Here is a 53,975-nt window from a genome sequence, read left to right on the forward strand (position 1 = left end):
GCCAGGGCCAGCGCCTTGACGTCGGCACTGGCGCGCTCGCGGTCCTGCCACAGGGCCAGCAGCCTGCCCACTTCCTCCAGAGAGAAACCGAGGTCGCGCGAGCGCTTGATGAAGGCCAGCACGTGCAGGTCATTGCCCGAATAGGTGCGATAGCCGCTGTCGCTGCGCCCGGCTGGTTGCAGCAGGCCGATGGACTCGTAGTAGCGGATCATCTTGGCGCTGAGCCCGCTCTGCTTGGCGGCTTGCCCGATATTCATAGGTCCTCCGGTTTCCAGGTATTGAGCAGCAAGGCGTTGCTCACCACGCTGACGCTGGACAGGGCCATGGCGGCGCCGGCGAGCATGGGATTGAGCAGGCCGAAGGCGGCCAGAGGAATGCCTACCGCGTTGTAGACGAAGGCCCAGAACAGGTTCTGGCGGATCTTGCTCCAGGTGCGCCGGCTGATTTCCAGCGCCGCCGGCACCAGGCGCGGGTCGCCGCGCATCAGGGTGATGCCGGCCGCGTGCATGGCCACGTCGGTGCCGCCGCCCATGGCGATGCCGACATCGGACGCGGCCAGGGCCGGCGCGTCGTTGATGCCGTCGCCGACCATGGCCACGGTGGCGCCGCCATTCTTCAGTTCGGCGACATGGGCGGCCTTGTCCGCTGGCAGCACCTGGGCGTGGATGCGCTCGATGCCCAGCGCCTTGCCTACGGCTCCGGCGCTGCCGGCGTTGTCGCCGCTGATCAGGTGGCTCTCGATACTGCGCTCGCGCAGGGCGGAGATGGCCGCTGCTGCACCTTGCTTGAGGCTGTCGCCAAATGCCAACAGGCCGAGCGCGCGAGAGGGCTCACCACGTTCGATCAGCCAGGACAGGGTGCGACCCTCGGCCTCCCAGGCATGCGCCTGGGGCTGCAGGTCGCTGGCCAGGCCGAGTTCGTCGAACAGGCGCTGGTTGCCCAGGGCCAGGTCGCGGCCCTCGACGTTGCCCTGGATGCCACGCCCGGCCAGCGCCTGGCTGGCGTTTACCGACGGCAGGGCGAGACCACGCTCCAGAGCAACATCGAGTACGGCGCGCGCCAGCGGATGCTCGCTGCCCTGCTGCAGGGCGCCGGCTAGGCGCAGCAGTTCTGCCTCATCGATCTCTGCCGTGGCCAGATGGACGATGCGCGGCTGGCCGGAGGTGAGCGTGCCGGTCTTGTCGAAGGCGACCACCGAGACCTTGTGGGCCAACTCCAAGGCTTCGGCGTCCTTGATCAGGATGCCGTGCCGAGCTGCCACGCCGGTGCCGGCCATGATCGCCGCCGGGGTGGCCAGGCCGAGTGCGCAGGGGCAGGCGATCACCAGCACCGCCACCGCATTGATCAGCGCCTGCTCCGCGCCGGCACCGGCGAGCAACCAGCCGCCCAGGGTGACGAGGGCGATCAGCAGGACCACGGGCACGAACACAGCGCTGACCCGGTCCACCAGCTTCTGGATCGGTGCCTTGGCCGCCTGGGCGTCTTCCACCAGGCGAATGATGCGCGCCAGTACGGTCTCGCCGCCCAGCGCGGTGGTGAGCACCACGAGGCGTCCCTCGCCGTTGATGGCACCCCCGGTGACCTTGTCACCCGGCGCCTTAGCCACCGGTAGACTCTCGCCGCTGATCAGCGCCTCGTCGGCCTGGCTGTTGCCCTCCAGCACTTCTCCGTCGACTGGGAAGCGCTCGCCGGGCCGCACCACGACATGGTCATGCAGATGCAGCGCGGCGATCGCTACCTCCTCTTCGCGACCCTCGACCAGGCGGGTAGCGCGTTCCGGGCGCAGTGCTTCCAGGGCGCGGATGGCTGCGCTGGTCTGGCGTTTAGCGCGGCTCTCCAGATACTTGCCGAGCAGCACCAGGGCGATGACCACGCTCGAGGCTTCGAAGTACAGGTGCGGCGTGTGGTGTCCGGCAGTGGCCCACAGGTAGAGGCTCAGGCCATAGGCGGCGCTGGTGCCGAGGGCTACCAGCAGATCCATGTTGCCGGTGCCGGCGCGCAGAGCCTTCCAGGCGGCGCGGTAGAAACGGGCGCCGAGGATGAACTGCACTGGCGTGGCCAGCAGGAACTGCACCCAGGCCGGCGGCATCCAGTGCAGCCCGGCCCATTCGCCGAACATCGGCAACACCAGTGGCAGGGCCAGCAGCAGGGCGGCGATCACTGCCAGGCGCTCGCGGCGCAGGGAACTCTGTGGGTCTACTCGGGGCGCCTCCTGCAATAAGCGGGCGCCATAGCCGGCGCCTTCCACGGCGGCGATCAGGGTTGCCACCGCGGTGCCCTCCAGCAGCTCCACATGGGCGCGCTCGCTGGCCAGGTTGAGGCTCACCGAGCGGACCCCAGGCACCTTGCGCAGGGCCCGCTCGATGCGCCCGGCGCAGCTGGCGCAGGTCATTCCGTCGAGGGCCAGGTCGAGGCTGCTCAGTGCTACCTCATAGCCGGCCTGTTGCACGGCATCGATCAGCGCGCCCAGTTGCTCCGGGGCGGTCTCGACATGGGCGCGCTCGCTGGCCAGGTTGACGCTGGCCGCGCTGGTGCCGGGCACCTTGCTCAGTGCGCGCTCGACGCGGCCGGCGCAGCTGGCGCAGGTCATGCCGCGTATGGGGAGGTCGAAGGTCTGGATGCTGCTCATGGGGCGTCTCCATCGGATTCGCCCCTAGGATCAACCTTGACACTGGGTCAAGGTCAAGCGGCGGGATGTCGCAGCGCCGGAGCGGGCCTCAGTAGTTGAGCGGCGCCGGGATCAGCTGCAGGCCGAGGGAGTCCATGGCGATGCGGAACTTGGCCACCTCGCCGGCGGTGATACGCAGGGTCTGGCTGCGCAGCTGCTCGAAGCGCGGCTGGCAGTCATGCCCGCCAATCTGGCCGAGGCGCACCAGCACCTCGCCCGGCGGCAGGTTGAGGGTGATGGACTGGCCCTGGTACAGGCGCGCGGTCAGGTTGCCCTGCAGGTACAGGCCGATCTCGCAGGGCGTCGACACTTCCAGGCGCTCGCGCGACACCATCAACACGCCGTAGTCGATGGGCGTGGACAGAGTCATGGGTGCCATCGGCACGGCGGCGGGTTGCGGCGCCGGCGCGGCTGCGGGCATCTCTGTGGTGGGCGTGGAGGAGGGCTCGGGCACCGCCTCGTCGGCCAGGGCCGGCAGGCAGATCAGGGCGAGCAGGGCGACTAGCAGACGCATGGCGATCACCTCGGAGCTTTTCCTGCAGCTTGGGCCAGGCCAGCGCTGACGACAAGTTGCCAGGACTTGACCTTGCCACGATGGCAAGCTCGACACTGCAAGCAACACCACTCGAAGAAGGAGAGTTGCCATGCAAGTCCTGAAGGTTTCCGGCATGAGTTGCGGCCACTGCGTTCGCGCCATCACCAATGCCGTGCGGGCCGGTGATCCGGCGGCCGAGGTGCAGGTCGACCTCGGTGCTGGCGAGGTGCGTGTGGCCAGTCGCCTGAGCCTGGAGCAGCTGCTGGCTGCGATCCGCGAGGAGGGCTACGTCGCGGAAGCGGACTGAGCTACTGCGTCGGCGGGCACCAGGCTGGCGGGTTCCATTCGTGCAGCAGACCACGCAGCTGGGCGTCGATCAGGGCGGCGGTGTCGCGCTGCGGGTCGAACAGTTGCGGGTCGCGGGTCCAGTCGGTGAACAGGCCGATGATCAGTGCATGCACCGCGCGTGACGCCAGGCGCGGGGTGACTCCCGGCAGCAGGCGGGCCTGGCAGGCCGGGCGGGCAAACAGGTTCTGCACCAGTTCGATGAACTGGTTGATGAAGGCGTTGTGCCGTTCTTCCGCCTCGCGCAGCTCATCGGTGAACTCGCAGCGGTGCAGCAGGATGGTGAAGATGCGCCGGCGCTGCTCGTCCACCGCCAGGTTGTAGATCGCCTCGATGCACAGGTCGCGCAAGGCCAGGAGCGGGTCGACCTCGCCGCAGCCACACAGGCGCTCCGTCATCTGCTCTGGCGGCAGGCGCACCTGGCTGAGCATCTCGTGGAACAGGTGGGCCTTGTTCTGGAAATGCCAGTACACCGCGCCGCGCGTCACCCCCGCTGCGCGGGCGATCTGATCCAGGGTGCTATGCGCCACCCCTTTCTCGAGAAACAACTGTTCGGCTGCTGCCAGGATATCGGCGCGGGTCTGCTCGGCTTGTTCTTTGGTTCTGCGCATGGCGGGCTAGAGGAATCGGGCTAGGCTCTGTTCTGGGGAACTCAGTGTAACTACTTCTGTGCCGTAACTTCATGTTTACAGACGACGCTGTATGTAAGTGTCGTGGCACACCTTCCGGGCTTTGCCCATTTAAAGACGTCATGGAGACGACCATGCTTTCTCGCCCGCTCCCATTCGTACTGCATACGCTGGCCTTCGGCGTGCTGTTCAGTCCGTTGCTGCACGCCGCTGAGCCGGCCCAGCAGCAGATGCCGCCGCCCGAAGTGGTGGTCGAGCAGGCCACGGTCGGATCGTTGCCGCTGCAGTTCGAATACCCGGCGCGTACCGCTGGTTTCCGCGAGGTGCAGGTGCGGGCGCAGGTCAGCGGCATTCTGCAGGAGCGCACCTACCAGGAGGGCAGCCAGGTCAAGCAGGGCCAGGTGCTGTTCCGCATCGACCCGCGCCCTTACCAGGCCGCCTTGTCGCGCGCCAAGGGCACTCTGGCTCAGGAGCAGGCGCGCTACCGGCAGACCGAACGTGACCTCAAACGTATCCGCGAGCTGCAGAAGAAGGGCTTCGCCAGCGAGAGCGAACTGGACAACGCGGTCTCCAACTTCGAGCAGAGCAAGGCCAATATCGAGGCGGCCAAGGCCGAGGTGCAGTCCAAGCAGATCGACCTCGACTACACCACGGTGGAGGCGCCGATCTCCGGCATCACCAGCAAGGAGACGGTGTCCGAGGGCAGCCTGATGGTGGCCGGCGACCCCAATGCCAGCCTACTGACCCAGATCACCCAGCTCGACCCGATCTACGTCAACTTCGCCGCGCCTGACCGCGAGGTGTCCAACGTACGCAGCGGCCTGCAGAGCGGCAGCCTGGTGCGCGAGGGCGGCCAGCAGATGAGCGTGGACATCAAGTTCGGCGACGGCTCCAGCTACCCGCTGGAGGGCAAGGTGGACTTCACCGACAGCACCATCGACCGCAGCACCGGCACCGTCAGCGTCCGCGCCGTGGTGCCCAACCCGAATCATGCGCTGATGCCGGGGCAGTTCGTGCGCGTGGTGGTCAAGGGCATCAACAAGCCCAACGCGGTCACCGTGCCGGAGCGCGCGCTGTCCCAGGGGCCGAACGGCACCTTCGTCTACGTGGTGGACGAGCAGGGCATGGCGCGCATTCGCCCGATCGCCACCGGGCAGACCGCCGGTGGGCGCTGGGTGGTGGAGAGTGGCATCGCTGCTGGTGACAAGGTGATAGTCGAGGGCCTGCCCAAGGTTCACCCCAATGCCCCGGTCAAGGTGGTCGACGCCGCCCCTGCCAAGCAGTAAGGAGCAAGGCCCGTGATCTCCAAGTTCTTTATCGATCGCCCGATCTTCGCTGCCGTCATTTCCATTGTCATCATCCTCGCCGGCCTCGCGGCCATGCGTTCCTTGCCCGTCTCCCAGTACCCGGAGATCCTGCCGCCGCAGGTCTCGGTGACCGCTAGCTACCCCGGCGCCAGCTCGCAGGTCATCGCCGAGACAGTGGCCGCGCCACTGGAGCAGGAGATCAACGGCGTCGAGGGCATGATCTACCAGCTGTCCAACTCCGACAGTAACGGTGCGATGAGCCTGACCGTGTACTTCGAGGTTGGAACCGACCCCGACCAGGCGACCATCGACGTCAACAACCGGGTCCAGGCCGCGCTGGCCAAATTGCCCGAGGAAGTGCGCCGGCAGGGCGTGAAGGTGGAGAAGAAATCCTCCGACATCCTGCAGGTGGTGACCCTGTTCTCGCCGGACGATTCGCGCGATCCGATCTTCATCAGCAACTACGCGCTGATCAACGTGATAGACGAGCTCAAGCGCATCCACGGCGTCGGTGACGCCAGCCAGTTCGGCTCCAAGGACTACTCCATGCGCATCTGGCTGCGACCGGACAAGCTGGCGCAGTACGACATGACGCCCAGCGACGTGGTCAGCGCCATCCAGGAGCAGAACTCGCAGTTCGCCGCCGGCAATTTCGGCAAGGAGCCGCTGTCGTCGCCGCAGGACTTCACCTACACGGTGAGCACCAAGGGCCGCTTCACCACGCCGGAAGAGTTCGAGCAGGTGATCCTGCGTACCGACGCGACCGGCGCCAGCCTGCTGCTCAAGGACGTGGCGCGCATCGAACTGGGCGCCCAGGACTACTCGCTGGTCACCAGCCTCAACGGCAAGAAGAACGCCGCCTTCGGTATCTACCTGCAGCCCGGCGCCAACGCCCTGGATACCGCCGCGGCGGTGCGCAACACCATGGAGCGCTTGTCCAAGCGCTTCCCCGAGGGCATCGCCTACAAGATCCCCTACGACACCACCAAGTTCGTCGAGGTATCCATCGAGGAGGTGATCCATACCTTCATCGAGGCCCTGATCCTGGTGATGCTGGTGGTCTACATCTTCCTGCAGAACTGGCGCGCCACGCTGATCCCGGTGCTGGCCATCCCGGTGTCGCTGATCGGTACCTTCGCCGGCATGTACATGCTGGGCTTCTCGATCAACCTGCTGACCCTGTTCGGCATGGTGCTGGCCATCGGCATCGTGGTGGACGACGCCATCGTGGTGCTGGAGAACGTCGAGCGGGTGATGCGCACCGAGAAACTCAGCCCACGGGAGGCGGCGATCAAGGCCATGGAGGAGGTGACGGGGCCGATCGTCGCCATCGTCCTGGTGCTGTGCGCCGTGTTCATCCCGGTCGGCTTCCTTGGCGGCCTGGCGGGGCAGATGTACAAGCAGTTCGCGATCACCATCGCGGTGTCTGTGGTGATCTCCGGCATCGTCGCGCTGACCCTGTCGCCGGCGCTCTGCGCGCTGATTCTCAAACCCGAGCACAAGGAGCCGGCGGCGCCATTCCGCTGGTTCAACAACGCCTTCGAGCGTTTCACCAACGGCTACACCGCCGGCGTGCGCTTCTTCCTCAAACGCTCGCTGATCGGCGTGGCGCTGTTCGGCGGCATGATCGCCATCATGGTCGTGCTGTTCGGCCGGGTACCGGGCTCACTGGTGCCGGACGAGGACCAGGGCTATGTGATCAACGCCTACTTCCTGCCACCGGCAGCATCGCTGAGCCGTACCGACAAGGTCACCAGCGCGGTCACCGAGGAGCTGATGAAGCATCCGGCGGTGGAAGACGTGGTGACCTTCGCCGGCTTCGACGTGCTGACCTTCGGTACCCGCAGCAACGCCGGGGTGTCGTTCATCCCGCTGAAGGACTGGAAGGAGCGCACCACCGAGGAACTCGACGCGCGCAACCTGCCACCGCAGTTCATGGGCATGGGCGCCAAGCAGAAGGACGCGGTGGTGATGACCTTCAACCCGCCGCCGATCAGCGGCATGAGTACCACCGGCGGGTTCGAGGCCTATATCCAGGACCGCAGTGGCGGCTCAATCGAGGACCTCAGCGCGGTAGTGCAGAAGTTCGTCGCTGCCGCCTCCAAACGCCCGGAACTGGCTGGAGTCAACAGCACCTTCCACGCCGACGTGCCGCAGTACTTCATCGATCTCGACCGGACCAAGGCACGCGCCTTGGGAGTGGCGATCAATGACGTGTTCACCGCCATGCAGGCGACCTTCGGCAGCTACTACGTCAACGACTTCAACCTGTTCGGTCGTACCTGGCAGGTCAGCCTGCAGTCGGAGGCGAACTTCCGGCGCAGCCCGGAGGACCTGACCCAGGTCTACGTGCGTTCCAGCAGTGGCGACCTGATCCCGCTGGCGTCGCTGGTGCGGGTGCAGCGCATCCTCGGCCCGGATTCCTATGCGCGCTTCAACGTCTATCCGGCGGCCAAGCTGCTCGGTGGCCCGGCGCCGGGCTACAGCTCCGGCCAGGCGCTGGAGGCCATGCAGGAGGTGGCCGACGAGGTGCTCGGCGAGCAGTACAACCTGGCCTGGATCGGTTCGGCCTTCCAGGAAGTGGCGACCCAGGGTTCGGGCAGCACCGCGTTCCTCTTCGGCCTGATCCTGGTGTTCCTGATCCTGGCCGCGCAGTACGAGCGCTGGACGCTGCCGATGGCGGTGGTCACGGCGGTGCCCTTCGCCGTGTTCGGCGCGATCCTGGCGATCTGGATGCGCGGGCTGGCCAACGACGTGTACTTCCAGGTCGGCCTGGTCACGCTTATCGGCCTGGCGGCGAAGAACGCCATCCTGATCATCGAGTTCGCCGTGATGTGCCGCGAGGAACAGAAGATGGGTATCTTCGAAGCGGCGATGGAGGCGGCCAAGCTGCGCTTCCGGCCGATCGTGATGACCTCGCTGGCCTTCATCCTCGGTTGTGTACCATTGGCCATCAGCAGTGGCGCCGGCTCGGCCAGCCGCCACTCGATCGGTACCGGGGTGATCGGTGGCATGCTCGCCGCCACCCTGCTGGCGACCTTCATGATCCCCATGTTCTACCTGCTGGTAGAATCGCTGGCCGACAAACTGGACAACCGCAAGGCCAAGCACGATACGGCCGAGCAGCACTGACTGCGGTGCGCGGGAGTAATATCTCCCGCCTGCAGACATTCAGGGCGCCCATGGGCGCCCTTGGTTTTTCCGGGGGTGACCCCGCAGTGGATAACACATGAATTTTCGCATCCTGCTCATCCTCGGCACCCTGAGCGCCTTCGGCCCCATGGCCATCGACTTCTACCTGCCGAGCTTCCCGGCGCTGGCGCAGTATTTCGCCACCGACGTCGAGCACATCCAGATGTCGCTGGCCTCCTACTTCGCCGGTGTCGCCTTCGGTCAGTTGCTGTACGGTCCGCTGGCCGACCGCTATGGCCGACGCGTGCCGCTGCTGATCGGCGTGGTGCTGTTCACCCTGGCCTCGCTGGCCTGTGCGCTGGCGCCGAGCCTGGAATGGCTGATCGGTGCGCGCTTCGTCCAGGCACTGGGCGGCAGCGCCGGCATGGTCATCTCGCGCGCAGTGGTGCGCGACCTGTGCGACCCGCTGACCTCGGCCAAGGTGTTTTCCAAGCTGATGCTGGTGATGGGCGTGGCGCCGATCCTCGCCCCGCTGGGCGGCGGGATTCTGCTGCAGCTGTTCGGCTGGCAGTCGATCTTCTTCGGCTTGATGCTGTTCAGTGCCCTGTGCCTCATCGCGGTCCTGCTGTGGCTGCCGGAGACCCGGCCAGCCGAGTTCGCACCGCAGCCATTGAATGGCGCGCTGGGACGCTACATGACGCTATTGGGTGATCGCCTGCTGGTCGGCTTCGGGCTTACCGGCGGTGTGGCCATGGCGGGCATGTTCGCCTACATCTCCGGCTCGCCCTTCATCTTCATCGAGTTGTACGGCGTGCCGGCCGAGCACTATGGCTGGCTGTTCGGCGCCAATGCCGCCGGCTTCATCCTCACCGCCCAGTTCAATGGCTGGCTGCTGCGCCACCACGGTCCGGGTTACTGGCTCAAGCGCACGGTGTGGGTGTATGGCGCCTCGACCCTGGCGCTGCTGGCGGTGGCCATGGCTCAACCGGAGCAGCTGTGGCCGCTGCTGATTCCGCTGTTCCTCAGCACTGCCAGCCTGTCGTGCGTGCTGCCCAACGCCACCGCCTGTGCCATGGCCGGGCAGGGCGCCCTCGCGGGCAGTGCCTCGGCGCTGATGGGCTCACTGCAGTTCTGCGTGGCGGCGGCGACCTCGTCGCTGGTCGGTATGCTGCATGACGGCACCGCACGGCCGATGGCCGCGGTGATCGCCCTGTGCGGCGTGATCACCGTGATCCTGGCCCTGGCCAGTACCCGTCATGCCCGGGCGCGCAACCTGGAGTTCTGACTCGGCTCAGCTGGCGCTGCGTACCGGGCTGGCGCCGCGCCACGGCAGTGGGTGAGGTGCCTGCAGGCGCGCGCGCAGCACGTTGACGAAGCTGCGCGCCTCGGCCTCGCTGCGGAAGCTGACTCCGTGCTGGTCCAGGCATACCTGCCAGAGCGCGCCGCCGGTGGCGCTCTTCACCTGTTGGATGCTGATGTTCATCGCGATCCTCCTGAAAAGGGTGAAGCTGCAGTGTAGTCCTGCACCTGCGGCCTTCCATGACCTGGGTCAACCGACCGACTGCTGGTCGTTGTGCAGCCAGTGGGCCAGTTGCACGGCGCTCAGCGGGCGGCTGAACAGGTAGCCCTGGCATTGCTCGCAGCCCAGCTGGCGCAAGGCCTGCAGCTGCTCCAGGGTCTCCACGCCCTCGGCCAGGACGCAGAGCTTGAGGTTGCGCGCCAGGCCGATGATGGTGGCGACGATTTCCAGGTTGGCCTGGTCCTCCGGCACGCCGCGCATGAAGCTCTGGTCGATCTTCAGCTTGTCCAGCGGGAAGCGCCGCAGGTAGGCCAGCGACGAGTAGCCGGTACCGAAGTCGTCGATGGCCAGCTTCAGCCCCAGCTCCTTGAGGGCGGCCAGGGTGGCCTGGGCCTGCTCGACATTCTCGATCAGCGCGCCCTCGGTGATCTCCAGCTCCAGGTGTTCGGCCGGTAGGCCGCTGTCGTGCAGGGCCTCGCGCACTTGCTGGATCAGGTCGGCCTGGCGGAACTGGCGCGGTGACAGGTTCACCGCCAGGGTGTGCAGGTCCATGCCCTGCTGGCGCCAGAACTGCATCTGCCGGCACGCCTCGCGCAGCACCCAGTTGCCGATGGGCACGATCAGCCCGGTTTCCTCGGCCAGGGGGATGAACTGCGCCGGCGAGATCATCCCGTCGGTGCTGTTCCAGCGCAGCAGGGCCTCCACGCCAATCGCATGGCCGTCGCTGCCGCGCAGCAGCGGCTGGTAGTGGAGGATGAATTCGTTGCGCTTGAGCGCCTGGCGCAGCTGGCCTTCTAGGGTCAGGCGGGTGTGCGCCTGGTGGGTCAGGCCCTGGGTGTAGAAGCGGAAGGTGTTGCGGCCCTCCTGCTTGGCCTGGTGCAGGGCGCTGTCGGCATTGCGCAGCAGGTCGTCGCTGCTCTGCCCGTCGTCCGGGTACAGGCTGATGCCGATGCTGGCGCCCAGGTAGGCCTCGCGGCCGCTGCCCAGCGGCAGGGGGCGTTCCAGCAGCTCGATCAGGGTACGGGCGATGCTGGCGGCCTCCTCGGGGCGCAGCAGGTTTTCCAGCACCACGAGGAACTCGTCACTGCTCAACCGCGCCAGGGTGTCCTCGTTGCGCAGGCGTTGCTGCAGGCGCCGCGCCACGGCCACCAGCAGTTCGTCGCCGACCTTGTGGCCGAGGCTTTCGTTGATGGTCTTGAAGTTGTCCAGGTCGAAATACAGCACGGCCACCCGCTCCTTGTGGCGCTGCGCGTGTTCCAGTGCGTGGCTCAGGCGCTCCATGGCGTAGAGGCGGTTGGGCAGGTCGGTGAGCGGGTCGAAGTGCGCCAGGTGGGCCAGGCGCTCCTGGCTGTCGCGATACTGGCTGAGGTCGGTGAAGGTCAGCACGTACTGCGGCTGCTGCGGGTCGCAGTCGCGCACCCGGCTGACGGTGAGCCAGAAGGGGAAGCGCGAGCCATCGCGGCGGCGGCTGTTCATCTCGCCCTGCCAGTTGCCGCTGTGCTGCACCTTGCGCCACAGGCTGCGATAGCGCGAGCGGTCCAGGCTGTTGTCGGGCAGCAGCGGCAGGCGCCGGCCGATGGCATCTTCGGGGCTGAGCCCGGTGATGCTGGTGAAGGCCGGGTTGCTGGTGAGGATGCGTCGCCGCGCATCGACGATCACCACTGCCTCCTGGGTGCTCTCGAACACCGTGGCGGCCTGCTGCAGGGCGCGCTCCTGCTGCTTGCGCACGCCGATGTCCTCGACCACCGAGATGAAGTAGTGCGGCTCGCCATTGGTATGCCGCACCAGGGTGGCGCTGAGGTTGGCCCAGAGCACGCTGCCGTCGCGGTGCAGGTAGCGTTTCTCCATGGTCAGCCGCGGGATCTCGCCGGCCAGCAGCTGGTGGGTCAGGCCCAGGTCCTTGTCCAGGTCGTCGGGGTGGGTGATGTCCTGGAAGGTCAGCTCCAGCAGCTGCTCGCGGCTGTAGCCGAGCATCTGGCACAGGCGCTGGTTGACCCGCAGCCAGCGGCCATCGGGTGCCAGGTGGGCGATGCCGACGGCGGCCTGCTCGAAGGTGGAGCGGAAGCGCAGCTCGCTCTGCAGACGCTCGGCGTCGCGCTGTTGCTGGCGCAGGGCCAGGCCGGCCAGGCGGGTGAATTCGGTGACCAGCTCGATATCCTCGCGGCTCGGCCGTGCTGGGCGCCGGTAGTAGATGCCGAAGACGCCGAGCACCTGGTTCTGGTCGTTCTTGAACGGCAGCGACCAGCAGGCGCGCAGCCCGGCCTGCTGCGCGGCCTCGCGGAAGTTGATCCAGTTGGGGTGGCTGCGGATGTCCTCGACTATGGTCAGCTCGCCGCTGGCCGCAGCATTGCCGCAGCTGCCCTGGTTGATCCCGGCGGCCATGCCTTCCACCACGCTGGTATAGCCGCTCGGCAGGCTGGGCGCGGCCATGACCCGCAGCAGGCCGTTGTTCAGGCTGAGGATGGACACCAGCATCTCCGGGCTGATGCGCTCCAGGCGCCGGGCCATGTCGGTCAGGCTGTCCTCCAGCGGGGTCTGCGCCAGCATGCGGTCGAGCACCTCGTTGCGCGCCTCCTGCACGGCCTGGCTGTGGCGCCGCTCGTGGATGTCGTCGAGGCTGCCGCGCAGGCCCAGGCCGTGCTGCGCGCCGGCAGCCAGGCGCAGCGATACCCAGTGCGCGCGGCCGTTGGCGTCACGCAGGCGCAGCTCGCCGAGCCAACTGCTCTGCTGGCGCGCCAGGATGGCGGCGATGTACTGGCCGACCTCCTCGCGCTGGTCGTCTTCGATGAAGTCGAGCAGCGGGTGGCCGATGCTCTGCTGGATGCTGTAGCCGGTGACGGTCTGCCAGGCCGGGTTGACGAAGGTCAGGCGGCCAACGCCGTCGGTGAGGAAGATCGCCTCGTGCAGCTGCTCCACCAGCTCGCGGTAGCGGCTCTCGCTGGCCTCCAGTTGCTGGTGCGCCGCCATCTGCCGGCCGAGGTCGATATCGACGCAGTACATCTCCAGCTGGTTACGCGCATTGCGCAGTATCAGGTGGCTGGAATACACGTGCACTTCATTGCCGTCGCGATGGCGCAGGGTCAGTTCGGCGGCGGGAATGGCCGGGCCGCCGATCATCCAGGCGCTGACGCCGCTGACCACCTTGGCGCGCATCGGTGCCGGGATGATCAGCTCCTCCAGGCGCCGCCCCAGGGCTTCGGCCAGGGTGTAGCCGTACAGCTGGGTGCTGGCCTGGTTCCAGAAGATCACCCGGCGCTCGCTGTCGTAGCCCTGCACGGCGATGTGCGGGGTCTGTTCGAACAGCTGGCGGAAGCGCTGCTCGCTTTCGCGCAGGGCCTGTTCGTCGCGTTTCTGCCCGCTGACGTTCTGCACGCTGCCGAGCAGGCTGCCGTCTTCGGCGCGGCTGCCGCGCAGCATCAGCCACAGCGGCGGTTCGCTGGCCGGGCGGTTCAGGCGCACGTTGATCAGCAGTGGCGCGCCTTCGCGGCTGAGCATGTCGAGGGCGCGCTGGGCGGCGTTGCGATCGCTGGGGTAGAGCCAGCCGAGCAGGTCGTCGAGGCCAGCCTCGGTTTCCGTGGCCGGGCGCTCGAATAGTTGCAGGGCCTCGGCGGAGCAGCGCAGGCGGCCGTCGTATTGCCACAGGCCGAGCCCAGCATCGTGTTGCGCCTGGCCCAGCTTAAGGGCCACCTCCTGCAGTTCCTGCTGCAGCTTCTGGCTGGCGCGGTGCTGGTTCCGGCCGAGGAAGAAAATCAGCAGGCCGCCGAGCACGGCGAGCAGCAGTGCGCTGAAGGTCTGCAGCCAGACGAGGGTGGTGGGGGCGAGGTCCAGCATGCGCAGCAGCAGGTCGCCGCCGAGCGTCCAGGCGATGCCGAACAGGAGATAGGCGGCAGCCACGAGCAGCGGCCGATTGAACATGGGTTGCATCCTGAACCCTCAGCAATCCGGAGGATCTTCCCGGACCACTGCCAGCCGGCCGGGTCTCCTTGAGTCTAGCCGTTGCCCTTGAGCCTGCCGGCCGCCCGTCCGGTTGTACCGCGTGGGGCTATGGGCTCAGACCGAGGCGGCGCAGCCGATTGGGGGAGTGTTCCAGTGCAGTAAGAGGAGGAGGGATATCGCGGCCGTATCTGTGGTGTCCGGGGCGGCCCTGGCAGGCCGCGTTGCACGGCCTGCCAGGGCATTGGCGAGAATGCCCGGGATTTCCTCAGAAGCCTTCCAGCACGATCTTGCCGCGCGACTTGCCGCTCTCTAGCAGCGCATGGGCGCGCTTCAGGTTGGCCGCGTCGATGCGGCCGAAATGCTCGCCCAAGGTGGTCTTCAGCACGCCGTCGTCGATCAGTTGGCTGACCCGGTTGAGCAGGCGGTGCTGTTCGATCATGTCGTCGGTCTGGAACAGCGAGCGGGTGTACATGAACTCCCAGTGCAGCGACAGGCTCTTGCGCTTGAGCTTGGCCACGTCGAGCTGCGCCGGGTCGTCGATCAGTGCCAGCTTGCCCTGCGGCGCGAGCACGTCCACCAACTGGTCCAGGTGCTGGTCGGTGTGGGTCAGGCTGGCCACCATGCTGACCTGCTCGATGCCCAGCGCCTCGAGCTGCGGGCGCAGCGGCTGGCTGTGGTCGATCACGTGGTGGGCGCCCAGTTCACGCACCCAGTCCTGGGTCTCGGTGCGTGAGGCGGTGCCGATCACGGTCAGGCCGGTGAGCTGGCGGGCCAGCTGTACCAGGATCGAGCCGACACCGCCGGCGGCGCCGACCACCAGCAGGCTGTCACGGCTGTCGCCCTTGCCTTCACGCACGCCGAGGCGCTCGAACAGCAGCTCCCAGGCGGTGATGGCGGTGAGCGGCAGGGCGGCGGCGCGGGCGAAGTCCAGCGAGCCGGGCATGCGCCCGACGATGCGCTCGTCCACCACGTGCAGTTCGCTGTTGGCGCCGGCACGGTCGATGGCGCCGGCGTAGAACACCTTGTCACCGGGGCGGAACTGCTTGACCTCGTCACCCACGGCCACCACCACGCCGGCCACGTCCCAGCCCAGGACCTTGGCCTGGCCAGCCTCGGGCGACACGCGCTGGCGAATCTTGGTGTCCACCGGGTTGACCGAGATGGCCTTGACCTCCACCAGCAGGTCGCGCGGGCCGGGCGTTGGCGCCGGCAGCTCGACGTCGAGCAGCGACTCGGCGTGATCGAGGGGCAGGGACTGGTAGTAGGCGATGGCTTTCATGCGGCAACTCCTGGGCAGGTCGCAATGGCGAAGTCGGATGTTCCAGCTTAGTCGGCGAGCCGGGCTGGCGTTGACGGCATGTTCGTTTAATCGCCTGGCGAGAAAAAGCAGCCTGTCATAGAGTCTCTTTCAATTCTGGTTTGAAAATGGAGCCGCCATGCTGCGCCTCGATGACATCGCCCTGTTCGCCCGCACCGCCGAGCTGGGCAGCCTGTCGGCCGCGGCCCGCGAGCTGGACTGTTCGCCGGCGGTGGCCAGTGCCGCGCTCAAGCGCCTGGAGGCGCAGCTGCAGGTGCGCCTGCTGCTGCGCTCCACGCGCAGCCTGCGCCTGACTGCGGAAGGCGAGCAGTATCTGGTGCACGCCCGCGCCGCCCTGGCCAGCCTGGAGAGCGGCCGCCAGCAACTGGCCGGCAACCGCGACGAGATCAGCGGCGTGCTGCAGATTGCCGCGCCCTCGGACTTCGGCCGCAACGCGCTGATGCCCTGGCTCGACCAGTTCCAGGCCGAGCGCCCACAGCTGTCGCTGCGCCTGCTGCTCAGCGACCGGGTCACCGATCTGTTCCGCCAGCCGGTGGATATCGCCCTGCGCTACGGCGAGCCGGAGGACTCCAGCCTGGTAGCCCTGCCGGTGGCCGCCGACAACCGCCGGGTGGTGTGCGGCTCGCCGGACTACTTCGCCCGCCACGGGCGGCCACGGCAGCCGGAGGAGCTGCGCCGGCACAACTGCCTGCTGTACATGCTCGGTGGTCGTGTGCACGAGCGCTGGAGCTTCGCCGACGGGCGCCGCGAGCAGGCACTGACGGTGAGCGGCAACCGCGTCAGTGACGATGCCGACGTGGTGCGGCGCTGGGCGGTGGCGGGGCAGGGGCTGGTGTACAAGTCCTGGCTCGACGTGGCTGGCGACGTGCAGGTGGGGCGCCTGGAAGTGGCGCTGCAGGACTGGCGCGGGGAGGCGACGCCGCTGAACCTGATCTGCGCCCACCGTGACCAGCTCAGCGGGCCGGTGCGCCTGCTGCGCGAGTTCCTCCAGCAGCGCTGTGCCGAGTTGCTGGCGAGGGCACCCTGGCAGGCCAGCGTCTAAGCTGAGCAGCGCCGGCCCTGCCGGCGCCCACCACCACAGGAAGGAACAGTCCCATGCGCAAACTGCTACTGCTCTCCCTCGTCCTGGCCAGCCCGCTGGCCGTCGCCGGCCCGCAGTGCACCACCACCGACAAGGCCCAATGGCAGGACCAGGCCAAGTTTCAGGAAGACCTCAAGGCCCAGGGCTACGAGATCAAGAAGTTCAAGGTCACCTCGGGCAACTGCTACGAGATCTACGGCTGGAACAAGGACAAGCAGAAGGTCGAGATCTACTTCGACCCGGTCTCCGGCAACGCGGTGAAGACCGAGATCGAGGACTGAGGCGATGAGCCGCGAGACCGTGCCGCTGTGGGACCCGCTGGTGCGCCTGTGCCACTGGTCCCTGGTACTGGCCTTCGTCGCTAACTACTGGTTCACCGAGGAGGGGGACGACTGGCACCGTTGGCTCGGCTACTACGCGGTGGGCTGGCTGGTGGTGCGCCTGATCTGGGGCTTCACCGGCCCGACGGCGGCGCGCTGGGCGGACTTCTGGCCGACCCCCGCGCGCCTGCGCGAGCACTGCACGGCGCTGCTGCAGCGGCGCGACTATCACCGCCTCGGCCATTCGCCGATCGGCGGCCTGGTGATGGTGTTGATGCTGCTGATGATGCTCGGCCTGGGCGTGACCGGCTTCCTGATGGAGGAGGTGGATTACTTCTGGGGCGAGGACCTGCCGCTGCAGATCCACGACTGCTTCGCCAACGCCCTGCTGGCGCTGGCCTGCGTACATGTCACGGCGGCGCTGGTGGAGAGCCTGCGCCTGCGCGAGAACCTGCCGCTGTCGATGATCACCGGCCGGCGCCGGCGACCCTGACTCAGGCCGGCAGCTTGATGCCGCAGCCCTTGAGGATGATGCGCACCAGATTGTCGGTGGCCTCTTCGTAGTCGGCCTTCTTCAGGCTGCTCTTGCCGGAGTACAGGGCGATCTGGCTGGCAAAGTCGGCGTAGTGCTGGGTGCTGCCCCACAGCATGAAGATCAGGTGCGCCGGGTCGACCGGGTCCATCTTGCCCGCATCGATCCAGCCCTGGATCACCGCAGTGCGGCCGTGGAACCAGTCGCGCGAGCCCTGGCTGTAGTGGGCTGCCAGTTGCTGGCCGCCACTGATCACCTCCATGGCGAAGATGCGCGAGGCCAGCGGCTGGGTGCGCGAGAACTCGATCTTGGAGCGGATGTAGCGGCTCAGCGCCTCGGCCGGGTCGTCATTGACCGTCATGCCGTCGAGGGCCTTTTCCCACTGGCAGAGGATGTTCTGCAGTACCGCGATGTACAGGCCCTGCTTGCTGCTGAAGTAGTAGTGCAGGTTGGCCTTGGGCAGCCCCACCGCCTGGGCGATGCTGTTCATGCTGGTGCCTTTGTAGCCGTGCCGGGCGAACTCCACCTCGGCGGCGGCGATGATGGCTTTTTCGTTCTTCTGGCGGATGCGACCGGCAGGTTTGGCGGCACTGGGAGCAGGGGTGGGGGCAGCAGGCATCGAGGCAGGTCCGTACAGATGATCGGCTTGTCTGCGCACTGATAACTCAGCGCGGAAGACTAGACAAGCCTCTCGCGTCAAAAACGTGTTCAGCTCCCAGTGAGACCTGACCGAACGGACGGAATACGGCCAAAAACGTCAGAAAACCGTCTTTGACTCTCGAGTCATGCTCGCTAGGAAAATGGCGGATCGCCTAGTGGTACGCGCGTTCCGCTTAGTTCGCATGGTCGGTCGAGGCATGGATGCGCAGCCCTTGTTTCCCGCGCGTCAGGTTGTACGACTCGCGCCAGCGGCTGAGGACCTGCCCCGCATCCCCGAGCAGTTCCCAGGTGACGCTGGCCAGCAGGCTGCCGGTGCCCAGCGGCACGAATTCCAGCTCATCGAAGCGGCAGCTGCTGCAGCCCTGCGCGGCGTAGCCGTCGAGCACCTGCTGGAAGTACGCCGCGATCTCCTGCGGCGTGGCGAATACCTGCGCCTCGTCACTGGCGTTCAGCGCCAGATAGGGCGCCGCATAGCGCTGGGCGACTCGTTGGCCATCGAAGCTGGCGAAGGCGGCAACGAAGTCGCTGAAGAAGGCCTGCAGCTCGTGCTCTGGCGTCATCGACGGTTCAGCTGGTCTTGGCCAGCGCCTCCAGGAAGGTTTCCAGCACCAGCTGCGGGCGGCGGCCCTTGCGCGTCACCGAGGCCAGGGTCAGGTCGTAGAAGCGCGAGTTCGGCTTGAGCACGCGCAGGCGGCCCTGCTGCACCCACTGCTGGGCATAGTGGTCGGCCAGGTAGCCGATGTAGCGCCCGGTGAGGATGAGGAAGGCCATGCCCTCGCGGTCCGACGCGCTGGCCGTGCAGTTGAGCACCTGGTACTGGCTCTGCACTTCCGGCGGCAGGCGGAAGGTCGGGGCGATGGCGTCCTGGGCGTTCAGGCGGCTGTCGGACAGCTGGTTGTCGTCCACATAGAAGAGGGGATGGCCCACTGCGCAGTACAGCTGCGAGCGCTCGCCATACAGCGGCTGGTACTCCAGGCCGGACAGGGCATGGCTCTGCGGCACCACGCCGACGTGCAGGCTGCCGTCGAGCACGCCCTGTTCCACTTCCGAGGGTGGCGTCATGCGGATCTGGATGCGCACCTCCGGGCCCTGTTCCTTCAGCCGTGCCAGCGCATGGGTGATGCGCATGTGCGGCACGGTCACCAGATTGTCGGTCAGGCCGATGTGCAGCTCGCCGCGCAGCTCGCGGTGCAGGCCGTTGACCCCGTTGCGGAAGCTCTCCAGCGCGCCGAACAGCTGCAGCGAGGACTGGTACACCTCGCGCCCCTCGTCGGTCAGGGCGAAGCCGGCGCGGCCGCGTTGGCACAGGCGCAGGCCCAGGCGCTGCTCCAGATCGCTCATCTGCTGGCTGATGGCCGAGCGGCCGATGCCCAGCACGCTCTCGGCGGCGGAGAAGCCGCCACACTCGACCACGCTGCGGAACAGGCGCAGCAGGCGGATTTCAAAGTCACTGACCTGGGCCAGCGGATCGGGACGGCGGCTACTCATTGTTTAGTTAGCACTTAACTTAAAGTGAGAAGAATTGGATTTTCGTGACTTTATGCCCGTGGCACCTTGCGATGCAACAAGACCACAGTGCCGCTCTGGAGAGCCACGATGAACATGCCGCAGTCTGCCACCCCGTCCCTGGCCAGCCAGCTCAAGCTGGACGCCCACTGGATGCCCTTCTCCGCCAACCGCAACTTCAAGCGCGACCCGCGCCTGATCGTCGCCGCCGAAGGCAACATCCTCATCGACGACCAGGGCCGCCGCGTGTTCGACAGCCTCTCCGGCCTGTGGACCTGTGGCGCCGGCCACAGCCGTAAGGAAATCCAGGAAGCCGTGGCCAAGCAGCTCGGTACCCTCGACTACTCGCCGGGCTTCCAGTACGGCCACGCGCTGTCGTTCAAGCTGGCCGAGAAGATCGCCGACCTGCTGCCGGGCGAGCTTAACCACGTGTTCTTCACCGGTTCCGGCTCCGAGTGCGCCGACACTGCGGTGAAATTGGCCAAGGCCTACTGGCGCCTGAAGGGCCAACCGGCCAAGACCAAATTCATCGGCCGCGCCCGTGGCTACCACGGCGTCAACATCGCCGGCACCGCGCTGGGCGGCATCGGTGGCAACCGCAAGATGTACGGCCAACTGATGGACGCCGACCACCTGCCGCACACCCTGCAGCCGGGCATGGCCTTCACCAAGGGCATGGCCGAGACCGGCGGCGTGGAGCTGGCCAACGAGCTGCTCAAGCTGATCGAGCTGCACGACGCTTCCAACATCGCCGCCGTCATCGTCGAGCCGCTGTCCGGTTCCGCTGGCGCGCTGATTCCGCCCAAGGGCTACCTGGAGCGCCTGCGCGAGATCTGCACCCAGCACAACATCCTGCTGATCTTCGACGAAGTGATCACCGGCTTCGGCCGCATGGGCAAGTGGAGCGGCGCGGAATACTTCGGCGTCACCCCGGACATCCTCAACGCCGCCAAGCAGATCACCAACGGTGCCATCCCGCTGGGCGCGGTGGTGGCCTCCAAGGAGATCTACGACACCTTCATGCACCAGGCCATCCCTGAGCACATGATCGAGTTCACCCACGGTTACACCTACTCGGCCCACCCGGTCGCCTGCGCCGCAGGCCTGGCTACCCTGGAGCTGCTGGAAAAGGACAACCTGATCCAGCAATCCGCCGACCTGGCGCCGCACTTCGAGAACGTCCTGCACGGCCTCAAGGGCAGCAAGCACGTCATCGACATCCGCAACTGCGGCCTGGTCGGTGCCCTGCAACTGGCCCCGCGTGACGGCGACCCGACCATCCGCCCGTTCGAGGCCGGCATGGCTCTGTGGAAAGCTGGCTTCTACGTGCGCTTCGGTGGCGACACTCTGCAGTTCGGGCCGACCTTCAACACCAAGCCGGAGGAGCTGGACCGCCTGTTCAACGCCGTCGGCGACGTGCTGAACAAGCTCGACTGATGAGCCGACCCAAGGCGGTGCCCACCGTGCAGGTGGAAAACGAGCGGGTCATCGTCACCGAGTGGCGCTTCGCCCCCGGTGCCGAGACCGGCGCCCACCGCCACGGCTATGACTACGTGGTGACGCCGATGACCGACGGTGTACTGCTGCTGGAAACCCCGGAGGGCGAGCGTCACGCGCCCCTGGTGGCCGGCCGCTCGTACTTCCGCCAGGCCGGCGTCGAACACAACGTGGTCAACGCCAGCGACCACGAAGTGGTCTTCGTCGAAACCGAAATCAAATGATTCGCGGCGGCTGCGCCCAGCGCGGCCGCCCCACAGAACACCAATGAGGGAACACCCATGAGTACCGTCGCCCACTTCATCAATGGCGAAATCGTGCTGCGCAACGGCCGCACCGCCCAGGTCTTCAACCCGTCCATCGGCGAGCCGGTGCGTCAGGTCGAACTGGCCGATCGCGCCACCATCCAGTCCGCCATCGACGCCGCCAAGGCTGCCTTCCCGGCCTGGCGCAACACCCCGCCGGCCAAGCGCGCCCAGGTCATGTTCCGCTTCAAGCAACTGCTGGAGCAGAACAAAGACAAGATCGCCGCGCTGATCAGCGAAGAGCACGGCAAGACCATCGAAGACGCCATCGGCGAGTTGCAGCGCGGCATCGAGAACGTCGAATACGCCTGCGGCGCCCCCGAGCTGCTGAAGGGCGAGTACAACCGCAACGTCGGCCCGAACATCGACAGCTGGAGCGACTTCCAGCCGCTGGGCGTGGTTGCCGGTATCACCCCGTTCAACTTCCCGGCCATGGTGCCGCTGTGGATGTACCCGCTGGCCATCGCCTGCGGCAACTGCTTCATCCTCAAGCCGTCCGAGCGTGACCCGAGCTCCACCCTGTACATCGCCCAGCTGCTGCACGAAGCCGGCCTGCCCAAGGGCGTGATCGGCGTGATCAACGGCGACAAGGAAGCGGTGGACGCGCTGATCGAAGCGCCGGAAGTCAAAGCCATCAGCTTCGTCGGCTCGACCCCGATCGCCGAATACATCTACACCGAGGCCAACAAGCGCGGTAAGCGCGTACAGGCCCTGGGCGGCGCCAAGAACCACGCCGTGGTACTGCCGGACGCCGACCTCGACAACACCGTCAACGCCCTGATGGGCGCGGCCTACGGCTCCTGTGGCGAGCGCTGCATGGCCATCTCCGTGGCCGTGGCCGTGGGCGACCAGGTTGCCGACAAGCTGGTCGAGAAACTGGTACCGAAAATCACCGGCCTGAAGATCGGCGCCGGCACCTCCTGCGGCCTGGACATGGGCCCGCTGGTTACCGGTGCCGCCCGTGACAAGGTCAAGGGCTACATCGACAGCGGCGTGGCGCAGGGCGCCAAGCTGGTGGTCGACGGCCGCGACATCTCGGTCGCCGGCAACGAGGCTGGCTTCTTCGTCGGCGGCACCCTGTTCGACCACGTTACCAGCGACATGACCATCTACCAGGAAGAGATCTTCGGCCCGGTCCTGTGCATCGTCCGCGTCGGCAGCCTGGAAGAGGCGATGAAGCTGATCAACGACCACGAGTACGGCAACGGCACCTGCCTGTTCACCCGCGACGGTGAAGCGGCGCGCCTGTTCTGCGACGAGATCGAAGTCGGCATGGTCGGCGTCAACGTACCGCTGCCGGTACCGGTGGCCTACCACAGCTTCGGCGGCTGGAAGCGCTCGCTGTTCGGCGACCTGCACGCCTACGGCCCGGACGGTGTGCGCTTCTACACCAAGCGCAAGACCATCACCCAGCGCTGGCCGCAGCGCGCCAGCCACGAGGCGGCGCAATTCGCCTTCCCGAGCAATAGCTGATGTAAGCCAAGGGCCGGTCGCAAGACCGGCCCTTTTTTGTGCTGCCGGTGCATGCCGCGCAGCACCGTTCCAACCTCGTTAAACCCTGCCGCGCGGGCGCGGCATTGGTGCAGTGACCCGGCGCAGACCGGGAAGCGGCACCCCTTGGGTGAGCGGACTCACGGCCACGTGACCTGCAAGCCCGCTCTCCCAAGGGCAGCCCACTTCAATCACAAGAAGAGGACACCCTTGCAATGAGCAAACCCATGATTGGCCTTCCCCTGTGCCGCTGGCAGCTGACCGACCGCGACATTGGCTGGTTCCACTTGGTGGGCGAGAAATACATTCAGGCCGTCACCGGCTTCGGCGCCTTCCCGCTGATGATCCCGGCCTTCGGCGACGACCTGGACATGGAGACCGTGCTCGATAACGTCTCCGGCATCATGTTTGGCGGCTCCCTGTCCAACGTGCACCCGAGCTTCTACGGCGACGACCACCCCGGCCTGGGCCTGGCCGACAAACCCCGCGACGCCACCGTTCTGCGTCTGATGCGCGCCTGCATCGACCGTGGCATTCCTTTCCTCGGCATCTGCCGCGGTGTGCAGGAACTCAACGTGTTGTACGGCGGCACCCTGCACCGCGAAGTGCACAACGTGCCGGGCCGTCTCGACCACCGCGAGGTGAAGGACGTACCGGACAACGTGGCCTACGGCCCGATCCACAAGGTCGCCCTGACCGAGGGCGGCGTGCTGCACAAGCTGCTCGGCGAGCGCGAGATCACCGTCAACTCGCTGCATGGGCAGGGCATTGATCGCCTTGGCGAAGGCCTACAGGTCGAGGCCGTTTGCGAGGACGGGCAGATCGAGGCGGTCAGCGTGATTGGCGCCAAGGCGTTTGCGGTCGGTGTGCAGTGGCACCCGGAGTATCGCTATTGGGAGAAGGACGATTACAACGCGCTGATTGGGGCGTTTCATGAGGCGGCGAGGGAGTATCAGAAGGCTAAGGCTGCTAAAAAGCGGGAAGCGGAACTAGCCTAGTGTCGTTATTTGTATGTGAAAAGCCCATCAAATGATGGGCTTTTTCATTGAGGGCGCGCTATGGGCGATAAGTTTTAAATATCTGCTGCTGATCCAATAAGTTCTAGTGTGGTTATTGCATCAAGAGTCCAGCTGCCTCCTTTCCTTTGCAACTGTCCCTTAGCCAAGATTTTAAGTCCAGAGCTATGGGCGCTGACAGCCTTTAGATAAAATTCAGGGCCTAGCTGCATGCGGACTTCTATCTTTCCATGCTTGTCATGGTTGGTTCGTGTGGAAATGGTTCTTCTTGAAGTATCCTTTGATGGATTGTCTACACAATGTAGGTTGACTACATGTCCAGATATTTCGTCTGCTTTTGGAGTGACTATCTTTAATTGCTCTGATACGAAGTGCAGCATTTCCACTTCCGGCTCCGCAATTCTTCGTGTTCTAAAAGTTGCGATGTCTTCACTCGGGGCAATGCAAGATGCCCACTCAATCTCTATGTCATAGCGCATCCGGCCATCTAGGCTTATTTCTGCTATGGCATCGCACATTTTTGAATTTAAGGCAGTGTCATACGAATTTAAGAGGATTCCTGGTTCGTTAAACTCGACGGCCTTGCCTAGTAGTGATAGCCCACGGGCGACGCGTTCAATGATTTTTCTTTCAGATGGCGGCTCAAAGAGGTCAAGCGTTTTGCTCGATTTTGACATTGAAGACGATATTTCAAATCCAAAGCTTCCTTTGAATGTATGGCAGAAATCAAAGTTTTTAATTAAAGATATGGCTCCAGAGGGGATGTCATCGTAATAGGGCTTTGCATCAATTTCCGAAGAGGCAGAATAGAGTATTAAGTTGCGAATCGCCTTTACATGTCTTGGTGCATCTTCGACAGGAATCGAGAACTCATGGTCAGGTATTTCGAGCCTTATTAGCATTGAGTCGGCGTGGTCGCTGACGATATCTGCGGCTAATTCGGTTAATGTAATGTTATGTATTTGGCTTAATGCTGATAGTGTGTCGTAGATGCTTTTTTCTGAGCCTAAGTATTTTGAATTGGTTGGCAGAATTATATCCAGTCCCTCCATTTCTGGATGTATGAACGTTTGTCTGCGAGAGCCAAATCCAGAAGCTCGCTGCCACCCTAGCTTAAGCATGTGAGCAGTAAGGTCTTCAAGGGCTATGCGTCCGGCTAGCGATTCAAAACTCCGGTTGGTGCTCATTTTTTGGCTCCAAGGAGTAATTTTTTTTGTTGTTCGACTAGCCAGTCGGGTGTTAGTAGTTGGCTTCTAGGTATTCGAATTCTTATTGATGATTTATTTGTGGTTGCTGGGCCGTCGATAAAATAGTAATAGCAGCACTTCTTAAAAACAAGCTCTTCTTCGCAAATATTTATCCAAGAGCTTTGGTCCTGCGGAAGGCAGCATAATATTAGTGCGAATGGTAGATAGCCTTCGTCTCTTCGATAAATGTATCGATTGTATGCTTCTGCGTCCATGTCATAAGTTACGTGTTCTGGCTCAAGACTCCAGTTTATGGAGGATTTCAATTGAAATTCAATTATTGGGCCTAGGTCAATAACCTTTGATCCGTGTTTAGAAAGGCGGCGTACTTCTACGTCTGTTCCGTAGTCATGCTGGACTGAATTGAGTGAAAGCCCTGAGCGAGAAATAACTGCGTTTACATACGATATGCTTAGAGATTCTTGGATTAATTGTATTGGTAGCATTGTGTATGTGATTCTTTCTTGGTAGAGAGATTAGTGAAATTTGACTGCAATAGGGTTTCGATGGGACCGCCACCACGCTTTTCGCCTTCCCGGCGAGTTACTTTCTCTTTGCTTGTGCAAAGAGAAAGTAACCAAAGAGAAAGCACACCCGGCATCCGGGTCTCGCTGCGCGAGACTTCCTTCGTTCCATCATTGCTCCAGGGGCCCGCCGCGAAGGGCCATCCTTGGCCCATCGCGTCTCTCGCGGCATCCATGCCGCTCAACCCCTTACACAACGATTCCACTCAGCCTCCTGACGGGACATGATCCCGGCCCGATCTTTTGGTGTGATCTCGGTGCTGTAGTGCTGGCGTTTGGGTGCGGTGGCTCGGGCTGCGCCAGCAGAGATCTGCCGACAACTCCGATTAGCTCAAAACGCGAAACCTTCATGCGCGCAAACTCCCCGTCAGTAGGCCGAGTGGAGGTGTTGCGTAGGGGGGCGCGAGGCATGGACGCCGAGCGAGGAACGAAGGGACAGGGACGTCCCTTCGTGACGGCCCCCGGAGCGGCGCCGGAAGGAGGGGAGTCGAGCGCAGCGAGACCCGGATGTCGGGGTGCCCTTCTCTTTGGTTACTTTCTCTTGGGCAAACAAGAGAAAGTGACGCGCCGTGCAAGGCGCAACCTGTAGTCGAAAGACGAGGAACGCGATTAGGGAGAAATGCGAGAGGGGAGGCGCCGAATGAAGAAGCCAGCAACCAGGTCCATGAGCGAGGAATCGCGGCGTCAACGGCCATGAATGCATCCCTGCAAGTCGATGCCCCGACCTTACTCCAGGATGCTGGCCCAATGCCACAGCTGAACAACTAGTCAGTTACCAAACCACCTCCCAGAAAAGAAGAAGCCCCGCCAAAGCGGGGCTCCCAGTCACCAGCGATAGTCGTCGTGATGATGACGACGATGATGCTTACGCCAGTGCTTGTGATGGTGACGCGGCGCCGGCACGTAATACACCGGCCCCGGCCTGTAGTACACCGGCCGCTCCACATAGACCGGCTGCGGGTAATAAGCCACCGGAGGCGGTGGCGGCGCATAGTAGACCGGCTCTGGCTCATAGACCCGAGCCGGTCGCTGGCTGGCGATAACTCCACCGATGATGGCGCCGACCGCAACACCCGCGGCCACATCGCCGCCGTCTGCCGCTTGGGCCTGTTGCTCGCCAGCGAGAGCAAGGCTGGCGATCAGGCCGGTAATGAGGGGGATACGCGAAAGCATGGTCGAGACTCCTGTATCACCGGAGGTTTCCGGTTACTGCGTTCGACTGTATGCACCGCGATACTTTCCCGGCGGCTGTGTAAATCCTATGTAAAAGAGCGACTTGCGCCGTTCGTCTGGTTGCTGGGTGCAAGGCTGAGAGGCACTGCAGGCGAGGCGGGAAAGCCGCGTGCTAGAGCCGTTGCGCTCACCGCGCGCGCGGCCGCTTGAGCGCAGCGCGGAGCAAGTCCGGTTTTTTGCGCTTTACTGCTAGCCGAGGGTTCACGGGAGAGCGGGGGCAATCCGATGAATTCAGCCAAGGCCTGGCGACTGGGCTCGGTGCTGGCGCTAGGGGTAGCGCTGGGCCTGGGCGGCTGCTCCGGGCAACTGGACCACGCCAGCATCATCAGCAAAACCACCGAACTCAAACCCGGCGAACTGCTGCAGAGCGACGTGGATCGCATGGCCACCCTGGCCATGCGCAACAACCTCAATAGCCTGTACCTGCTGCTGGGCAAGCTTTACCAGCGCAACCCGCGCGAGTGGCGCAAGACCGGGCTGCCGAACCGCACGGCGGCGGAGCAGGCGATCCACCAGGCCATCGAACTGAACCAGCCGTTGCCGCAGCTTGGCGGCCGGCGCGACGTGGCGGCGCTCAGCTACTCATTGAGTCCGGATTTCCAGGGCGACCGCGTCGGCGCCTTCATCTATTCGCTGGGCAGCATGTTGATCACCGCCCACGGCGGGCGCACCGAGTTCTACCTGACCGATTCGTTCGATGCGCAGTTCATCCACAACGCCGCGCGCAACATCGAGAAGGCCGCCTGGATGCTCGCCCAACGGCGCGACGAGCAGGGCCGCCCGCTGCTGCTATCCAACGACGAGGGCAACCTCAGCTATGCGGTGGAGTTCGGCAAGATGACGGCGCGCCTGGACCTGCTCACCCATGTGCTGGAGGAGCGCTACCGGCGCCTCGGGGTGAACTACGCGCAGAGCCTGCTGTTCATCAACTTCCTGCCGGTGCAGTAGCTAGGTGCGCAGGTGTCCGGGATACTCGGGCGCTGTCTATCCGTTGCCGCTGGAGCCTGTGTGAAACTCGATTGGTTACGCGCCCACCCCGAGCACTGCGATACGGTTGCTACGTGGTTGTACCGACAGTTCCCCTATGAGTTCGCCGAGCAGGCGCTGGCCGACTGGCAGGCGGAGTTTCGCGCTGGTCAGGAGAATGGCGACTGGCAGATGCGGATCGTCCTGGACGAGGGGCGAGTGCTCGGCTGCGCCGGTCTGGCGCGCGATGACTTGCCCCAGCGCCCCGAGCTGGCGCCGTGGCTGGCGTGTGTCTATGTCTTGCCCGAGATGCGCGGGCAGGGGTTGGCGGAGCGCCTGGTCGAGAGCATCTGTGCAACGGCCAGCGAACGCGGCCACCGCAGCCTCTATCTGCATACCCATGATCGTGCCGACTACTACGCGAAGCGTGGCTGGCAGATGCTGGAACGCTTCCAGGCATGGGGCGGCGAGCACAGCCTGATGATTCGCCAGCTGTAGCGGCGGCGCTACTCCTCCCACTTGCGCAGGATCTTCTGCAGCGCGCCGCTGGCGCGGACCTGCTTCAGCGCGGCAGCGAACTGCTTGGCGCGGGCCTCGTCGCCCTTGGCGAAGGCGACGTAGCGCGGCATCTCCACCAGTGGTTTGGGCAGCAGGCGCACGCTGGCCTGTGCGCGCTGTTCCTGGATGAAATAGAGCAGCTGAGTGCGGTCGCCGACGATGATGTCGATGCGCCCAGCCAGCAGCATGGACACCAGCTGGCGCGGGTTCTGCGCGCTGGTGTCGCGGCGCAGGTCGGCCTTGTCGAAATTCGACTCGTAGGCGTAGCCGCGTACCTGGCCGATGACGAACGGGCTGAAGTCGTCGAGGCTCTGCCAGTCGGTGATCGCCGTCTTGTGGGTGGTCATGAACACGGTGGAGCCGGTGCGGATGGGGCCGACCAGTTCGTACTGTTCTTTGCGTTCTGGGGTGCCGGCGAACTGGAAGGCCATCTCGGCTTCGCCGCGCTCGAGCATGCGTTTGACCCGCTCCCAGGGGTACAGGCGCAGGTTGTAGGCGATGCCGGCCTGGCGCATGACCGCTTCGACCATCTCCACGTCGACGCCGCGCGGGGTGTCGTCGTCCTGGGTGACGAAGCTGTAGGGGGCGAATTGTTCGTCGCCGACCACGCGCCAGGTTTCGGCGGCGAGCAGCGGGCTGAAGATCAGGAGCAGAAGCAGCGACAGACTGCGCATCGTGTTCTCCCGAGGGGCGGGCGCCTAGTGCGCCCGTTCTCTTCAGCCTAGTCGCTGGGCTGGCAGCTGTGCGTCAGACCTTGCGCACGAATTCCGACTTCAGCTTCATCGCGCCGATGCCGTCGATCTTGCAGTCGATGTCGTGGTCGCCATCCACCAGGCGGATGTTCTTCACCTTGGTACCGACCTTGACCACCAGGGACGAGCCCTTGACCTTGAGGTCCTTGATCACGGTGACGCTGTCGCCGTCCTGCAGCAGGTTGCCCACCGAGTCCTTGATCACGCGGTCGCCATCGGCATCCTGCGCGGAGGCATCGGCCGACCACTCGTGGGCGCACTCCGGGCAGACCAGCTGGGCGCCGTCTTCGTAGGTGTATTCGGAGCTGCACTTGGGGCAGGGTGGCAGGGTACTCATGGAAAGGCCTCGGTCGAACGTAAAGGCCGCAGATTGTATAGGGCTTTTACTGCCTGCGGGCGATTGGTCGAACCGATCCGCCTGCGCCGCCGTCCCACCTTGCAGGAGAACGCGGCGGAGGATGCATGGCTTTCATCGATTTGCGCGGGGTGTCCTGGCGCACCATTGCCCGGCAGACGGTCAGTGACTTCGTCGACGACGAGCTGCCCACCTACGCCTCGGCGCTGGCCTTCCAGCTGTTCTTCTCGCTGTTTCCCTTCCTGCTGTTTCTCATTGCCCTGATTGGCGTGCTGGATGCTCAGCCGATCTTCGACTGGCTGCACGAGCAGGCCGCGCTGCTGCTGCCGCGCGAGGCACTGGGCCTGGTCGATCCGGTGATCGCGCAGCTGCAGACGCAAAAGGGCGGCCTGTTTTCCATCGGTATCCTGCTGGCGCTGTGGACCTCTTCGGCGGCCGTGCGCTCGACCATGGCGGCGATGAACCGCGCCTACGGTGTGGACGACGCACGGCCGGCGTGGAAGCGCATTCCGCTGTCGCTGCTGTACACGGTGGCGGTGGCGCTGATCATGCTGATGGTGGCCGCGCTGATGGTGCTAGGGCCGCAGGCGATGAACTGGCTGGCCGGCCAGTTCGGTCTGGAGCAGACGGTGGTGCTGCTCTGGTCCTGGCTGCGCTGGCCATTGGCGGTGTTGATGCTGATGATCGTGGTGGCGGCGGTGTACTACCTCGCGCCGGACGTGCAGCAGGAGTTTCGCTTCATCACCCCGGGCTCGGTGCTGGCGGTGCTGGTGTGGATCGCGGCCTCGCTGGGCTTCGGCTTCTACGCGCAGAACTTCGCCGACTACAACGCCACCTACGGCAGCATCGGCGCGATCATCGTGTTCCTGCTCTACCTGTACATCTCGTCGGCGGTGCTGCTGTTCGGCGCCGAGCTCAACGCGGTGATCGAGCACCACGCCAGCGAGGGCAAGGAGCCGGGCGAGAAGGTCGCCTCAGTCCCTGCCGAGGACCATTAGCAGGCTCACTGAGTGAGTGGTTGTTGCGGCCAGTTGAGGGTGCCGGCATCGCTGAAGCGCGCGGTGCCGAACAGGCCACCGCCCAGCTTGCCGTTCAGCTCATAGGGCAGCCCGCGACCATTCTGGTAACCGGCCGCAGCCCAGGCCTGGCGCATCACCGACAGCGCGGAGACGCTCAGCGGCACCCGCAGCAACGCCTCGCCATAGCGCGGCACCTGGCCGCTCTGGTCACTCACGCCGCTGGCCAGCGGCTGGCCGTTGACGTCCAGCTCGACGCTCAGGCCGTCGTAATCGATGGGATTGTCATTGGGGTTCTGCACCCGCAGGACCACCGCGAAGCGCATCTCCATGCCTTGCGCCGGCAACGGCTCCAGCCCGACCAGATCGATGCGCAGCGGATCGCGCGGCATCAGCGAGGCACAGCCGCTCAGGGCAACGGCGATCAGCAGGATGGAGAGAGTGCGGAGGGACATATGGAACTCCCGGTTCTATGGATTACAGAGTAGGAGACCGCTGCGCCACAGGTCTTGCTTCAATAAGTCAGTCGGTAGGTACCGTTTTCGCTCAGGCCTTCGAATAGCAGGCTGCCGCTTTTTTCGTCCCATCCGAATGGCTGTTCGCGGTAGGGATCCTGCAGCTCGTTATGTTGTAGGTATTCGGGTATTTGGTCTGGCGTGACTTGTTGATTGCGCATCTCTGCCAGCAGGAGGCTAGCGCGACGCAAGCCCTCCAGGTCAGCAATACGCAGGTAATAGTTCGTGAACCCCTGATCGCTAGCTTGCATCTCCAGCAATACGCCTCCCAAATTGCGCAGGTACTTCGGCTTGAACCCGGCTAGGGTGCGGCTGCGCTCCAGTTGCATCGAGCGTTCTCGTGCTTCTTCCATCTCTGCGTAGGGCACTGCGAGCAGATCGCGCTGTTCGAGCAGAAATTCGGCATAGCGATTGAGCGAGGCTTGCTTGAGCAACAACGGCGGGGTTAGGACTTTGACGACTCGTTGTATCAGCGCGTCTTCGTCTTGGTTGGCGAGCCAGTTCAGCTCACGCGCCTTCATCTGCTGCAGGTAACCATCTACGAAGATCATTTCGCCGCTGAGCGTCCTGTCCCACGAGCGTTCGCTCTCGGTCATGGGGGCCCGCCAGGCGTCGATGGGCAGCAATCCGGCATAGCCGTCCTGATTCTGGAAAAGCTGAATTGACCACAGGAAGTGTTGGTTGATGGCTGCGCTGGCAATCATGCGGCTAATCAAGAGGTCAGAATTGGCTAGTGCCATGCGCCAGAACAGCAGGTCGTTCTGTAGCAGGTTACGCGCCTGCTGGATGTCGCCCCGGCGGGCGAGTTGCCAGGCGTTGACAAGCAGGAGTCGCTGACCACCTAGCGCGTGCTGATATTCCGGGAAGGAAAAGTGCAAGTTGTAGGGGAGCGGCTCGTACATGGAGGTCAGCTGGATTAGCTCCAGGTAGCGCTGCAGATGCAGTTGCTCCAGTTCGAGCCATTCATCAACGCGTTGCTCATTGTTGCTCAAGCGCTGCAGGCATTGGCCGTTGTTGCTCTTGCACGCGTCTATCAGAGGCTCTACGAACAGCGGCAGTTCCTTGCTGCGATCCGGCCAGCGCGGGTGCTGGGGCTCAATCAGCTCTGCGGTCTGGGGCTGCTGAGCGGCCCAGGCCATCCATTCGATGCGTTTGCCACCCAGCGCTATGGGGGACTGTCCTTCGCTGGCCGTGATGCCCAGCAGATAGAGGTAGGCATTGTTCCTGTCAGCAACTACCGCGCGGTTGGCATGGGTTTCAGCAAGGTGTCGGACTGCAGTTGAGGCGGGATCGTCTTTCCAGTTAATCGCCAGCAGAGCCGTATAGGTCAGTACCAAAAATACGAAGAGCAGGCCGATGAGCCACAGGAATCCACGGGCTAATCTTTGAATGAACTGCATGGTGCTTCCCTGACCATAAAAACGCTGATCATATCGCCGTGCTCAGGGATTGTCGGCTCTCTGCCGGATGGCTTCGTCGAAGCGTTCCACCACCTGCTCTTCAACCTTGCGCGAGAACATCAGGTGCATGGGCTCTTGTGGGTGCTCGCTGACGGCGAACAGCTGCATCGGCTGGCCGCCGACCGACTGCTGGGCCTGGGCCACGCTGGCCTCGACCAGGTAGCCATCGATGCGGCCGAGGCTCAGTACCTGATGCAGTTGCTGGTCCCAGCGCACTTCCATGCGTTGAGTGTGGGCGGCCGGGTCGCGGACGATGGCTTCCAGGGCTTCGCCATAGTAGAAACCGCGGATCAGGCCGAGCACGCGGGGCTGGCCATTGGGGCGTGGCTCGGCCAGCCAGTTCACCAACGACAGCCTGCCGAGTTCTTGTTGGCGGGGACCTTCGGTAGCGCGCACCACCAGTACCATCTGCTCCTGGCGATAGGCCTGGCTGAACTGGGCGTAGGCTTCACGTTCGGCGGTGCGGCTGGCGCCATAGAGCATGTCCAGCTGGCCCTGCTTGAGCAGCTGCAGGGCTCGGGCCCAGGGCATCTCCACGAATTCCAGGCTGCAGCCGGCGCCGCTGGCCAGTTGCTGGAGCAGCTCGTACTCGTTGCCGGTCAGCTGTTCATCCTGCTGGTAGATCAGGGGGAACCACTCTTCCCAGCCGACCCGTAGGTGACAGCTGCTCTCCTCGGCCACTGCCACATTGGCGAATGTCAGGCACAGGGCGAGGAGGGCTGGCTTCATGGCGGCTACTACTGCCCCATCGCCAGTTGGGCGACGGGGTATCAGAGGGTGGCGGGATTGCCTGCGTTGGTCAGGCGGCGGGCTTGCTTGAGGTAGAGGGTCAGCTCGCGGGCCGGCAGCGGCTTGCTGTACAGGTATCCCTGACCCTCGTTGCAGCCCTGGGCGATGATGTAGGTTTCCTGCTCGGCGGTTTCCACGCCCTCGGCGATGACCTGCATGCCCAGGCTCTTGCCCAGCTGGATGATGGCGCGAACGATGGTGGCGTCGTCCTCGTCGTCGAGCAGGTCCTGGACGAAGCTCTTGTCGATCTTGATCTTGTCCAGCGGCAGGCTCTTCAGGTAGCTCAGCGAGGAGTAGCCGGTACCGAAGTCGTCGATGGCGATCAAGGCGCCTGCGCGGCGCAGGCTGAGCAGGTTCTGCGCGGCGGTGCTGATGTCTTCCATCAGGCCGGTCTCGGTGACTTCCAGCTCCAGGCTACGCGGCGGCAGGCGGTAGACCTGCAGCAGGTTGCTGACCATGCGCGGCAGCTCGGCGTGGTGCAGCTGCACGGTGGACAGGTTGACCGCCATGCGCAGCTCGCTGAAGCCCTGGTCGTGCCATTCGCGCAGCTGGCGGCAGGCCTGGTCGAGCACCCATTCGCCGATGGCGATGATGGTGCCGTTCTGTTCGGCCAGCGGGATGAACAGGTCTGGCGGCACGAAGCCGTGCTGCGGGTGTTGCCAGCGGATCAGCGCCTCGACGCCGACCACGCGGTGGTCGCGGTAGTCGACCTGCGGCTGGAACACCAGGTGCATCTCGTTGCGGTTGAGCGCCTCGCGCAGCTCCTTCTCCAGTTCGCGGCGGCGACGCATCTCGCTGTCGACGCTGGCGATGTAGAACTGGTAGCGGTTGCGCGAACGGCTCTTGGCCAGGGTCATGGTCTGTTCGGCTTTCTGCAGCAGCTTTTCGGTGCTATCGCCGTCTTCCGGGAACAGGGTGATGCCGATGGTGGCGCGCAGGCGGACTTCCTGCTGCTCCAGCGCGAAGGGGATGTCGAGGTTGTCGAGGATGCTCTGCGCCAGCTCGGCGGCTTCGTAGGGCTGCTCGATGTCGGCCTGAACCAGGGCGAACTGGTCGCCACCGAGGCGGGCGAGGGCGCCGAGGCGGCCGCTGTGGCTACGCAGGCGATCGGACAGGGCCAGCAGCAGCTGGTCGCCGGTCTGGTAGCTGAACTGTTCGTTGATGCCCTTGAAGTCATCGAGGCCGACGCACAGCACGGCCACACGACGTTGCAGGCGACCGGCGTCGTCGAGGATCTGATCGAGCTGCTGTTGCAGTTGCTGGCGGTTCGGCAGGCCGGTGAGGAAGTCATACTGCGACATGCGCAGCAGGCTGTTCTCCGCCTCGCGGCGCAGGTGGGTGTTGCGTTCGATGGAGGCGAGCAGGTCGTTGGCGGTGTTGATCCACAACCCCAGCTCGTTCTTCTCGTTGCCCTTGAGCATCGGCAGCTTGTGCTCGCTGGGGCGGTCCGGATTGATGTTGGTGAGGTACTCGATGATCTTCGACAGCGGCTTGGTCAGCAGCCAGTGGTAGACCATGTACAGCACCAGGGCCATGGCCAGGGCGCGCAGCACGCCGGAGACGAAGATGATCACCGAGGTGGTGATGAAGTTCTCGCCGTAGCTGGCGGTATCCAGGGTGATGGTCAGGTCGCCGTAGTACTCGCTGTACGGGCCCTTGCCGACCAGCTGGGTGGTGAAGGTCTGTTCCTGGCCGAGGATCGGGTCGGTGATCCAGCGGGTGGCGCTGGGCTGCAGTTCGCGTGAGCGTTCGGCGAGCATCGGCTCGTTGGGGTGGCCTATGGCGGCGTAGCGCACGGCCTCGTGCTGGAACAGGCCCTCGATGACCTGCATGCCCATCTCGCGGTCGAGGCTGTAGACGGCCTGGGTGGATGGGTCACGGAACATGCCGAGGATGCGATGAGCATCGCTGGCTACGGCCTGACGGGTCTTGTAGATGTCGTAGACGATCTGACCGCAACTCAGCACCACGCCGACCACCAATGCCGACAGCAGAACAACACGTAGCAGTTTCAGCGACAGGCTGTTTTTCAGGTCCAGCTTCAAATGCGTATTCCTTGTTCGCCGCCGGAGGCTCATGACCGTTGTGAGTATTGGCAAATGCGAGGGAGCCGTCAAAGGGCCATTACGTCATATCCCCATCTTTTTCGTAAGGGGTAGGGCAATACTTGAGTCCGTTCTGACCGCCGGTCACGTAAACGAAAAAGCCCGGCACAGGGCCGGGCTCTTCGTGGTGCATCAGGTGACTCAGGCAGCGAAGTTCTTCGCCACGAAGTCCCAGTTGACCAGGTTCCAGAACGCCTCGACGTACTTCGGACGCAGGTTGCGGTAGTCGATGTAGTAGGCGTGTTCCCATACGTCGCAGGTCAGCAGCGGGGTGTCGCCGCTGGTCAGCGGGCAGCCGGCGCCGATGGTGCTGGCCAGGGCCAGGGAGCCGTCGGCCTTCTTCACCAGCCAGCCCCAGCCGGAGCCGAAGGTGCCGATGGAGACCTTGCTGAACTCTTCCTTGAACTTGTCGAAGGAACCGAAGGTGGCGTTGATGGCGTCAGCCAGGGCACCGGTCGGTTGGCCACCGCCGTTCGGCGACAGGCAGTTCCAGTAGAAGGTGTGGTTCCAGATCTGCGCGGCGTTGTTGAACACGCCACCGGAGGAAGTCTTGATGATTTCTTCCAGGCTCTTGCCTTCGAACTCGGTGCCCGGCACCAGGTTGTTCAGGTTCACCACGTAGGCGTTGTGGTGCTTGCCATGGTGGAATTCCAGGGTCTCGGCGGACAGGTGCGGCTCGAGGGCGTTCTTCTCGTACGGCAGCGGCGGCAATTCGAAAGCCATGGTCTATCTCCTTCATCAGCGGTAGGGATATGTGCGATTCGCACGTGGCCGTTCACGGGGCGGCCGGAAATCGGGCGGCTACGAGTTTGTACTCTTTAATGTGCCGCGAGGCCGGGATCATAGCACCCGACCCTGGCCTTATCCACGCAGCAACTGTGTGGGAAAGCCGGTGCCATGGGCTTTGCCGGCCTCTTGCTGGGACCGGCAGCGGGGCAGGAAGTGCAGGTAATCAGGCCAGTTTCATCAGTGCCACGCCAGCGAGGATCACCGCGCAGGCGAGCAGGCGCAGCGCCGGCATCGACTCCTTGAGGAACAGCCAGCCGATCAGCAGGGCGAACAGCACGCTGGTCTCGCGCAGCGCCGAGACCATGGCCACCGGCGCCTGGGTAGTAGCCCAGATCACCAGGCTGTAGGCCAGCATCGACATGGCGCCGCCGCCGAGGCCGCCGCGCCAGTGCGGGCCGAGCTGGAGGAAGATGCGCGGCCCGCGACGCAGGGTGATGACCGTGGTCGCCACCACGCCGTTGACCACGAACAGCCACAGCGCATAGCCGATGGCGTCGCCATTGCTGCGCGCGCCGAGGGCGTCGGCCAGGGTGTAGCCGGCGATGCAGGCCGCGGTGGCCAGGGCGTTGAACAGCAGTGGGCCATTGAGCGCGGCACCGCCATGGCTGCCGCGCCAGGCCATCAGCCAGATGCCGCCGACCAGCACCAACAGCCCCAGCCATTGCCCCGCGTGCAGCGCGTCGCCGGCCAGCAGGGCGAGCAGCGCCACCAGCAGGGGCGAGCTGCCGCGGGCGATGGGATAGACCTGCGACAGGTCGCCATGCTGGTAGGCCCGCGAGAGGAAGATGTTGTAGCCGATGTGCAGCAACGCGGAGACGGCGATGCAGGGCCAGGCGTCGGCCACCGGCAGGCCGAAGAAGGGCAGCGCCGGCAGGGCGATGCAGCCGGCGCCGATCTGGATCAGCGAGGCGGTGAGGTAACGGTCCAGGCCGATCTTCAGCAGGGCGTTCCAGCCCGCATGCAGCGCCGCGGCGGCCATCACCACGGCAAACACCGTCGTATCCAAGAGCGCCCCCCAGGGCCTGGTCAGAGCGCCGCAGCATAACGCCGCGGCGCCGCTGCGGTCATGCTCCGGGCGCGTGGGCGATCAGTTGCCAGGCCACGGCGAACATCATCGCCGCTACCGCCAGGTCGAGCAGGCGCCAGGTGGCCGGGCGCGCCAGCCAGGGCGCGAGCCAGGCGGCGCCCAGGGCCAGGGTGAAGAACCAGATCAGTGAAGCGCTGGCCGCGCCCAGGGCGTAGGCACCGGGCACTGGCTGCTGGGCGCCGAGGGAGCCGATCAGCAGTACGGTATCCAGGTAGACGTGCGGGTTGAGCAGGGTCACCGCCAGCGCCGCCAGGAGCACGGCACGGCGCGAGCGTGGCGCGCTGTCCTGGCGTTGCAGGGCCTGCGGGTTGAGCGCCCGGCGCAGGGCCTGGACGCCCAGCCAGAGCAGGAAGGCGGCGCCGCCCCAGCGTGCCACTGCCAGCAGCGTGGGGTTCTGCGCCAGCACGGCGGCCAGGCCGAACACGCCGGCGGCGACCAGGATGGCATCGCACAGCACGCACAGCGCCGCCACCGGCAGGTGATGTTCGCGGCGCAGGCTCTGGGCCAGGACGAAGGCATTCTGCGCGCCGATGGCGATGATCAGGCCGGCAGCCACCAGCATGCCGTTGAGATAGCTCTGCCACATATCAGCGGCTCTCCGCGGCCAGTTGCTGCAGCACGGCCACGGCTCGCTCGGCGTCGGCCTCGGCGACGAACAGGTGGTCGTGGTGGTAGCCGGCGATCACGTTGCAGCTGATGCCCTGCTTGGCCAGCGCCGTGGCGAAGGCGGCGGTGAGGCCCACGGCAGCGAGCGAGGAGTGCACCTCCAGGGTGATCCAGGCGGCCAGGTAGTCGTAGGCGAGGCCGAGGCGGTCAGCTTCTTCGCGGGCGATGATTAGCGTGGTGCCTTCGGCCTCGCGGAAGCTGCCGAGGGCAGCGGCCATCTGCACCACGCTTGGCTGCGGCACATTGCAGAATACGAAGCGGCCGGGGTTGAGGCGCGGCGACAGGCTGGCGAGCAGGGTGCCGAGATTGGTTTCGCCGGTCATGGCGGAGTCCTTGTAGCGGTTGCGATGCTGGCCAGTCTGGGGTGCTCAGTTGTATAAGAAAAACAAATCATGCTGATCTCTCATTAGGGATTCTTATGTTTGACTACAAACTGCTGGCGGCACTGGCCGCCGTGGTGGAGCAGGGCGGCTTCGAACGTGCCGCGCAATTGCTGGGTCTGTCGCAATCGGCTGTGTCGCAGCGGATCAAGCTGCTCGAGGCGCGGGTCGGCCAACCGGTGCTGCTGCGTGCCACGCCGCCGGGGCCGACGGAGGTGGGTCGACGCCTGCTCAACCATGTGCAACAGGTGCGCCTGTTGGAGCGCGACCTACAAGGCCAGGTGCCGGCCCTGGCCGGGGACCAGCCGGCCGAGCGGCTGCGCATCGCGTTGAATGCCGACAGCCTGGCGACCTGGTGGGCGCCGCTGATGGGCGATTTCGTCGCCGAGCACCGCCTGCTGCTGGACCATGTGGTCGAGGACCAGGACGTCGGCCTCAAGCGCATGCGTGCGGGTGAGGTAGCCGCCTGCATATGCGGCGCCGAACGGCCGGTGGCCGGCGCCCGCGCTCTGCCGCTGGGCGCGATGCGCTATCGCGCGCTGGCCTGTCCCGCCTTTATTGAGCGGCACTTCTCCGCGGGGGTCACTGCCGAGAGCATGGCGCGCGCGCCGGCCATCGTGTTCGGCCCGGATGACCTGCTGCAGCATCGCTACATGGCCAGCCTGGGACTGAATGGGGCGTTCAGCTATCACCTGTGCCCTTCGTCGGAGGGCTTCATTCGCTTGGCGGGCGCCGGGTTGGGATGGGGGTTGGTGCCGGAGCTGCAGGTGCGCCAGCAGTTGGCCAGCGGTGAGCTGGTCGAGTTGCTGCCAGATCGCCCGCTGGACGTGCCGCTGTACTGGCACCACTGGCGTAACGGCGGCGAGCTGCTGAACCAGCTCACTCGCCACCTGGAGAAGGGCGTGGGCGAGTGGCTGGTGTAGCCGCTCGCCGACGGGGAGCTGCGAGCTAGAGCTGGAACTGCGCCACCAGCTGTTCCTGGCTGCCGGCCACCTTGCGCAGGTGCTCGCCGCAGTCGCGGGTGTGGGCCGCGGTGCGGCGGTTCTCGCCGGTCATGTCGTTGAGGCGGTGCATGTGCTGGTTGACCTCCTGGGTAGTGGCCGCCTGCTCCTCGGCTGCTGCGGCGATCTGGAAGGCCAGCGCGTGCACGCCCTGCAGCGAGTCGTCCAGATGGCCCAGCGAGGCGAGCACGGCCTGGGTTTCCAACTCCAGGGCCTGGGCCTGTTCGCTGGAACCCTGCATGCGCGCCTGCGCCTCGCCGGAGGAGTCGCCGAGGGCGCCGACTATGGTGACGATTTCCTCGGTGGCGCTGCGGGTACGCAGGGCCAGGTTGCGCACCTCGTCGGCGACCACAGCGAAGCCGCGACCCTGTTCGCCGGCGCGAGCCGCCTCGATGGCGGCGTTGAGCGCGAGCAGGTTGGTCTGCTCGGCGATGCCGCGGATCACGTCGAGTACCGAGCCGATCTGCTGGCTGTCGCTGGCCAGGGTCTGCACCACTTGGCCTGCGCCGCGCAGGCCGGCGAGCAGCTGGTCCTGCTGGCCGATCATGCGCTGCAGGCTGCCCTGCACGGTGACGAAGGCATCGCGTGCGGCGGCGCTGCCATCGGCGCTCTGGCTGGCGTTGCTGGCGATCTCCTGCACGGTGGCGGCCATCTGGTCGACGGCGCTGACCACCAGCTCCAGGGCCTCCTGCTGTTCGTCCAGGCGGCTGCTGGTCTGCCCGGCGGCGCCGAGGATGTCGCCGCTGGCACTGCCCACCGCCTGGCTGGCCTGGCGCAGGCGCTCGACCACGTCGCGCCAGGCGCGGGCCATCTCGTGCAGGGCCTGCATCAGGCCGCTGTGATCGCCGCCCTCGGCGCTCAGGCGCAGCTCGCCGGCGGCCAGGCGGCGGGCCAGCTCGGCCATGCTGCTGGGCTCGCCACCGAGCGGGCGCATCACGCTGCGGCTGACCAGCCAGGTGGCCAGGGCCACGCCGGCGATGGTCAGCAGGACCAGCACCACCATCTGCCACATCAGCTCTCGCACCGGGGCGAAGGCCTGGTTCTGATCCATCTCGGCAATCAGCGCCCAGTGCTGGTCATCCAGCTGCAGCGGCACGAAGGCCTTGAGCACTGGCTGGCCGTTGAGGCCGGCCTCGGCCAGGCGGCCCTGCTCACCGTTGAGGGCGCGGCCGATGGCGGCGCCCGGCAGCTGCTCGCCGGCTTCGCCCTGGCGGGCCACGCGATGGTTGTCGAAGCGCGCGGAGTCCGAGCGCAGCTGGGCGTCGGGGCCGACCAGGTAGGTCTCGCCGGCTTCGCCCAGGCCCTGGCGGGTCTGCATCACCCGGTTCAGTTCGGACAGTGGCAGCTCCAGGACCAGCAACAGTTGCAGTTCGCCTTCTTCCTCGACGGGGGCGGCGAGGAACTGGCTGGGTTCGCCGCCGGAGCTGTTCACTGCCAGGTCGCCGATCTCGGCCTGGCCGCTATCCAGGCCCGCGCGCACCACGCGGCCGAGAGGCGTGTCGCGCCAGGCGGCATCGCCCAGGTTCTGCTGGTAATCGGCGCCGCGGCGCAGGCTGAACAGCACCTTGCCGTCCTTGTCGATCAGCTTGAGTTCGCTGTAGCCGAAGGTCTCGGCGAAATTCTGGAAGATCGGACGGTCGTAGTTGGCGGTGCTGACCAGAGCTGCGCCATCCAGGCCGGCGTAACTGGTGCCGAGGTTGCTGGCCAGGGTGCCGAGCTGGTTGTGGCGCGACTGCCAGCTGTCCTGCAACTGCTGTTGTTTGATATTCGCTACGGCTTCCAGGGCGTTCAGGGACTGCTCGCGCAGGGCCTGGCTGGCCTGCTGGTAGACCGTCATGGTCATCGCCAATACTGGAATTAGACCGATCAGGAGAAAACTCAGGGCAAGCTTCAGACGCAACGGCATGTCGCACGGCTCCGCGTGTAGATGGGTGACATAGGTTTGAAATCGTCAAATATTTTGCAAGAAGCGTGCAAATTGCTTTACGAGTGTCAAAAAAATCAACCGCGCGGGTCCGCAAGGACTCGGATTTGGCCGCCACGGCAAGCGGCGCAGGGCCGGCCTGCTGCTAGAGTCGCAGGCAGAACAAGAACCACGGGGGAATGAGGCGATGAAGATTCTGGTAACAGGGGCGAGCGGATTCATCGGTGGGCGCTTCGCCCGCTTCGCTCTGGAGCAGGGCTTGCAGGTGCGGGTCAACGGGCGGCGCCCCGAGGCGGTGCAGCACCTGGTCAAGCGTGGTGCGGAATTCGTCCAGGGCGACCTGTCCGATGCCGACCTGGTACACAAGCTGTGTCGCGACGTGGAGATGGTCGTGCATTGCGCCGGCGCGGTCGGCACCTGGGGTACCTACGAACACTTCCACCAGGCCAACGTGGCGGTGACGCAGAACGTGATCGAGGCCTGCCTGGGACAGAAGGTGCGGCGCCTGGTGCACCTGTCTTCGCCTTCGGTGTACTTCGACGGCAAGTCCCATGTGGGCTTGCGCGAGGAGCAGGTGCCGAAGAACTTCGTCGACCATTACGGCGCCACCAAGTACCTGGCCGAGCAGAAGGTCATGGAGGCGCAGGAGTTCGGTCTGGAAGTGATCGCCCTGCGCCCGCGCTTCGTCACCGGTGCCGGCGATACCAGCATCTTCCCGCGGCTGATCGGCATGCATCGCAAGGGCAAGCTGATGATGATCGGCGACGGCCTCAACAAGGTCGACTTCACCAGCGTGCAGAACCTCAACGACGCCCTGTTCAGCAGCCTGCTGGCCGCCGGCCCGGCGCTGGGCAAGGTGTACAACATCAGCAATGGCGCGCCGGTGCCGCTGTGGGACGTGGTCAACTTCGTGCTGCGCCGCTTCGACCTGCCGCCAGTGACCAAACGCATGCCGTTCGCTCTGGCCTATGGCGCGGCGACGCTCAACGAGACGGTGTGCAAGCTGCTGCCCGGGCGCCCGGAGCCGGCGCTGTTCCGCCTCGGCGTGGCGGTGATGGCGCGCGACTTCAGCCTGGATATCTCGCGAGCCCGGCAGTACCTCGACTACGAGCCGCAGGTGCCGATCTGGGACGCGCTGGACGAGTTCTGCACCTGGTGGAAGGTGCAAGGGCGCTGAGGTTATCTGCCCGCGCCGGCTTATAACTCGCCGGCCGGGTCGGGCCTGGCGGTCGACCTATACTGGCCTGTAAAGCCAGCGAGGAAGTCCGCCATGTTCGCCATGATGGAAAGCGCCAGGCTCGAAGCGCTGCATCTTGCCCATGACCCTGCCACCGGCCTCAAGGCCATCATCGCCATCCACAACACCCGGCTCGGTCCGGCGCTGGGTGGCTGCCGCTACCTGGCCTACCCCGACGACGAGAGCGCCGTGCGTGACGCCATCCGCCTGGCCCAGGGCATGAGCTACAAGGCTGCGCTGGCCGGCCTGGAGCAGGGTGGCGGCAAGGCGGTGATCATCCGTCCGCCGCATGTGGATAACCGTGGCCTCCTGTTCGAAGCCTTTGGGCGCATGATCGAGTCGCTCAAGGGGCGCTACATCACCGCGGTCGACAGCGGCACCTCCAGCGCTGACATGGACTGCATCGCCCAGCAGACCCAGCACGTGACCAGCACCACCGCAGCCGGCGACCCTTCGCCACATACCGCCATGGGCATCTATTCCGGCATCCGTGCCAGCGCCCTGGCACGCCTCGGCAGCGACGATCTGGACGGCCTGCGCGTGGCCATCCAGGGCCTCGGCAACGTCGGCTTCGCCCTGGCCGAACAGCTGGCCGCCGCCGGTGCGCTGCTGTATGTCAGCGACCTCGATCCCGGTCGGGTACAGCTGGCGGTGGAGCAGCTCGGCGCCCAGCCGGTCAGCGGCGAGGAGCTGCTCGCCACGCCCTGCGACATCCTCGCGCCGTGCGGCCTGGGTGGCGTGCTCAATGCGCAGACGGTGGGCGAGCTGCGTTGCGCGGCGGTGGCCGGCGCGGCCAACAACCAACTGGCCAGCGCCGAGGTCGCCGACGAGCTGGAGGGGCGCGGCATCCTCTATGCACCGGACTACGTGATCAATTCCGGTGGGCTGATCTACGTCGCGCTCAAGCACCGCGGCGAGGAGCTGCCGGCCATCACCGCGCACCTGGCGCGGATCGGCCGGCGCCTGACCGAGATCTACGCCCACGCCCAGGCCGACAAGCGCTCGCCGGCGCGCGTCGCCGACGATCTGGCCGAGCGCCTGCTCTACGGCGCCTAGCCAGCCTTGGGCTTACGGAACACCAGCAGCAGGCCGAGCAGAATGGCGCTCATGCCGGCCAGGCTCAGGCCGCTCATGGCGTTGCCGAGGAACAGGTAGTCCATCGCCGCCGTCACGCCCGGCACCAGGTAGAACAGGCTGGTGACGTTGACCAGGTTGCCGGCGCGGATCAGCCGGTACAGCAGCAGCTGGGCCACCACCGAGATGACGATGCCCAACCACAGCAGCGGCACCAGGAAGTCCAGCGACCACTCCACCGCCACATGCTGGAACGGCAGCAGCACGGCGCAGGCCAGCAGGCTCACCGCATACTGCAGCGGCAGGGTCTGCAGCGGCGTCTGGTTAAGGCCCTTCTGCGCGATGGCGCCCAGCGTCATGCATAGCAGCGCGCCGAGCGCATATCCCATACCGCCGGCGGAGAAGCGCGCCAGGCCGATGCTCTGCCACACCACCAGCACCAGCCCGAGCAGCGCCAGGCCGAGGCCGATCAGGCGCAGCAGGGCGAAGCGCCGCTCCAGCAGCATCAGGGTGAGGATCGGTTGCACGCCGAGCAGGGTCGCCAGCACGCCGGGGGTGATGCCCTGGTCGAGTGCCAGCAGGTAGCAGATGGAGTAGCCGCCGATCATCAGCAGGCCGGTGCCCGCCGTGCGCAGACGTTGGCCGCGTACTGGCATCCAGCTGCGAGCGAGGACGCCGATGATCAGCAGCACGCCCAGGGCGAGGATGAAGCGCAGGGTGAGGAAGGCGAAGGCCGAGGCATGGTCGAGGCCCAGGCGGGCGAAGATCGCGCCACTGCCCCAGAGCAGGACGAACAGCGTGGTAGAGGCACAGCTGCCCCAGAAGGTCTTGTCGAAACGCATGAGAAATTCCTGTCGAAAACGGCATGGGTCTCGCCACCGAAACGGTGCGGTATGGGCGAAACCGAAAAGTCGTTGGGATCGACCGCAGTGGGCGGGCGATCAGGCGCTGATGGGCGGCGGTGGAGGCGAGCCGGCCAGGCAGGCGCGAGGAGGTGCGACAGGAGGGGAGATGCCGAACAGGACCGGGCACGCACCGGCACCGAACGAGTCGGGGCGGTTGGAGAAGCGGCGTGCGGTATGGGCGGTCATGCGCGATGGTCCGTGATGGCTCGGGATGAGCCGCCTGCACGTTAGTTCTTCCTGGCCGCTCGGTCAATCCTGGTGCTGGCGCTTTGGCGCGTGACGGACTATCTCTGCCGACCAACGACATCTTCGAATGGAGAAGGCATGGACCTGGCGCATTGGCAGGGGCAGCTCTGGCTGCAGCGCGATTTCTGCCTGCTGGCCGGTGCCAGCGGCGATACGCAGCCGCATGCGCACTACGCGCACCAGGCGATGCTGGCGCTGCAGGACCCGCTGCGCCTGCTGATCGACGGTCGGCCGGTGAGCGAGCGCTTTGTGCTGGTCGAGTCGCTGTGCCCTCATGCCTTCGTCGAGCCGGGTCAGCCGCTGCTTGCGCTGTATGCCGAGCCGCTGGCGTTCTCCGCGGCGACTTTGCGCGGGGTGCTCGGCGATGTGCCGACAGAGCCCCAGGCGCTGCTCGCGCGCTTGCAGCAGGCGCCGCGGCAACCACTGGACGAGCGTGTGGCGCAGGCGCTGCAAGCGGTGGATGAGTTGCTGCAGGACCGGCTCGGCGCTGCCAGCCTGGCGCAGCAGGTCTGTCTGTCGCTGAGCCAGCTGGAGCGCCTGTTCGGTGTCCAGGTCGGTCTCTCGGTACGGCGTCTGGTGCTGTGGCGGCGCTTGCGCCTCGCCCTGCTGCTGAGCTGGTCCGGCAGCAGCCTGACCGAGGCCGCGCATGCCGCCGGCTTTGCCGACTCGGCGCATTTCTCGCGCACGGTGCGCAGCATGTTTGGCGTGCAGGCGCAGAGCCTGCGCCATCTGCGCCTAGTCGACTGAACCGCGCAGGGCGGCTGGCAGCTCCACGCCAGCGGTCGCGGAGGACTGGCTGCGGAAGGGCTCGGCCAGTTGCGCGAGATAATCGTGCGGATAGTCGGGGCGGCTGCCGATGCCCAGATCGTCGCTGCCCAGCCGGTAGTGCGGCCGGTAGAAGGCAGTGCCGAGCAGGCGATCCCAGATGCTGAAGAACAGGGCGAAATTGACGTCGCCGGCGCGGCCGTACTTCAGGTGGTGGAAGCGGTGCAGTGGCGCCCAGGCGAACAGGTGGCGCAGGGCGCCGATGCGCATGTCGACATTGCTGTGTTGCAGCAGCAGTTGCACGGCGATGGCGAAGGCCAGCAACGCGGCGATCGGCAGCGGCATGCCCAGGAGCAGCAGTGGTGCCGTACCGGCCAGCGCCTCCAGGCCCAGGTGCAGCGGGTGTTTCATCAGGCCGTTGAAACCGTACATGCGTTGCACGCTGTGATGCACGGCGTGCAGGCGCCAGAGCAGGGCGCTGCGGTGGCTGAGCCAGTGCATCAGGGTGATGCCGAGGTCGGCCACGGCGATGGCCAGCAGCAGTTGCAGCCACAGCGGCCAGTCATGCGGCCAGAACCCGTTCGCGGGAAGGAGCGCCGCCAGCAGCGGAATGCAGGAGATGCCGAGGATGTTCAGCGCTTCGTTGCAGCCGGCATGCAGGACATCGCGCCAGCGGTCGTCGTGAGCCTTGTTCCAGTCATGCTGATAGGGCAGGGCAGCCTCGGCGAGGAAGGACAGGCCGATGCCGACAAGCAGCAGCGGCAGCAATAGCCACAGCGGCTGCCCCTGGTAGCCGACCAGCCAGGTGGCCAGACCGATCAGGCCGAAGAACAGGCTGGGGGCGTAGAGGTATTGCAGTAACTGGCGCATGGGGCTCTCCCTGAGTGAGGAGAGCGCAGCATGCTGGCGCTGCAGGATGGCGGCTTGAACAAACCGCGCATCCGCGCGGATCAGTCTTCGTCGGCGGGCGCGTTCAGTTCGGCCAGGGCTTCCGGCTGGTTCTTGAAGGCGCGGGCGAAGGTGTCGCGGTTCTTCGCCATGAAGATGCCCAGTTCTTCGACCTGCTCCTCGTTCAGCGAGGGCACTGCCTTGTGCAGGGCGTCAGACAGCGCCTCGGCCAGCTCCAGCATCTTGTCGTAACGATCGGCTTCGGCCTTATCCATGAACAAGCGCTCCGGATCGCGGCTGCTGCGATACACCACTTCGACGGCCATTCATCACCTCATTCCCATATATGATTGATATGTATGGATATACAGTAATTGTTCTGCCTGTGGCCTGGCAAGCCCGTTGTGCGTCCAGAAATGGTCGGGACGCTGGCGCTGGCCTTCATCCTGCATAGTCGTTGTCATCGAAGCGGTCCAGCATGACCGTATCCGAACTGCAGGAGAGCACCGTGAGTTACCCCCGTATCGATGCCATGCGCGATGGCATGCATGGCCTGGCCCAGTCCTTCGGCAACCTGTTGGTTGAAGCCTTCCACTACCTGGCGCTGTTCGCCATTGGCGGCATCACCGCCTGGGCCTCGGTGATGGCCTTTCTCGGCATGCTCGACAAGGGCCAGGTGGAGGTGGACGACATCCTCCTGCTGTTCATCTACCTGGAGCTGGGTGCCATGGTCGGCATCTACTTCAAGACCAACCACATGCCGGTGCGCTTCCTTATCTATGTAGCGATCACCGCGCTGACCCGCCTGCTGATCTCCGACGTGTCGCACCACAACGGCCCGGGTCTGGGCGTGGTCTATGTCTCCGGTGCGATCCTGCTGTTGGCCATGGCGATCCTGGTGGTGCGCTTCGCCTCGTCGCGCTTCCCTTCGGTGCAAGCCAGCCCACGCACGGCGGATGCCGAAGAGAGCTGATCGCCTTTCATTTGCGAATATTTATTAATAACATGTAGGGCTTATCCAGATCCCGATGGCCAGCGGCGCAGCTCAGTTGCGGCGACTGGCCACGCACCTTCGATGAGCCGACCGTGAGCAAGCAATCCACCCTGTCGCCCTGGAGCATCGCCGCGCGCGTGCTGGCCGCCCTGATCGGCGGCTATGCGCTGGCCTACGGCTTCGCCGCCTTCTTCTCCGTGTACCTGCCGCTGGCGCGGCCGGACCGCGTGGCCTTCGCCGGCATGCTCAGCTTCGCCGTGTGGACGGCGGCGGCGATATACGCCTTCGCGGCTCGTCGCGCTTTGCATGCCTGGCTGTGGCTTGCCGGCCTGACCGTCGCCATGTGCCTGGCGGCCTACCTGCCAACCGATCTGGGGGTACGCCCATGAGCCTGCGTCAATCCATGGCCGGCCTGCATACCTGGGGTGGCCTGCTGCCCAGCTGGCTGCTGTTCGTGATCATCCTGGCCGGCACCATTGCCTGCTTCGACAAGGAGCTGGAGCGCTGGATGCGCCCGGCGCTGCACCAGGAAGCGGCGACCAGCATGAGCGCCGACCAGGTGCGCGACTGGATGCAGAGCCGGACCCAAGGCCAGACCCTGCACGCCTTCTGGATGCATGGCCCGAGCGAGCGCGAGCCCTATTGGCGCCTGGGCTGGGAAGTCGATGGCAGCGAGGAGTCGCACAACTACACCTTCTCCCCGGCCGGTGGCGAACCGATGCCGGAGACGGCCGGCGGCGACTTCTTCTTCCGCCTGCACTACACCCTGCACGCCGGCATGCCGGGCGTGTACATCGTCGGCCTGGCCGGCATGTTCATGCTGGTGGCGCTGGTCTCCGGGGTGATCATCCACCGCCGCATCTTCAAGGACTTCTTCACCCTGCGCCCCAATGCCAACGGCCAGCGCGCCTGGCTGGACGCGCACAACCTGTTCGGCGTGGTTGGCTTCCCCTTCCACCTGGTGCTGGCCTACACCGGCGTGCTGATCTTCGTCACCAACTTCATGCCCGCCGGCCTGCTGGTGGCCTACAAGGGCGACATCGAGCACTTCTTCAGCGAAGTGGCCGGTGCCTACCATCGCGAAGAGCTGCACCAGCCGGCGCAGCCGCCGATGTCGCTGAATGCCCTGATCGACAAGGCCGAGCAGCACTGGGGTGGCAGCAAGGCCGGCTGGATCAGCGTGCACCATCCGAATGATGCCTCGGCGGTGGTCGACATCAGCGAGCAGAGCCACGAGTCGCGCATCGGCCGCCCGCTGTCCGGGCTGACCTTCGATGCCGCCAGCGGCGAGTTGCTGCACGAGCAGAAGCCGCCGGCCGGCTACACCACCTACACCTGGCTGGCCGGGCTGCACATGGTGCAGTTCGGCGGCACGCTGATGCGCGGCCTGTACTTCCTGCTCGGCCTGGCCGGCTGCGCCCTGCTGGTGGGTGGGATCAAGGTCTGGATCGCCAAACGCGAGGCGCGCGGCGGTGCCGGTATCGGCCTGGTGCGTGCGCTCAACGGCGCGGTGTTCGCCGGCCTGCCGCTGGCCAGCCTGGCCATGCTGTGGGGCAATCGCCTGATTCCCGTCGGCGTGGCCGAGCGTGCCAGTGCCGAGGCCTGGGTGTTCGTCGGCGCCTGGCTGCTGGTGGCCCTGTGGGCGGTGATCGGCCATCGCCAGCCGCGCCGTCTGCTCAGCCGTCAGCTGGTCCTAGGTGCGCTGCTGGCGCTGGGGCTGCCGCTGCTCAATGGCCTGACTACCGAGCACGGCCACCTGCTGTCCAGCCTGTCGCGCGGCGACTGGGAACTGGCCGGCATCGACCTGTTCCTGCTCGCCAGCGGCCTGCTCAGCGCCCTGTGCGCCTGGCGATTCGCCCAGCCGGCGGTGGCCAAGGCGCCACGCGCGCGCCGTGTTCTGGTCGAGGAGGCTGCCTGATGTTGCTGCTGGCTTTCGCCCTGAGTTACCTGGCCATGACCGCCCTGAGCCTGGCCATGAGCCGCCATCACAAGCTGCTGTTCCAGAGCGCCCTGAGCCCGGCGCGCCAGCGTGCCTTGCGCCTGCTGGCGCTGCCCGCTCTGGTCGCTGGGCTGGCCTTGTGCTGGGTCTCGGCCGGCGGCGAGATCGGCGCCGTGTTCTGGCTGTGCCAGCTGATGCTCGCCGGCCTGCTGCTGATCAGCCTGTTGGCCTGGCGCGAGCGCTGGGTGCTGCCGCTGGCGGCGGCATTGCCACTGGCCGGAGGTGTGGTGGCGCTGGTCTGATCCACCGGCGGCAGCGCCGATTAGATCGGCGTTGTCGCGCAATTTCGTACAAGCCTTTCTCTCGCCGAGAGAGGAGACTGGCGGGGCCAACGGAGCCCTGCCATGAACCTGTCGCTGTACCTGCTCACCGTCCTGATCTGGGGCACCACCTGGATCGCCCTCAAGCTGCAACTGGGCGTGGTGGCCATTCCCCTGTCCATCGCCTATCGCTTCAGTCTCGCCGCCGCCGTGCTGTTCGTCCTGCTCCTGCTCAGCCGCCGCCTGCAGCCGCTGGATCGGCGCGGTCAGCTGCTGTGCATGCTCCAGGGCCTGTGCCTGTTCTGCCTCAACTTCATGTGCTTCTACACCGCCAGCCAATGGATCCCCAGTGGCCTGGTGGCGGTGATCTTCTCCACCGCGACCCTGTGGAACGCGCTCAACGCGCGAGTCTTCATGGGCCGGCGGATCGCCAGCAATGTGCTGGCCGGCGGCGCCCTGGGGTTGCTCGGCCTGGGCCTGCTGTTCTGGCCTGAGCTGTCGCACCACGAGGCCAGCCGCGAGACCCTGATCGGGCTGGGCCTGGCCGTGCTCGGCACCCTGTGCTTCTCCGCCGGCAACCTGCTCTCCAGCCTGCAGCAGCAGGCCGGGCTCAGGCCGCTGACCACCAACGCCTGGGGCATGCTCTATGGCGCGCTGCTGCTACTGGGTTACTGCCTGGTCAGCGGCGTGCCGTTCACCTTCGAGGCCAATACCCGCTACATCGGCTCGCTGTTGTACCTGGCGATTCCCGGCTCGGTGATCGGCTTCACCGCCTACCTGACCCTGGTCGGGCGCATGGGGCCGGAGCGCGCGGCCTACTGCACCGTGCTGTTCCCGGTAGTGGCGCTGAACATCTCGGTGTTCGTCGAGGGCTACCAATGGACGGCCCCGGCGCTGTTCGGCCTGGGCCTGGTGATGCTGGGCAACGTGCTGGTGTTTCGGCAGGCCAAGCCGGCGATCTCGGTTGCGTCAGAGAGAACCTAATCCGGCCAGTGCCAGAGTGGCTCGTCGAGCATGCCCATGCCCTGGATGGCGGTCTGTCCCAGGCTCTTGTCGAGGACGATGGAGTTGCACTCGGGGTGTTGTTCGAGTGCGGAGATCAGTCGGCTGGCATGGGATACCACCCACACTTGAGTGTGCCTGGATGCCTCGACGATCAGGCGTGCCAACGCCGGCAGCAAATCCGGGTGCAGGCTGGTCTCGGGCTCGTTGAGCACCATCAGCGATGGAGGTCGGGGTGTGAGCAGGGCTGCTACCAGCAGTAGGTAGCGCAGGGTGCCGTCGGATAGCTCGGCGGCCGATAGCGGGCGCAGAAGACCTTCCTGACGCAACGCTACGCTGAAGCGCCCGCCGGGCTGGAAATCGATATCCAGCTGCGAGCCGGGGAAGGCGTCGGCAATGGCGTGCTCCAGCGCCTCGCGGTCGCCGATTTCGCGGATGGTCTGCAGAGCGGCAGCCAGGTCGCGGCCGTCGTGGTGCAGCACTGGGGTGCGGGTGCCCAGCTGCGGCTGGCGTGCCGGCGCGTCTACATCGGTACGGAAGTGATCGTAGAAGCGCCAGCGGCGAATGGTCTCGCGCAACTGGAATACCTCCGGGCAGCCTGGATCGTTGCCGATCTGGTCGAACAGGCTGTCGTAGCTCGGCAGATGCTGAGCCAGAACTTGCCAGCTGCGGCCTTCGCGCTGACGGACCATCGGGCCCTCGCGATCCACCAGCAGCGAAGCGGGGCGATAGCAGGGGCCGGCCCAGATGCATTCACGCTTGATCTCGGGGTCCAGTGCGAAGGCTGAGTGCGAGGGTTCGGGCAAGCCGAGGGAGATGGCATAGCCGAAATCCTCACCGGCGAAGCCCAGGCGCAGACGCACCACATCACTGCGCGGGCCACCCTGGATCGGTACCTCGCCACTCTTCATACGCCGGCTGATCTTTTCCGGACCAGCCCATAGCGTTGATTCCAGCCCACCATCGCGCGCTAGCGCGTTGACCACGCCACCACGGGCGGTCTCGGCCAGCAGGCGCAGGGCGCGATACAAGTTGGACTTGCCGCTGCCATTGGCCCCGGTGATCAGGTTGAGTCGACCGAGGGGCATCACCAGGTTGTTGATGGATCGATAGTTGCCGACGGCGAGGGTATGCAGCATGGGAGTCGTCCTGACGAATGCGCTGCTTATGCTAGCGCGACCTGCGCCTCGATGCGCAGCGGGCCTTGCAGCTCACGTGTGTCATAGCTGACCAGTTGCAGCTCACGCACCGCCAGCGTCAATGGCGGGCAGTCGCGCAGCGGCTCGGCACGCTCTCGCCATTGGCTGGCGCTGACGGCGTGCCGATAGATGCCGACGGTCAGGTGCGGCACATAGGCGGCCTGGCGGATCTCTGTGGAGAGAGGCGCGAGCGCCTGGCGCAGATGCTCGAGTTGCCCGTTGTCCTGTACGCCTAGGAAGGCTGCGCTGGCGAAGCTGTCGAGGCCGCCGAGTTGCAGTTCGAAGGGCGCTACGTTCAAGCCGGCGAGAACGCTTTGCTGGGCCTGCAGAACTGCAGTGCCGATGTCGTCGTCATGGCATGGCTCGGCGCAGGGGAAGCCGCAGACGAACAGACTGATGTGCGCCTCGCGACCCTGTGCGGGATGCAGCCAGTCACCGAGCAACTGGCGAGCTTCGTGCCGGCGTTGGAGTATCACCGGGCAGTCCACCGGAATCGACCAGAGGGCGTAGCGCGGGCGGCCGCGATGCCACTCCGGATACTCGCTCCTCAAGCTGGGGAGCAGAGTGGTCGGTGCCTGTAGCGGGTCTGAGAGCAACATGTTGGAACCAGGGCGCAGCGCAACGGGTCAAGAAGATAACAATACCAACAGGAGTCACCATCATGCGTGCCCACCCGTTCAAGCGCTACTTCGCTGCCGTCCTCGCTACCCTCAATCTGCTGATGTTCGCCCAGGTTCCTCTGGCCAACGCAGCGATGATCGGCACCCCCGAGGTGTTGCAGGAGCAACGTCAGCAGGTCGACCGCGAGCAGCTGCGCGCCATGCTGGCCGACCAGCAGGTGCAGCAGAAACTGCAGGAGATGGGCGTGGATCGCGCCCAGGTCGAGAAGCGCATCGATAGCCTGACGCCGGCCGAGCTGGCGCAATTCAACCAGCAGCTGTCCGAGGAGCCGGCTGGTGCCGGTGTGGTCGGCATCATCGTGCTGTTCCTGGTGATCTTCATCATCACCGACATGCTCTGCGCCACCGATATCTTCAGCTTCGTGAAATGCCTGCGCTGACGTGGGCGCCTCTGGCTCTCGCTGCGCTGATGCTGCTGACCGGCTGTGCCGGCCAGCAGCTGCAGTTACCCGCCAGTAGCGAGCGCCTACCCGAGAGGGTCGAATTGGCCGACACCCCGTTCTTCCCCCAGGACGACTATCAGTGTGGGCCGGCCGCCTTGGCCACGGTGCTGGTGCAGCGCGGGGTGCAGACTTCTCCCGAGTCCTTGCTGCCGAGCGTCTATCTGCCAACGCGCAAAGGTAGTCTGAAGGTTGAGCTGGTTGCCAGTGCACGCCAGTACGGGCAGCTGGTTTATCCGCTGCAGCCGAATCTGGATGCGCTCCTCGCTCAGCTGGCCGCGGGTAATCCGGTGCTAGTGATGCAGAACCTGGGGCTGGACTGGTATCCGCAGTGGCACTTCGCGGTTGCCGTCGGCTACGACCGAGAGCGTCAGGAGCTGATCTTGCGCTCGGCTCGGGCCAAGCGCTGGACCACCGATTTCACCGCCTTCGATAAGACCTGGGCGCGTGCCGGACGCTGGGCAGTACTGACCCTGCCGCCGGACCGACTACCTGCCGAGCCGCAGCTGGGCTCCTGGATGCAGGCCGCCAGCGACCTTGAGCAGACCAATCAGCGTGAGGCTGCAGCGACGGCCTATCGAACCGCGCAGCGCCAGTGGCCGGGCGAGTCGTTGCCCGGTTTCGCTTTGGCCAACCTGCTGCATGCGACGGGTGATCGTGCCGGTGCCGAGCAGCTGCTGCGTGACAGTCTGGGGCGACGCGGCGACTTTGCGGCTGGCTGGTTCAATCTGTCGGAGATGCTCAACGAACGTGGCTGTGTGTCCCAGGCCAGTGCGGCCAGAGCCTGTGCACAACGCCTGGCGCCTAATGATCGGCGCATCGACGCGCCGCTGTCGGCAGCCGGCAAGGCGACGGGGGAGTGCCAGGCTTTGCCCGATTGCGCGGTCCGCTAATTAGCGCGGGCGGGAGAGATGCAGCACCAACGCCAGCGCCGCCGGATAGCTGAGGTAGTGCAGGACGAAGATCAGCTGGCCCATGCTGCCCGGTTCATCCTTGAGCCACATCAGGCCCCAAATCAGCAGGTAGAGCAGGCCGAGGAACAGCGCATGCAGCGCTACCAAGGCCCAGCTCTCCTGCGTTTGCGGGCGGCGCTTCTCGAACCAGGCGAAGGCTGCGCGCAGG

Annotated in this window: 55 protein-coding genes (2 of these 55 cut by a window edge); 25 read left to right on the plus strand and 30 right to left on the minus strand. The window is 65.5% G+C overall.

Going from position 1 to position 53,975, the window contains the following annotated elements; genetic code table 11:
* From cueR to PTT45_RS03215, 3 genes are all read right to left on the minus strand, one after another.
* Window positions 1–257, minus strand: the 5' portion of a protein-coding gene (gene cueR, locus PTT45_RS03205) for a Cu(I)-responsive transcriptional regulator (RefSeq protein ID WP_273811497.1). The gene continues 169 nt to the left of window position 1, outside the view; the window shows 257 of its 426 coding nt (coding positions 1–257); it begins with the start codon at window positions 255–257; the stop codon falls past the left edge of the window.
* On the minus strand, window positions 254–2,629 hold the full coding sequence (locus PTT45_RS03210) for a heavy metal translocating P-type ATPase (RefSeq protein WP_273811498.1): 2,376 nt from the start codon (window positions 2,627–2,629) through the stop codon (window positions 254–256). The genes cueR and PTT45_RS03210 overlap by 4 nt, the downstream gene beginning before the upstream one ends.
* 88 nt (window positions 2,630–2,717) lie before the next feature.
* Window positions 2,718–3,089: a hypothetical protein gene (locus PTT45_RS03215; protein WP_337961733.1), complete on the minus strand. Its 372-nt coding sequence runs from the start codon at window positions 3,087–3,089 to the stop codon at window positions 2,718–2,720.
* A 223-nt stretch (window positions 3,090–3,312) separates the two neighbouring features.
* On the opposite strand from PTT45_RS03215, the gene PTT45_RS03220 reads away from it, so the two are divergent.
* Window positions 3,313–3,510: a heavy-metal-associated domain-containing protein gene (locus PTT45_RS03220; protein WP_273811500.1), complete on the plus strand. Its 198-nt coding sequence runs from the start codon at window positions 3,313–3,315 to the stop codon at window positions 3,508–3,510.
* Between the two features lies 1 nt (window position 3,511).
* Here the strand turns inward: PTT45_RS03220 and PTT45_RS03225 are convergent, their stop codons facing one another.
* Complete coding sequence (locus tag PTT45_RS03225) at window positions 3,512–4,159, minus strand: TetR family transcriptional regulator (protein WP_273811501.1); 648 nt, start codon at window positions 4,157–4,159, stop codon at window positions 3,512–3,514.
* A gap of 152 nt (window positions 4,160–4,311) precedes the next feature.
* Here PTT45_RS03225 and PTT45_RS03230 point away from each other — a divergent pair, with 152 nt between their 5' ends.
* From PTT45_RS03230 to PTT45_RS03240, 3 genes are all read left to right on the plus strand, one after another.
* Window positions 4,312–5,463, plus strand: coding sequence for an efflux RND transporter periplasmic adaptor subunit (locus tag PTT45_RS03230; protein WP_273811502.1), 1,152 nt, complete (start codon window positions 4,312–4,314; stop codon window positions 5,461–5,463).
* A gap of 12 nt (window positions 5,464–5,475) precedes the next feature.
* Complete coding sequence (locus tag PTT45_RS03235) at window positions 5,476–8,616, plus strand: efflux RND transporter permease subunit (protein WP_273811503.1); 3,141 nt, start codon at window positions 5,476–5,478, stop codon at window positions 8,614–8,616.
* 97 nt (window positions 8,617–8,713) lie between these two features.
* The gene (locus tag PTT45_RS03240; RefSeq protein WP_273811504.1) at window positions 8,714–9,901 is read left to right on the plus strand and encodes a multidrug effflux MFS transporter; all 1,188 of its coding nucleotides are present in this window, start codon (window positions 8,714–8,716) and stop codon (window positions 9,899–9,901) included.
* A 6-nt stretch (window positions 9,902–9,907) separates the two neighbouring features.
* On the opposite strand, the gene PTT45_RS03245 is transcribed toward PTT45_RS03240, so the two are convergent.
* The 3 genes from PTT45_RS03245 to PTT45_RS03255 all read right to left on the minus strand — a co-directional run bounded on the left by PTT45_RS03245 (window position 9,908) and on the right by PTT45_RS03255 (window position 15,350).
* Window positions 9,908–10,099: a hypothetical protein gene (locus tag PTT45_RS03245; protein ID WP_273811505.1), complete on the minus strand. Its 192-nt coding sequence runs from the start codon at window positions 10,097–10,099 to the stop codon at window positions 9,908–9,910.
* A 66-nt stretch (window positions 10,100–10,165) separates the two neighbouring features.
* Entirely contained in the window at window positions 10,166–14,050 is a 3,885-nt protein-coding gene (locus PTT45_RS03250; protein WP_273811506.1) for a bifunctional diguanylate cyclase/phosphodiesterase, read from the minus strand.
* Window positions 14,051–14,336: 286 nt separating this feature from the next.
* A complete protein-coding gene (locus tag PTT45_RS03255) occupies window positions 14,337–15,350 on the minus strand; it encodes a zinc-binding alcohol dehydrogenase family protein (RefSeq protein WP_273811507.1) in 1,014 nt (337 codons plus the stop codon).
* Window positions 15,351–15,507: 157 nt separating this feature from the next.
* On the opposite strand from PTT45_RS03255, the gene PTT45_RS03260 reads away from it, so the two are divergent.
* The 3 genes from PTT45_RS03260 to PTT45_RS03270 are packed head-to-tail and all read left to right on the plus strand — an operon-like array spanning window position 15,508 to window position 17,283.
* Complete coding sequence (locus PTT45_RS03260; RefSeq protein ID WP_273811508.1) at window positions 15,508–16,431, plus strand: LysR family transcriptional regulator; 924 nt, start codon at window positions 15,508–15,510, stop codon at window positions 16,429–16,431.
* Between the two features lie 53 nt (window positions 16,432–16,484).
* Window positions 16,485–16,751 (plus strand): PepSY domain-containing protein, encoded by a 267-nt coding sequence (locus tag PTT45_RS03265; protein WP_273811509.1) that lies wholly within the window; start codon window positions 16,485–16,487, stop codon window positions 16,749–16,751.
* A gap of 4 nt (window positions 16,752–16,755) precedes the next feature.
* On the plus strand, window positions 16,756–17,283 hold the full coding sequence (locus PTT45_RS03270; protein WP_273811510.1) for a cytochrome b/b6 domain-containing protein: 528 nt from the start codon (window positions 16,756–16,758) through the stop codon (window positions 17,281–17,283).
* 1 nt (window position 17,284) lies between these two features.
* On the opposite strand, the gene PTT45_RS03275 is transcribed toward PTT45_RS03270, so the two are convergent.
* The 3 genes from PTT45_RS03275 to PTT45_RS03285 all read right to left on the minus strand — a co-directional run bounded on the left by PTT45_RS03275 (window position 17,285) and on the right by PTT45_RS03285 (window position 19,470).
* Window positions 17,285–17,941 (minus strand): TetR/AcrR family transcriptional regulator, encoded by a 657-nt coding sequence (locus tag PTT45_RS03275; RefSeq protein WP_273811511.1) that lies wholly within the window; start codon window positions 17,939–17,941, stop codon window positions 17,285–17,287.
* A gap of 214 nt (window positions 17,942–18,155) precedes the next feature.
* A complete protein-coding gene (locus PTT45_RS03280) occupies window positions 18,156–18,542 on the minus strand; it encodes a hypothetical protein (RefSeq protein ID WP_273811512.1) in 387 nt (128 codons plus the stop codon).
* A gap of 7 nt (window positions 18,543–18,549) precedes the next feature.
* A complete protein-coding gene (locus PTT45_RS03285) occupies window positions 18,550–19,470 on the minus strand; it encodes a LysR family transcriptional regulator (RefSeq protein WP_273811513.1) in 921 nt (306 codons plus the stop codon).
* Window positions 19,471–19,578: 108 nt separating this feature from the next.
* Between PTT45_RS03285 and PTT45_RS03290 the strand changes: the two genes are divergently transcribed.
* The 4 genes from PTT45_RS03290 to PTT45_RS03305 all read left to right on the plus strand — a co-directional run bounded on the left by PTT45_RS03290 (window position 19,579) and on the right by PTT45_RS03305 (window position 23,779).
* Complete coding sequence (locus PTT45_RS03290; protein WP_273811514.1) at window positions 19,579–20,925, plus strand: aspartate aminotransferase family protein; 1,347 nt, start codon at window positions 19,579–19,581, stop codon at window positions 20,923–20,925.
* On the plus strand, window positions 20,922–21,209 hold the full coding sequence (locus tag PTT45_RS03295) for a cupin domain-containing protein (RefSeq protein ID WP_273811775.1): 288 nt from the start codon (window positions 20,922–20,924) through the stop codon (window positions 21,207–21,209). Before PTT45_RS03290 ends, PTT45_RS03295 begins: the two co-directional genes overlap by 4 nt.
* Before the next feature lie 57 nt (window positions 21,210–21,266).
* Window positions 21,267–22,763: a CoA-acylating methylmalonate-semialdehyde dehydrogenase gene (locus tag PTT45_RS03300; RefSeq protein WP_273811515.1), complete on the plus strand. Its 1,497-nt coding sequence runs from the start codon at window positions 21,267–21,269 to the stop codon at window positions 22,761–22,763.
* Window positions 22,764–23,008: 245 nt separating this feature from the next.
* A complete protein-coding gene (locus tag PTT45_RS03305) occupies window positions 23,009–23,779 on the plus strand; it encodes a gamma-glutamyl-gamma-aminobutyrate hydrolase family protein (protein WP_273811516.1) in 771 nt (256 codons plus the stop codon).
* A 74-nt stretch (window positions 23,780–23,853) separates the two neighbouring features.
* Here the strand turns inward: PTT45_RS03305 and PTT45_RS03310 are convergent, their stop codons facing one another.
* The 3 genes from PTT45_RS03310 to PTT45_RS03315 form a co-directional block, all read right to left on the minus strand.
* Window positions 23,854–24,984, minus strand: a complete 1,131-nt coding sequence (locus tag PTT45_RS03310) for a hypothetical protein (protein ID WP_273811517.1) — start codon at window positions 24,982–24,984, stop codon at window positions 23,854–23,856.
* Window positions 24,981–25,490 (minus strand): DUF4365 domain-containing protein, encoded by a 510-nt coding sequence (locus tag PTT45_RS22295; protein WP_443218144.1) that lies wholly within the window; start codon window positions 25,488–25,490, stop codon window positions 24,981–24,983. The genes PTT45_RS03310 and PTT45_RS22295 overlap by 4 nt, the downstream gene beginning before the upstream one ends.
* 903 nt (window positions 25,491–26,393) lie before the next feature.
* The gene (locus PTT45_RS03315; RefSeq protein ID WP_273811518.1) at window positions 26,394–26,741 is read right to left on the minus strand and encodes a hypothetical protein; all 348 of its coding nucleotides are present in this window, start codon (window positions 26,739–26,741) and stop codon (window positions 26,394–26,396) included.
* A gap of 285 nt (window positions 26,742–27,026) precedes the next feature.
* Between PTT45_RS03315 and PTT45_RS03320 the strand changes: the two genes are divergently transcribed.
* Both PTT45_RS03320 and PTT45_RS03325 read left to right on the plus strand, forming a co-directional pair.
* Window positions 27,027–27,749 (plus strand): hypothetical protein, encoded by a 723-nt coding sequence (locus tag PTT45_RS03320; RefSeq protein ID WP_273811519.1) that lies wholly within the window; start codon window positions 27,027–27,029, stop codon window positions 27,747–27,749.
* A gap of 60 nt (window positions 27,750–27,809) precedes the next feature.
* The gene (locus PTT45_RS03325; RefSeq protein ID WP_273811520.1) at window positions 27,810–28,265 is read left to right on the plus strand and encodes a GNAT family N-acetyltransferase; all 456 of its coding nucleotides are present in this window, start codon (window positions 27,810–27,812) and stop codon (window positions 28,263–28,265) included.
* Window positions 28,266–28,273: 8 nt separating this feature from the next.
* On the opposite strand, the gene PTT45_RS03330 is transcribed toward PTT45_RS03325, so the two are convergent.
* Both PTT45_RS03330 and PTT45_RS03335 read right to left on the minus strand, forming a co-directional pair.
* Window positions 28,274–28,999: a substrate-binding periplasmic protein gene (locus PTT45_RS03330; protein ID WP_273811521.1), complete on the minus strand. Its 726-nt coding sequence runs from the start codon at window positions 28,997–28,999 to the stop codon at window positions 28,274–28,276.
* Between the two features lie 73 nt (window positions 29,000–29,072).
* Window positions 29,073–29,414 (minus strand): zinc ribbon domain-containing protein YjdM, encoded by a 342-nt coding sequence (locus PTT45_RS03335; protein WP_273811522.1) that lies wholly within the window; start codon window positions 29,412–29,414, stop codon window positions 29,073–29,075.
* 125 nt (window positions 29,415–29,539) lie between these two features.
* Here PTT45_RS03335 and PTT45_RS03340 point away from each other — a divergent pair, with 125 nt between their 5' ends.
* On the plus strand, window positions 29,540–30,430 hold the full coding sequence (locus PTT45_RS03340; RefSeq protein ID WP_273811523.1) for a YihY/virulence factor BrkB family protein: 891 nt from the start codon (window positions 29,540–29,542) through the stop codon (window positions 30,428–30,430).
* Between the two features lie 5 nt (window positions 30,431–30,435).
* On the opposite strand, the gene PTT45_RS03345 is transcribed toward PTT45_RS03340, so the two are convergent.
* The 8 genes from PTT45_RS03345 to PTT45_RS03380 all read right to left on the minus strand — a co-directional run bounded on the left by PTT45_RS03345 (window position 30,436) and on the right by PTT45_RS03380 (window position 38,182).
* The gene (locus PTT45_RS03345) at window positions 30,436–30,903 is read right to left on the minus strand and encodes an LEA type 2 family protein (RefSeq protein ID WP_273811524.1); all 468 of its coding nucleotides are present in this window, start codon (window positions 30,901–30,903) and stop codon (window positions 30,436–30,438) included.
* 59 nt (window positions 30,904–30,962) lie between these two features.
* Entirely contained in the window at window positions 30,963–32,363 is a 1,401-nt protein-coding gene (locus tag PTT45_RS03350) for a hypothetical protein (protein ID WP_273811525.1), read from the minus strand.
* 42 nt (window positions 32,364–32,405) lie between these two features.
* Window positions 32,406–33,152: a substrate-binding periplasmic protein gene (locus tag PTT45_RS03355; RefSeq protein WP_273811526.1), complete on the minus strand. Its 747-nt coding sequence runs from the start codon at window positions 33,150–33,152 to the stop codon at window positions 32,406–32,408.
* Window positions 33,153–33,193: 41 nt separating this feature from the next.
* On the minus strand, window positions 33,194–35,257 hold the full coding sequence (locus tag PTT45_RS03360) for a putative bifunctional diguanylate cyclase/phosphodiesterase (RefSeq protein ID WP_273811527.1): 2,064 nt from the start codon (window positions 35,255–35,257) through the stop codon (window positions 33,194–33,196).
* Between the two features lie 201 nt (window positions 35,258–35,458).
* A complete protein-coding gene (gene sodB / locus PTT45_RS03365) occupies window positions 35,459–36,040 on the minus strand; it encodes a superoxide dismutase [Fe] (RefSeq protein ID WP_021701119.1) in 582 nt (193 codons plus the stop codon).
* Between the two features lie 229 nt (window positions 36,041–36,269).
* Window positions 36,270–37,112 (minus strand): EamA family transporter, encoded by an 843-nt coding sequence (locus PTT45_RS03370; RefSeq protein ID WP_273811528.1) that lies wholly within the window; start codon window positions 37,110–37,112, stop codon window positions 36,270–36,272.
* 58 nt (window positions 37,113–37,170) lie between these two features.
* Entirely contained in the window at window positions 37,171–37,779 is a 609-nt protein-coding gene (locus PTT45_RS03375) for a LysE/ArgO family amino acid transporter (protein WP_273811529.1), read from the minus strand.
* 1 nt (window position 37,780) lies between these two features.
* On the minus strand, window positions 37,781–38,182 hold the full coding sequence (locus tag PTT45_RS03380) for an ACT domain-containing protein (RefSeq protein ID WP_273811530.1): 402 nt from the start codon (window positions 38,180–38,182) through the stop codon (window positions 37,781–37,783).
* Window positions 38,183–38,277: 95 nt separating this feature from the next.
* Between PTT45_RS03380 and PTT45_RS03385 the strand changes: the two genes are divergently transcribed.
* Window positions 38,278–39,162, plus strand: coding sequence for a LysR family transcriptional regulator ArgP (locus tag PTT45_RS03385; protein ID WP_273811531.1), 885 nt, complete (start codon window positions 38,278–38,280; stop codon window positions 39,160–39,162).
* Between the two features lie 25 nt (window positions 39,163–39,187).
* Here PTT45_RS03385 and PTT45_RS03390 read toward each other — a convergent pair whose 3' ends face one another.
* Window positions 39,188–41,146 carry a methyl-accepting chemotaxis protein gene (locus tag PTT45_RS03390; RefSeq protein WP_273811532.1) on the minus strand — a complete coding sequence of 653 codons (1,959 nt, stop codon included), beginning with the start codon at window positions 41,144–41,146 and terminating at the stop codon, window positions 39,188–39,190.
* A gap of 205 nt (window positions 41,147–41,351) precedes the next feature.
* Between PTT45_RS03390 and PTT45_RS03395 the strand changes: the two genes are divergently transcribed.
* Together PTT45_RS03395 and PTT45_RS03400 are read left to right on the plus strand one after the other, a co-directional pair.
* Window positions 41,352–42,341, plus strand: coding sequence for an NAD-dependent epimerase/dehydratase family protein (locus PTT45_RS03395; RefSeq protein ID WP_273811533.1), 990 nt, complete (start codon window positions 41,352–41,354; stop codon window positions 42,339–42,341).
* A gap of 93 nt (window positions 42,342–42,434) precedes the next feature.
* Window positions 42,435–43,457 carry a Leu/Phe/Val dehydrogenase gene (locus PTT45_RS03400; protein ID WP_273811534.1) on the plus strand — a complete coding sequence of 341 codons (1,023 nt, stop codon included), beginning with the start codon at window positions 42,435–42,437 and terminating at the stop codon, window positions 43,455–43,457.
* Here PTT45_RS03400 and PTT45_RS03405 read toward each other — a convergent pair.
* Complete coding sequence (locus tag PTT45_RS03405) at window positions 43,454–44,317, minus strand: DMT family transporter (protein WP_273811535.1); 864 nt, start codon at window positions 44,315–44,317, stop codon at window positions 43,454–43,456. The genes PTT45_RS03400 and PTT45_RS03405 overlap by 4 nt on opposite strands.
* Window positions 44,318–44,704: 387 nt before the next feature.
* On the opposite strand from PTT45_RS03405, the gene PTT45_RS03410 reads away from it, so the two are divergent.
* Window positions 44,705–45,373 (plus strand): helix-turn-helix domain-containing protein, encoded by a 669-nt coding sequence (locus tag PTT45_RS03410; protein WP_273811536.1) that lies wholly within the window; start codon window positions 44,705–44,707, stop codon window positions 45,371–45,373.
* Here PTT45_RS03410 and PTT45_RS03415 read toward each other — a convergent pair.
* Complete coding sequence (locus PTT45_RS03415) at window positions 45,362–46,261, minus strand: sterol desaturase family protein (RefSeq protein WP_273811537.1); 900 nt, start codon at window positions 46,259–46,261, stop codon at window positions 45,362–45,364. The genes PTT45_RS03410 and PTT45_RS03415 overlap by 12 nt on opposite strands.
* Before the next feature lie 80 nt (window positions 46,262–46,341).
* On the minus strand, window positions 46,342–46,605 hold the full coding sequence (locus tag PTT45_RS03420) for a YebG family protein (RefSeq protein WP_273811538.1): 264 nt from the start codon (window positions 46,603–46,605) through the stop codon (window positions 46,342–46,344).
* A gap of 206 nt (window positions 46,606–46,811) precedes the next feature.
* Between PTT45_RS03420 and PTT45_RS03425 the strand changes: the two genes are divergently transcribed.
* The 5 genes from PTT45_RS03425 (at window position 46,812) to PTT45_RS03445 (ending at window position 50,516) form a co-directional block, all read left to right on the plus strand.
* The gene (locus PTT45_RS03425; protein WP_273811776.1) at window positions 46,812–47,252 is read left to right on the plus strand and encodes a phosphate-starvation-inducible protein PsiE; all 441 of its coding nucleotides are present in this window, start codon (window positions 46,812–46,814) and stop codon (window positions 47,250–47,252) included.
* Between the two features lie 113 nt (window positions 47,253–47,365).
* Window positions 47,366–47,662, plus strand: a complete 297-nt coding sequence (locus tag PTT45_RS03430) for a DUF3649 domain-containing protein (RefSeq protein WP_273811539.1) — start codon at window positions 47,366–47,368, stop codon at window positions 47,660–47,662.
* On the plus strand, window positions 47,659–49,191 hold the full coding sequence (locus PTT45_RS03435; protein WP_273811540.1) for a PepSY-associated TM helix domain-containing protein: 1,533 nt from the start codon (window positions 47,659–47,661) through the stop codon (window positions 49,189–49,191). The genes PTT45_RS03430 and PTT45_RS03435 overlap by 4 nt, the downstream gene beginning before the upstream one ends.
* Window positions 49,191–49,514 (plus strand): DUF3325 domain-containing protein, encoded by a 324-nt coding sequence (locus PTT45_RS03440; RefSeq protein WP_443218145.1) that lies wholly within the window; start codon window positions 49,191–49,193, stop codon window positions 49,512–49,514. The genes PTT45_RS03435 and PTT45_RS03440 overlap by 1 nt, the downstream gene beginning before the upstream one ends.
* Window positions 49,515–49,616: 102 nt before the next feature.
* Window positions 49,617–50,516, plus strand: a complete 900-nt coding sequence (locus tag PTT45_RS03445; protein WP_273811541.1) for a DMT family transporter — start codon at window positions 49,617–49,619, stop codon at window positions 50,514–50,516.
* Here the strand turns inward: PTT45_RS03445 and PTT45_RS03450 are convergent.
* Complete coding sequence (locus PTT45_RS03450; RefSeq protein WP_273811542.1) at window positions 50,513–51,673, minus strand: AAA family ATPase; 1,161 nt, start codon at window positions 51,671–51,673, stop codon at window positions 50,513–50,515. The genes PTT45_RS03445 and PTT45_RS03450 overlap by 4 nt on opposite strands.
* Window positions 51,674–51,699: 26 nt before the next feature.
* Window positions 51,700–52,332: a 2'-5' RNA ligase family protein gene (locus PTT45_RS03455; RefSeq protein WP_273811543.1), complete on the minus strand. Its 633-nt coding sequence runs from the start codon at window positions 52,330–52,332 to the stop codon at window positions 51,700–51,702.
* Between the two features lie 62 nt (window positions 52,333–52,394).
* On the opposite strand from PTT45_RS03455, the gene PTT45_RS03460 reads away from it, so the two are divergent.
* Both PTT45_RS03460 and PTT45_RS03465 read left to right on the plus strand, forming a co-directional pair.
* Window positions 52,395–52,793 (plus strand): PA2779 family protein, encoded by a 399-nt coding sequence (locus tag PTT45_RS03460; RefSeq protein WP_273811544.1) that lies wholly within the window; start codon window positions 52,395–52,397, stop codon window positions 52,791–52,793.
* Window positions 52,781–53,746 (plus strand): PA2778 family cysteine peptidase, encoded by a 966-nt coding sequence (locus PTT45_RS03465; RefSeq protein WP_273811545.1) that lies wholly within the window; start codon window positions 52,781–52,783, stop codon window positions 53,744–53,746. The genes PTT45_RS03460 and PTT45_RS03465 overlap by 13 nt, the downstream gene beginning before the upstream one ends.
* Here PTT45_RS03465 and PTT45_RS03470 read toward each other — a convergent pair whose 3' ends face one another.
* Window positions 53,747–53,975: the 3' portion of a hypothetical protein gene (locus PTT45_RS03470; protein ID WP_273811546.1), read on the minus strand. It continues 140 nt past the right edge of the window; the window shows 229 of its 369 coding nt (coding positions 141–369); its start codon lies beyond the right edge, outside the window; it ends in the stop codon at window positions 53,747–53,749.

Origin of the sequence: Pseudomonas sp. Gutcm_11s (assembly GCF_028649395.1) — a bacterium.
GTDB lineage: Bacteria > Pseudomonadota > Gammaproteobacteria > Pseudomonadales > Pseudomonadaceae > Aquipseudomonas.

Excerpts from the sequence above, each read along its gene's own strand:
- PTT45_RS03345 (WP_273811524.1), bottom strand. The coding sequence starts at position 30,903 with ATGTCCCTCCGCACTCTCTCCATCCTGCTGATCGCCGTTGCCCTGAGC.
- PTT45_RS22295 (WP_443218144.1), bottom strand. The coding sequence starts at position 25,490 with ATGCTACCAATACAATTAATCCAAGAATCTCTAAGCATATCGTATGTA.
- PTT45_RS03440 (WP_443218145.1), top strand. The coding sequence starts at position 49,191 with ATGTTGCTGCTGGCTTTCGCCCTGAGTTACCTGGCCATGACCGCCCTG.
- PTT45_RS03445 (WP_273811541.1), top strand. The coding sequence starts at position 49,617 with ATGAACCTGTCGCTGTACCTGCTCACCGTCCTGATCTGGGGCACCACC.
- PTT45_RS03320 (WP_273811519.1), top strand. The coding sequence starts at position 27,027 with ATGAATTCAGCCAAGGCCTGGCGACTGGGCTCGGTGCTGGCGCTAGGG.
- PTT45_RS03425 (WP_273811776.1), top strand. The coding sequence starts at position 46,812 with ATGCGCGATGGCATGCATGGCCTGGCCCAGTCCTTCGGCAACCTGTTG.
- PTT45_RS03250 (WP_273811506.1), bottom strand. The coding sequence starts at position 14,050 with ATGTTCAATCGGCCGCTGCTCGTGGCTGCCGCCTATCTCCTGTTCGGC.
- PTT45_RS03420 (WP_273811538.1), bottom strand. The coding sequence starts at position 46,605 with ATGGCCGTCGAAGTGGTGTATCGCAGCAGCCGCGATCCGGAGCGCTTG.
- PTT45_RS03225 (WP_273811501.1), bottom strand. The coding sequence starts at position 4,159 with ATGCGCAGAACCAAAGAACAAGCCGAGCAGACCCGCGCCGATATCCTG.
- PTT45_RS03400 (WP_273811534.1), top strand. The coding sequence starts at position 42,435 with ATGTTCGCCATGATGGAAAGCGCCAGGCTCGAAGCGCTGCATCTTGCC.
- PTT45_RS03215 (WP_337961733.1), bottom strand. The coding sequence starts at position 3,089 with ATGCCCGCAGCCGCGCCGGCGCCGCAACCCGCCGCCGTGCCGATGGCA.
- PTT45_RS03315 (WP_273811518.1), bottom strand. The coding sequence starts at position 26,741 with ATGCTTTCGCGTATCCCCCTCATTACCGGCCTGATCGCCAGCCTTGCT.
- PTT45_RS03465 (WP_273811545.1), top strand. The coding sequence starts at position 52,781 with ATGCCTGCGCTGACGTGGGCGCCTCTGGCTCTCGCTGCGCTGATGCTG.
- PTT45_RS03450 (WP_273811542.1), bottom strand. The coding sequence starts at position 51,673 with ATGCTGCATACCCTCGCCGTCGGCAACTATCGATCCATCAACAACCTG.
- PTT45_RS03220 (WP_273811500.1), top strand. The coding sequence starts at position 3,313 with ATGCAAGTCCTGAAGGTTTCCGGCATGAGTTGCGGCCACTGCGTTCGC.
- PTT45_RS03390 (WP_273811532.1), bottom strand. The coding sequence starts at position 41,146 with ATGCCGTTGCGTCTGAAGCTTGCCCTGAGTTTTCTCCTGATCGGTCTA.
- PTT45_RS03435 (WP_273811540.1), top strand. The coding sequence starts at position 47,659 with ATGAGCCTGCGTCAATCCATGGCCGGCCTGCATACCTGGGGTGGCCTG.
- PTT45_RS03280 (WP_273811512.1), bottom strand. The coding sequence starts at position 18,542 with ATGACGCCAGAGCACGAGCTGCAGGCCTTCTTCAGCGACTTCGTTGCC.
- PTT45_RS03460 (WP_273811544.1), top strand. The coding sequence starts at position 52,395 with ATGCGTGCCCACCCGTTCAAGCGCTACTTCGCTGCCGTCCTCGCTACC.
- PTT45_RS03340 (WP_273811523.1), top strand. The coding sequence starts at position 29,540 with ATGGCTTTCATCGATTTGCGCGGGGTGTCCTGGCGCACCATTGCCCGG.
- PTT45_RS03260 (WP_273811508.1), top strand. The coding sequence starts at position 15,508 with ATGCTGCGCCTCGATGACATCGCCCTGTTCGCCCGCACCGCCGAGCTG.
- PTT45_RS03455 (WP_273811543.1), bottom strand. The coding sequence starts at position 52,332 with ATGTTGCTCTCAGACCCGCTACAGGCACCGACCACTCTGCTCCCCAGC.
- PTT45_RS03255 (WP_273811507.1), bottom strand. The coding sequence starts at position 15,350 with ATGAAAGCCATCGCCTACTACCAGTCCCTGCCCCTCGATCACGCCGAG.
- PTT45_RS03290 (WP_273811514.1), top strand. The coding sequence starts at position 19,579 with ATGAACATGCCGCAGTCTGCCACCCCGTCCCTGGCCAGCCAGCTCAAG.
- PTT45_RS03285 (WP_273811513.1), bottom strand. The coding sequence starts at position 19,470 with ATGAGTAGCCGCCGTCCCGATCCGCTGGCCCAGGTCAGTGACTTTGAA.
- PTT45_RS03210 (WP_273811498.1), bottom strand. The coding sequence starts at position 2,629 with ATGAGCAGCATCCAGACCTTCGACCTCCCCATACGCGGCATGACCTGC.
- PTT45_RS03310 (WP_273811517.1), bottom strand. The coding sequence starts at position 24,984 with ATGAGCACCAACCGGAGTTTTGAATCGCTAGCCGGACGCATAGCCCTT.
- PTT45_RS03410 (WP_273811536.1), top strand. The coding sequence starts at position 44,705 with ATGGACCTGGCGCATTGGCAGGGGCAGCTCTGGCTGCAGCGCGATTTC.
- sodB (WP_021701119.1), bottom strand. The coding sequence starts at position 36,040 with ATGGCTTTCGAATTGCCGCCGCTGCCGTACGAGAAGAACGCCCTCGAG.
- PTT45_RS03330 (WP_273811521.1), bottom strand. The coding sequence starts at position 28,999 with ATGCGCAGTCTGTCGCTGCTTCTGCTCCTGATCTTCAGCCCGCTGCTC.
- PTT45_RS03385 (WP_273811531.1), top strand. The coding sequence starts at position 38,278 with ATGTTTGACTACAAACTGCTGGCGGCACTGGCCGCCGTGGTGGAGCAG.
- PTT45_RS03355 (WP_273811526.1), bottom strand. The coding sequence starts at position 33,152 with ATGAAGCCAGCCCTCCTCGCCCTGTGCCTGACATTCGCCAATGTGGCA.
- PTT45_RS03335 (WP_273811522.1), bottom strand. The coding sequence starts at position 29,414 with ATGAGTACCCTGCCACCCTGCCCCAAGTGCAGCTCCGAATACACCTAC.
- PTT45_RS03350 (WP_273811525.1), bottom strand. The coding sequence starts at position 32,363 with ATGCAGTTCATTCAAAGATTAGCCCGTGGATTCCTGTGGCTCATCGGC.
- PTT45_RS03240 (WP_273811504.1), top strand. The coding sequence starts at position 8,714 with ATGAATTTTCGCATCCTGCTCATCCTCGGCACCCTGAGCGCCTTCGGC.
- PTT45_RS03270 (WP_273811510.1), top strand. The coding sequence starts at position 16,756 with ATGAGCCGCGAGACCGTGCCGCTGTGGGACCCGCTGGTGCGCCTGTGC.
- PTT45_RS03245 (WP_273811505.1), bottom strand. The coding sequence starts at position 10,099 with ATGAACATCAGCATCCAACAGGTGAAGAGCGCCACCGGCGGCGCGCTC.
- PTT45_RS03265 (WP_273811509.1), top strand. The coding sequence starts at position 16,485 with ATGCGCAAACTGCTACTGCTCTCCCTCGTCCTGGCCAGCCCGCTGGCC.
- PTT45_RS03300 (WP_273811515.1), top strand. The coding sequence starts at position 21,267 with ATGAGTACCGTCGCCCACTTCATCAATGGCGAAATCGTGCTGCGCAAC.
- PTT45_RS03405 (WP_273811535.1), bottom strand. The coding sequence starts at position 44,317 with ATGCGTTTCGACAAGACCTTCTGGGGCAGCTGTGCCTCTACCACGCTG.
- PTT45_RS03305 (WP_273811516.1), top strand. The coding sequence starts at position 23,009 with ATGATTGGCCTTCCCCTGTGCCGCTGGCAGCTGACCGACCGCGACATT.
- PTT45_RS03375 (WP_273811529.1), bottom strand. The coding sequence starts at position 37,779 with ATGTGGCAGAGCTATCTCAACGGCATGCTGGTGGCTGCCGGCCTGATC.
- PTT45_RS03230 (WP_273811502.1), top strand. The coding sequence starts at position 4,312 with ATGCTTTCTCGCCCGCTCCCATTCGTACTGCATACGCTGGCCTTCGGC.
- PTT45_RS03275 (WP_273811511.1), bottom strand. The coding sequence starts at position 17,941 with ATGCCTGCTGCCCCCACCCCTGCTCCCAGTGCCGCCAAACCTGCCGGT.
- PTT45_RS03415 (WP_273811537.1), bottom strand. The coding sequence starts at position 46,261 with ATGCGCCAGTTACTGCAATACCTCTACGCCCCCAGCCTGTTCTTCGGC.
- PTT45_RS03395 (WP_273811533.1), top strand. The coding sequence starts at position 41,352 with ATGAAGATTCTGGTAACAGGGGCGAGCGGATTCATCGGTGGGCGCTTC.
- PTT45_RS03380 (WP_273811530.1), bottom strand. The coding sequence starts at position 38,182 with ATGACCGGCGAAACCAATCTCGGCACCCTGCTCGCCAGCCTGTCGCCG.